Source organism: Bacillus sp. JK106 (assembly GCF_053663355.1).
The window spans coordinates 402,242-458,310 of record NZ_JBSJQC010000001.1; the positions used below are offsets into that span (position 1 = coordinate 402,242).

Consider the following 56,069-nt stretch of genomic DNA (forward strand, 5'->3'; position numbering starts at 1 on the left):
ATCCGTTTCTGGCCGTTACGCTGTTCGGGGTCTTCAGCACCGTTTTAACATGGGCGGGCCTTTTGGCGGGAAGAAAGGTGCAGTCGTGGCTCGGCTCCTACAGCGAAGCGCTTGGCGGAGCCATTTTGATCGGATTCGGGCTGAAACTGCTTTTACCGATATAAGATACGTAAAAAAAGAAACGAAGATGCCGTTTCTTTTTTCTTCATTTATAATAGGCAGTAAGAGGTGACGGACATGAAAATAATCTTTGTTTGTACAGGCAATACGTGCCGCAGTCCCATGGCTGAGGCTCTTTTTAAATCCATAGCAGAAACGAAAGGGCTGGATGTCAGCGTAAGCTCGGCCGGCGTATTCGCGTCTCCGCACGGAAAAGCGTCGGCTCATGCCGTAGAAGCGCTGTTTGAAAAACGGATCGCCCTCAATCACAGTTCATCTCCCTTATCGGAAGAACATATCGAGACGGCCGATCTGGTGCTGGCGATGACCGAACAGCATAAACAGCTGATTGAAGGCCGATATCAAAACAGTCAGGGCAAAGTCTTTACCATTAAAGAATACGTAACGGGGGAAAACGGCGATATCTCTGACCCGTTCGGCGGTCCGCTTGATGTTTATAAACAGACGCGGGACGAACTGGAGGAGCTGCTGACTCTTTTGGCTGATCAATTGCTTGACGGGAAAAGCAAGTAATCTGTCAGAAAATCTGCAAACAGGTCATTTGCAAAACGAATGTGAAAGAGTAGAATGAAATCAACGGATTTCGTAATAAAAAGGACAAGCACACTGGGCTGTCTTCGCCCAGCCACACCTAGGAGGTAAATGAATGAAAGTAGCTATTGCGTCAGATCACGGCGGCGTCCATATCCGCGAAGAAATAAAAAGTCTTTTGGATGAATTGCAGATTGAATACATTGATATGGGCTGTGAATGCGGCGCCGGCTCTGTCGATTATTCAGACTACGCTTTTCCGGTAGCGGAAAAAGTGGTGAACGGCGAAGCTGACAGGGGAATTTTAATTTGCGGCACAGGCATCGGCATGAGCATCTCCGCAAATAAGGTAAAGGGCATACGCTGTGCGCTTGCCCATGACACCTTCAGCGCAAAAGCGACGCGTGAACACAATGACACGAATGTTCTTGCGATGGGCGAACGCGTCATCGGCCCGGGGCTGGCGCGCGAAATCGCAAAAGTCTGGCTGACGACTGAATTTACGGGCGGCCGCCACGAACGGCGGATCGGCAAAATCGCAGATTACGAAGAAAAAAATCTGTAAGAGGTGCTGGACAATGGAAGAGATGAAGCAAAAATGGACGGACATGCTGACTGAGTTTCAAGAGCAGGCAGGACTGACGGACGGCAGTCTGCTGGTGATCGGGTGCAGTACAAGTGAAGCCGCCGGAAGCCGGATCGGCACCGCCGGAAGCGGGGATTGGGCTGAATTGATATACAGCGGACTTAACCGGTTTAAGGAAAAAACGGGTGTGCATCTTGCTTTTCAATGCTGCGAGCATTTAAACAGGGCGCTTGTCATTGAAGCGGAAACGGCCGAGCGGTTCAGGCTCCCCATTGTTTCAGCCGTCCCCGTCCCGAAAGCGGGCGGAGCGATGGCCTCTTATGCATACCGGCAGATGCGTTCTCCAGTGCTCGCTGAATCGATTCAGGCTGACGCCGGGATTGACATCGGTGATACGTTCATCGGCATGCATCTGAAACCCGTTGCCGTCCCTGTCCGGATATCGAGCCGTGAGCTTGGAGAAGCACATGTGACGATGGCCCGGACAAGACCGAAGCTGATAGGCGGAATTCGCGCCGTTTATGAATGCGAATGATGAAAATGCTTTTCCTGTATAATGTTCGTGTTTTCTAATTAAATTTTGTGATTTTTTTAAATAAGCTGTTACATTCACCTGAAAAACCATGTACAATAAGGGTGGTAAAAATAAAGAACAGGAAACGGATAGGAGAGGATCTCGCTGATGAAACATTTACCTGTACAAGATAAACAAGTGTTTAACGCCATCAAAGATGAGCGTAAGCGTCAACAGACTAAGATCGAATTAATTGCTTCTGAAAACTTCGTGACGGAAGCGGTAATGGAAGCACAAGGCTCTGTTTTAACAAACAAATATGCTGAAGGCTACCCCGGCAAACGCTACTACGGCGGCTGTGAGCATGTTGATGTCGTTGAGGACATCGCCCGCGACCGCGCGAAAGAGATTTTCGGAGCTGAGCATGTAAACGTTCAGCCGCACTCAGGCGCTCAGGCGAACATGGCTGTTTACTTCACGATTTTAGAGCACGGCGACACGGTGCTCGGGATGAACCTCTCCCACGGCGGCCACTTAACACACGGAAGCCCGGTTAATTTCAGCGGCGTTCAATACAACTTTGTAGAATACGGTGTCGATAAAGACACGCAATATATAGATTATGAAGATGTGCGTGAAAAAGCGCTGGCGCATAAGCCGAAACTCATCGTAGCCGGAGCGAGCGCATACCCCCGCACGATCGACTTTAAAAAATTCCGCGAAATCGCTGATGAAGTCGGCGCTTACTTCATGGTAGACATGGCGCATATCGCGGGTCTTGTCGCAGCCGGTCTTCATCCGAATCCGGTTCCTTACGCTGACTTTGTAACGACAACGACTCACAAAACACTTCGCGGACCCCGCGGAGGAATGATCCTTTGCCGTGAAGAGTTTGGCAAAAAGATTGATAAATCCATTTTCCCGGGAATCCAAGGCGGACCGCTTATGCATGTCATCGCGGCCAAAGCCGTTTCTTTCGGAGAAGTGCTTGAAGATGATTTCAAAACATATGCGCAAAACGTCATCTCGAACGCGAAGCGCCTGGCTGAGTCTCTGAACAAAGAGGGCATTCAGCTCGTATCAGGCGGAACGGATAACCACCTTGTACTTGTCGACCTCCGTTCTCTCGGACTGACCGGAAAAGTCGCTGAACACGTTCTTGATGAAATCGGCATTACATCTAATAAAAACGCGATCCCTTACGATCCGGAAAAACCGTTCGTCACAAGCGGAATCCGTCTCGGTACGGCAGCTGTGACAAGCCGCGGCTTTGACGGTGACGCGCTTGAAGAAGTCGGCGCCATCATCGGCCTCGCGCTGAAAAATCATGAAGACGAAGCAAAACTTGAAGAAGCGAGAAAGCGCGTATCTGCCTTGACTGAAAAGTTTCCTTTATATAAAGAACTGGACTATTAATAAGGAAGAAACCCGCCGGAACCTTAATCCGGCGGGTTTTTTTGTGATTTTCTTGAAACTGTTTGTCTTTTTCTGTAGAATCAATAGAAGTGTGAAAAAGTCACTCGGACAACAAAAAAGGAGCTGAACACAGTATGGGAAAGGTTTACGTATTTGATCATCCTTTAATCCAGCATAAGCTGACATATATTCGGAATGAAAATACAGGCACAAAGGATTTCAGAGACCTTGTGGACGAAGTCGCATCACTGATGGCGTTTGAAATTACACGTGATCTTCCTCTTAAAGAAGTGGAAGTGAAAACACCTGTTCAAACAGCGACATCCAAAGTGATTTCAGGGAAGAAACTCGGTATCGTGCCGATCCTGAGAGCGGGTCTCGGAATGGTTGACGGCATGCTGAAATTAATCCCGGCCGCTAAAGTGGGACATGTCGGATTATACCGTGATCCGGAAACCTTAAAACCGGTGGAATACTATGTCAAGCTTCCTTCTGATGTAGAAGAACGTGAATTTATTGTCGTGGATCCGATGCTTGCTACGGGAGGCTCTGCGGTGGAAGCGATCAACAGCCTGAAAAAGCGCGGCGCGAGAAACATTCGTTTTATGTGTCTTGTAGCGGCTCCGGAAGGCGTGGAAGAGCTGCAGAAACATCATTCTGACGTTGATATTTATATCGCCGCCCTTGATGAAAAACTGAATGAAAAAGGCTATATCGTTCCGGGCCTCGGTGACGCGGGTGACAGACTGTACGGAACCAAATAAATCGGAAAACCTCATTCAGGGGGTTTTCTTTTTTTATCCAGATATTTGCTGAATGGGCAGAGTTCATACATTTATAGGTGAATTTGTGAACATTCTGTGTATGCTTCCGGTATAAAAAGTTTTTTAACTTTAAACAGATTGACACATGTTAGGGGCTATTGTATGCTAAACGAGGGTATTATGAGAAGGTTTTCATTCCTTTCATTTCTAGTATCCATCCTCATTTTAAATCCTCCAAAAAAACCCGTTATATGAGGATTTATCTAAGCGAATGAAACAGCATCCCGTGGCATCAGGAGGATGAGTGGTTTTTTCGAACAGGCCGTTTTGCGGACAAAAAAGGCCTTCTGCAAGGGTTAACCGCATGTTTTGCCGTATCCAGAAATTATATTACATTTTCATCAGGAGACAGATAGTTGATGGACGATCCCAATCTTACATTCAGCAGACAACGGAGATATGTATTTGTAATCTTAGCAATCTATTTGCTGGGATATGGTCTTACGGCGTATAAAACTGTTTTTTTAGGCCTCTTTTTGGGAACTGTTTTCAGTTTGTTTAATTTGTGGCTCTTGACCAGAAGAATGAATGCTTTTGACAAGGCCGTGGCGAAAGGAAAGTCCATACGATCACTCGGGAGCGCAGCGCGTTGGTGCAATGCGATACTTGCGATGGCTGTCGCCTTTAAATATCCCGATAAAGTCAGTGTGGCAAGTGTGATTATTGGATTAATGACAATTTATCCCGTCATTATGATAGATTCCATTATTCAGCTCAAACGTTCATCAATGGAAGAGAGGTGAAAACCCATTGAATCACGATTACAGAACTATTGATTTGTTTGGTCTTACTTTTAATCTGACAAACATTCTGATGATTACTGTGGCAAGTGTGATTGTGCTGCTGATTGCGATTCTTACTACAAGAACGCTGTCCATCCGTCCGGGAAAAGCCCAGAACTTCATGGAATGGATTGTTGATTTTGTCCGCAATATTATAGGCAGTACAATGGATTTAAAAACAGGGGCTAACTTCTTGGCGCTTGGTGTAACCTTGCTGATGTACATATTTGTATCAAATATGCTAGGGCTGCCGTTTTCTGTAACGGTCGGACACGAGCTTTGGTGGAAATCACCGACGGCCGATCCGGCTATTACTCTGACTCTAGCCGTTATGGTTGTGTCGTTAACGCACTATTACGGCGTGAAGATGAAAGGTTTGAAGGAATACTCTAAGGATTACCTCAGACCGGTTCCGCTTATGTTCCCGATGAAGATCATTGAGGAGTTTGCGAATACGCTGACACTCGGACTTCGTCTTTACGGTAACATTTTCGCCGGGGAAATTCTTCTTGGCCTGCTTGCGAATCTGGCGACGAATTTCTACTCAAACAGTTTCTTTCTCGGTTTGGTCGGCACAGTCGGAGCCATTATTCCGATGCTTGCATGGCAGGCATTCAGCTTGTTCATCGGTACCATCCAGGCATTTATCTTTACGATGCTGACGATGGTGTACATGTCACACAAAATCAGTCATGATCATTAAAATCATATATCCATTCGGATAACATTTTAAAGGAGGAACTTTTTCATGAATTTAATAGCAGCTGCAATTGCAATCGGTTTAGGCGCACTTGGTGCAGGTATTGGTAACGGTCTGATCGTTTCACGTACGGTAGAGGGAATCGCCCGTCAGCCGGAAGCAGGAAAAGAACTTAGAACTCTTATGTTCATGGGTATCGCATTGGTTGAGGCCCTTCCGATTATCGCTGTCGTTATCGCGTTCTTAGCGTTCTTTGGCTAAGCAAAAAAGCCTTATATGAACTAAAAATGGCGAAGATCACTCTAAGAGAACCTTCGCCATTGCTTTATGTCTGATAAGCAGGCCGTCCCGAAACGGCTTTTTATCAGCAGAGAAAACCTGCAGAAGGGAGTTGCCGTAGTAGATGTCTCAATTACCTCTTGAATTAGGACTGTCGTTTAACGGCGGAGATATCCTATTCCAATTGTTAGCTATGTTAGTTTTATTAGCGCTTCTCAAGAAATTCGCTCTGGGACCGCTATTAAATATAATGAAACAGCGTGAAGATCATATCGCCGGCGAAATTACGTCCGCTGAAGAAAGAAATAAAGAAGCGCAGAAGCTGATTGAAGAGCAGCGCGTTCTTTTAAAAGAAGCGAAACAGGAATCACAATCACTCATTGAAAATGCGAAAAAACTGGGTGAAAAGCAGAAGGAAGACATTATCCAGGCTGCACGCGCCGAGTCTGAAAGATTGAAAGAAGCGGCGAGAACCGAAATTGTCAAAGAAAAAGAACAAGCGGTTTCCGCACTTCGCGAGCAAGTCGCATCACTTTCTGTCTTAATCGCATCGAAAGTGATTGAAAAAGAGCTTGATGAACAAGCCCAGGAACAACTGATTCAGGACTATCTTAAAGAGGTAGGAGAAAGCCGATGAGTGGATCTGCTGTCTCTAAACGATACGCGTCAGCGCTTTTCGACATTGCCGTTGAGACTTCTCAAATCAATGAAATCGAAGAAGAGCTTACCGTACTAAAAGAAGTGTTCCGGAACGAAGCCGGATTACAGGAAGTGTTAAGCCATCCGAAGGTATCGGCCGCTAAGAAAAAAGAGCTGATTCAGCAATCGTTCGGCGCACTGTCTGAGTCTGTGCTGCATACGATTTTTCTTCTGATTGACCGCCGCCGGTCTTCGATTGTGCCTGATCTCACAGACGAGTTTATCAAACTTGCCAATCAGGCCCGTCAGACAGAGGACGCGGTTGTTTATTCAGTAAAACCGCTGTCAGAAGCGGAAATGTTATCATTGTCTCAAGTGTTTGCAAAAAAAGCCGGAATCGCTTCGCTCAGAATCAGAAATGAAGTGCAGACGGATTTAATAGGCGGCATTAAAGTCCGCATTGGAAACCGGATTTATGACGGAAGCGTAAGCGGAAAGCTTGAGCGCATGGAACGTCAACTTGCCGGAGGAAATCGATAGAAGGGGTGAAACCTAAGTGAGCATCAAAGCTGAAGAGATTAGCACGCTGATAAAGCAGCAAATTCAAAATTACCAATCTGAAATTGAAGTTCATGACGTAGGTACAGTCATCCAAGTCGGAGACGGTATTGCGCGTGTGCACGGCCTTGACAATTGTATGGCCGGTGAACTTGTTGAGTTTTCAAACGGCGTTTTGGGTATGGCTCAAAACCTTGAAGAATCCAACGTAGGTATCGTTATCTTAGGACCTTACAGAGATATCCGTGAAGGTGATGAGGTCAAAAGAACGGGCCGCATCATGGAAGTTCCTGTAGGTGAAGAATTAATCGGACGTATCGTCAACCCGCTCGGACAGCCGGTAGACGGACTGGGTCCGATTCTGACAAGCAAAACACGTCCGATCGAAAGCCAGGCTCCAGGCGTAATGGACCGTAAATCGGTACATGAGCCGCTGCAAACGGGTATCAAAGCGATCGACGCGTTAATTCCGATCGGCCGCGGACAGCGTGAGCTGATTATCGGGGACCGTCAGACAGGTAAAACATCTGTTGCGATTGATACAATCTTAAACCAAAAAGATCAAGACATGATCTGTGTGTACGTAGCGATCGGTCAAAAAGAATCTACAGTGCGCGGCGTGGTGGAAACACTTCGTAAGCATGGCGCGCTTGATTACACGATTGTCGTGACGGCGTCCGCTTCACAGCCGGCTCCGCTTCTTTACCTTGCACCGTATGCAGGGGTGACAATGGGTGAAGAATTCATGTACAACGGCAAGCACGTTCTCGTCGTATATGATGATTTATCCAAACAAGCAGCCGCTTATCGTGAGCTGTCATTGCTTCTTCGCCGTCCGCCGGGCCGTGAAGCATTCCCTGGGGATGTATTCTATCTTCACTCCCGTCTGCTTGAGCGCGCAGCCAAGCTGAGTGACGCTAAAGGCGCAGGATCAATTACGGCGCTGCCGTTCGTCGAAACACAAGCAGGAGATATCTCCGCTTATATCCCGACAAACGTCATTTCCATTACTGACGGACAGATTTTCCTTCAATCCGACCTATTCTTCTCAGGCGTGCGTCCTGCGATCAATGCCGGATTATCCGTATCCCGTGTCGGCGGGTCAGCCCAAATCAAAGCGATGAAAAAGGTAGCGGGAACATTGCGTCTTGACCTTGCTTCATACCGTGAACTTGAAGCATTCGCCCAATTCGGATCTGATCTTGACCAGGCGACTCAGGCGAAACTGAACCGCGGTGCGCGTACAGTTGAAGTGCTGAAACAAGACTTGAATAAGCCGCTTCCGGTTGAAAAACAGGTAGCCATTCTTTATGCGCTGACAAAAGGATATCTTGATGATATTCCGGTTGCGGATATCAGACGTTTTGAAGAAGAGTACTACATGTACCTTGATCAAAACCATAAAGATCTGCTTGACGGCATTGCGAAAACAGGAAACCTTCCTGCTGATGAAGACTTCAAAGCTGCAATCGAAGGCTTCAAACGCACATTTGCACCAAGCAACTAACCCTTAGAAGATGAGAGAAAAAGGTTCTCTTTTTCTCTCTTTTTACGCAAATGAAGAATAAAGGTGGTGAAATCTTTGGCCTCATTACGCGATATTAAGTCAAGGATCACGTCAACGAAAAAAACAAGCCAGATTACAAAAGCCATGCAGATGGTATCCGCTGCGAAGCTGAACCGTGCGGAAACCAACGCGAAGTCATTTGCTCCGTATATGGATAAGATCCAGGAGGTTGTGTTTAACGTCGGAAAAGGCGCGAAAAACGCGAAACACCCGATGCTTGTCTCAAGAGAAGTGAAAAAGACGGCGTATCTCGTCATTACGTCTGACCGCGGGCTTGCGGGTGCGTTTAACAGTTCGGTTTTGCGAAACGCTTACCGCACCATTCAAGAACGCCATCAGTCTAAAGATGAATACACGGTGATTGCAATCGGCAGAGTCGGCCGCGATTTCTTCAAAAAACGGGAGATGCCGATTTTGTCTGAGTTAGTGGGGCTTGGCGACGAGGTCACTTTTGCTCAGATTAAAGATTTGACCCGTCAGACGGTTCAAATGTTTATCGACGGCGCATTTGATGAACTGCATTTGGTGTATAACCATTTCGTCAGTGCGATTTCACAGGAAGTGACGGAGAAAAAAGTGCTGCCTTTAACGGATTTCGGAACGAGCGGCGGGAAGCGCACGGCTTCTTACGAGTTCGAACCGGATGAAGAAGAGGTGCTCGAAGTGCTGCTTCCTCAATATGCGGAAAGCTTAATTTACGGCGCGCTTCTTGACAGTAAAGCAAGTGAACACGCTGCGAGAATGACAGCAATGAAAAATGCGACTGATAATGCGAAAGAACTCATTGATTCACTTTCGCTTTCATATAACCGCGCGCGTCAAGCGGCGATTACACAAGAAATTACCGAAATTGTCGGCGGTGCAGCCGCTTTAGAATAGAAAGATTTTGTCAGGAGGGATAGCGATGAAGAAAGGACGCGTAAGTCAGGTGCTTGGACCGGTTGTCGACGTACGTTTCGAGGACGGCCACTTGCCTGCGATTTATAATGCGATTAAAGTTTCACAGCCAGCTACAGGCGAAAATGAAGTAGGCATCGACCTAACGCTAGAGGTTGCTCTTCATTTAGGTGATGATACAGTCCGTACAATTGCCATGGCATCTACGGACGGAATTCAGCGCGGAATGGAAGCTGTTGATACAGGTGCGCCGATTTCCGTTCCTGTCGGTGATGTGACTCTCGGACGCGTATTTAACGTACTGGGAGATAAAATTGATTTAAATGAACCGCTGCCTGCGGATGCTCAAAAGGACCCGATCCACAGATCAGCTCCTTCATTCGATGAGCTTTCAACTGAGGTTGAAATTCTTGAAACGGGAATTAAGGTTGTTGACCTGCTCGCTCCTTACATCAAGGGCGGTAAAATCGGATTGTTCGGCGGCGCCGGCGTAGGTAAAACCGTATTAATCCAGGAATTAATCAACAACATCGCGCAAGAGCACGGCGGTATTTCCGTATTCGCCGGTGTAGGAGAGCGTACTCGTGAAGGGAACGACCTTTTCTACGAAATGAGCGATTCAGGCGTTATCAAGAAAACAGCCATGGTCTTCGGACAAATGAACGAGCCGCCGGGCGCACGTATGCGTGTAGCACTGACGGGTCTTACAATGGCTGAGCATTTCCGTGATAAACAAGGACAGGACGTACTGTTCTTTATCGATAACATTTTCCGTTTCACACAAGCGGGTTCAGAGGTTTCCGCGCTTCTCGGCCGTATGCCTTCTGCGGTTGGTTATCAGCCGACGCTTGCGACAGAAATGGGTCAGCTTCAAGAGCGTATTACGTCTACAAACGTTGGTTCAGTTACATCTATCCAGGCGATCTACGTGCCTGCCGATGACTACACTGACCCGGCGCCGGCGACAACGTTCGCTCACTTGGATGCAACGACTAACCTTGAGCGTAAATTAACTGAAATGGGTATCTACCCTGCGGTTGATCCGCTGGCTTCCACTTCCCGCGCGCTTGCTCCGGAAATTGTCGGAGAAGAGCATTATGCGGTGGCGCGTGAAGTCCAGTCAACGCTTCAGCGTTACAAAGAACTTCAGGATATTATCGCGATTCTCGGTATGGACGAATTAGGTGAAGAAGACAAGCTTGTCGTTCACCGCGCACGCCGTATCCAGTTCTTCCTTTCTCAAAACTTCCACGTAGCTGAGCAGTTTACGGGACAAAAGGGTTCTTACGTGCCTGTTAAAGAAACGGTACGAGGCTTTAAAGAAATCCTTTCCGGTAAATATGACCATCTTCCGGAAGATGCATTCCGTCTTGTGGGACGCATTGAAGAAGTCATTGAGAATGCAAAAGAGATGGGTGTAGAAGTTTAATCTGGTCCTAGGAGGGTAAAAGCATGAAGACCGTTAAAGTCAATATCGTTACTCCCGACGGCCCAGTATATGATGCTGATATTGAAATGGTGAGTGTAAGAGCCGAGAGCGGTGATCTCGGTATCCTGCCTGGCCATATTCCGACCGTGGCTCCGCTTAAAATCGGCGCTGTCCGCCTTAAAAAAGACGGGCAGACCGAATTGGCGGCTGTCAGCGGCGGATTTTTAGAAGTCCGTCCTGATCAGGTCACTATCCTTGCACAAGCCGCTGAAACAGCGGAAAGCATTGATAAAGAGCGCGCCCTTGCTGCGAAAAAGCGGGCGGAAGACCGTTTGAACAAACGATCAGATGATACTGACATTCGTCGGGCTGAGCTTGCGTTACAGCGGGCTGTAAACAGATTGGATGTTGCAGGAAACTAAAAAAGAATCCTTCTCGGCTGTCTGAGAAGGATTCTTTTTCTATATTAACGCATAAGAGATTCATAGACGCCGATAAGCGGATGATCCTCTTCTTTTTGCAGATATAAATGTTCGCAGCAGTTGTCGGTGTGCCACGTTTTGTTTCCTCTCCGCACACCCGTCGTATAAGCGCCGTCCGTATACGGATAAGGTTTGACGACCCATTCGGCATCGTCATGATGTCTGATGGCGCAATCGATGACATACACACTGAGCATTTTCTCAAATTCGTCAATCGGCAGGTTCCAATCCGCCAAAAGCAGCTCTTTTATGCTGCGGAAGTAAAGAGCTTCCACTGCCAGCAGGCTGCCGGGTGAATAATCAAGAGAAATGTTGAAAAACTGACATAATTCTTTCAGTTCCTCTGTTTGAGACTGTCTATAATCATAGTAGAATGCTATCGCTTCCCACTCGTGGTCAAATACGGGAAGTGTTTCTCCATACTGCTTTTCCGGATGAAAAAAGGAATGATTCATATTCCCATCTCCTTTCCAAAAAAGTATATCATACCGGAGAACGGACATTTAAGCGGGGATTGCCCCTAATTTTGGATAAAAATTCTGATGTAAAAATGATCATCTTTCTCTCTTCTTCTTATATAATAAGAGAGGATATGAGGGGCGGAAAAAATGAAAGGAGATGGAATTTGTGAATGTATTGGGGCAGCAGGCCGCAATCAGCATCCTGGTTCACCTGGTATGCATTGCGGTGACATGGTGGGCGCTTCAGGCCGTCAACTTTGATCCGCTGATCCGAAAAGGAAAAATAGTGCAGGCGAGGCTGCTGATCATTCTTCTTACCATTGCGATCGGTACGGCAGTCGCCAACTTCTTTTTAGATTATCTTACCTATTCGAAACAGCTTCCATACTTATTTTAAGATGTTTCGTCTGTTGAAATGAAGGGAATCGCTGGGTGAGAAACCAATTTTTCTTCACCCGCTTGGCGAGTTTTGACGAAGTTTTCCATGTATTGCTTTCCCCGGCTCCGGCAAAAATGGGAGTAAGGGGGAGAGATCGATATGAAGAAAAAAAGAGCAGGCCGCATCATCTTGTTTTTTGTTTTTTTAAGCGCCTTAATAGCGGTATTTCATTCCATTCATGCAAGTGAGCTGTCTCCGCTTGCCCAGATTGCCGAAGGAATGGAGCGGCAGCAGGTCACTGTGGATGAATGGACGCTTCATGCGAAAAAAAATCTGAACCTGTCACTGAGTGAATTTGATGACAAGGTAAAAGAACTGAAGACACAGTATCCGCAATATCATTGGGAATCCGCGCGGGAAGATAAAATCGTAAAGGCCGTCGGCACGTATTCTGACAAAAAAAATCACACAACTTTTAAACTGCAGCTCGTCACTACCCTCAAAAACCAGAACCCAACTTCGTATTTATTATATGAGCAAATGAGCCCGGAGCAACCGGAAAACTGGAATGATACATATGAACAGTTTGAACGGCAGGCACATGACATATTTCAAAATAAAGTATTTATTTTTACTTGTCTAAAGGGTCATTTAAATGATAATATGAGTATTGTTTTGCAAAAAAAAGCAGAACAGCTCATGAAAGAATTTGAAGCAAGTCCAGTTGAACATGTAGTTGAGCCTCATTTCGTTTCTGTTTCTGCATTTACATATAAGTGGACAGATTACATCATGACATCGAAACATAAGATGAATGTGCAAGTTGCGCTTAGAAGTGCGGGAATGGGCGGAAAACATACCGTTACGGTTGGCACACCAATCGTGACGACTGAATATTAATATAGAGAATATAGGGACGCGGAGGGGAATACCTTGGAAAAAATCATCGTCCGCGGCGGTCAGAAGTTAAACGGCACAGTGAAAGTTGAAGGAGCAAAAAATGCCGTTTTACCAGTTATCGCTGCATCTTTATTAGCAAGTGAAGAAAAAAGCGTAATATGTGATGTACCTACGCTCTCCGATGTATATACAATTAATGAAGTGTTGCGTCATTTAGGAGCAGATGTGCATTTTGAGAATAATGAAGTTACCGTAAACGCTTCTTACGCTTTAGAAACAGAAGCACCTTTTGAATATGTGCGCAAAATGCGCGCGTCAGTGCTTGTTATGGGCCCTCTGTTAGCCCGTACGGGTCATTCAAGAGTAGCGCTTCCGGGCGGCTGCGCAATCGGCTCAAGACCGATTGATCAGCATTTAAAAGGCTTTGAAGCAATGGGTGCAAAAATCAAAGTAGGCAACGGCTTTATTGAAGCAGAAGTGGAAGGCCGTCTGCAGGGCGCAAAAATCTATTTAGATTTCCCAAGTGTGGGTGCGACAGAAAACTTGATTATGGCAGCTGCTTTAGCTGAAGGAACAACAACGCTTGAAAACGTGGCAAAAGAGCCTGAAATCGTTGACTTAGCGAACTATATCAATGCGATGGGCGGAAAAATCCGCGGAGCCGGCACAGGCACCATTAAAATTGAAGGTGTCGAGAAGCTTCACGGCGTAAGACACAACATCATTCCTGACCGTATTGAAGCGGGTACTTTCATGGTGGCTGCGGCTATCACGGAAGGAAATGTATTAGTAAAAGGTGCGGTTCCTGAGCATCTTACGTCTTTAATTGCGAAAATGGAAGAAATGGGAGTCAAAATTACGGATGAAGGAGAAGGCCTTCGTGTCATCGGTCCTGCCCAGCTGAAGCCGATCGACATTAAAACGATGCCTCACCCAGGATTCCCGACTGATATGCAGTCGCAAATGATGGCGCTGCTTCTCCGTGCGAGCGGAACAAGCATGATTACTGAAACTGTGTTTGAAAACCGTTTTATGCATGCTGAAGAATTCCGCCGGATGAATGGCGACATTAAAATTGAAGGACGTTCTGTGATCATTAACGGTCCTGTACAGCTGCAAGGCGCAGAAGTTGCCGCTACGGACCTGCGTGCGGGCGCGGCGCTGATTCTTGCGGGATTAGTGGCTGAAGGTCATACACGCGTCACGGAACTGAAGCACTTGGATCGCGGTTATGTGAATTTCCATAAAAAACTTGCGGCCCTCGGCGCTGACATCGAGCGTGTCGTTGATGAAACGGCCGCTGAACAAGAAAGCAAAGAAGTCGTAACTGACCTAAACGCATAATGGCTGTAAAAACAGTATGTCAATCTGGCATACTGTTTTTTTATGGTTTATCATCATTATTATGCTCTGATTTTCAAAAAAGAATACGTTTTTCGCGTGAAAAACGGAATAAAGATTCTGTCCAAAAGGAAGTCATATTAGCTTGTCCCTGCCCATAAGATGAAGTAGAGTCGAATCCCAAGCAGGAGGCAGCTGATATATGAAACCGATTGTATTTCTACTATCCGGGCTGTGTATACTTATTCTTCTTGTTCCCACCATTCTCGTTCTTCCGTTTCAGGCGGAAAAAGGAGCAGCCGTAAACAGAGAGCCCGGACACAAAACAGCACACACCACACGAGAAACAAAAGGAGCAGAAACATTGAAAGAATCACCTGTATCCATTCCGGTTTATCGGACATCCAAACATTCTGTAGAGAACATTCCGCTTGAAGAGTACGTGATCGGTGTCGTGGCTTCCGAAATGCCCGCAAACTTTAAACCGGAAGCCTTAAAAGCCCAGGCGCTCGCCGCCCGGACTTTCATCGTCAGACTGATGGTCGCTGACTCAGCCGTTCAGGCGCCGAAAGGATCACTGGTGGATGATACGCAAATGTTCCAAGTCTATCAAAGCAAAAGCCAGCTGAAAAAAGAATGGGGTTCTAAGTACGCACACAACCTCAAGAAAATCACAAACGCGGTCGCAGGCACGCAAGGAAAGATTTTAACGTACGACAACAAGCCGATTGAGGCATCTTTCTTCTCTACGAGCAACGGGTATACGGAAAATGCGGAAGCCTATTGGACAAGCGCCATTCCTTATTTAAAGAGCGTGAAAAGTCCGTGGGATAAGCAATCGCCGAAATATCTCGCCACCCAGACCTTCAGTGTGCCGGAGTTTCAGCAAAAGCTCGGCGTACAGCTCTCGGGGCAAAACACGGTAGGGCAGATTACAGCCAGAACGCCGGGCCATCAAGTGGCGACGGCCGTCATAAACGGCAAAAAGCTGAAGGGAAGAGACATCCGGGAAAAACTCGGACTCCGTTCTGCCGACTTTGAATGGAAACGGAACGGCGGCAGCATCACCATTACGACAAAAGGATTCGGCCACGGCGTCGGCATGAGCCAGTACGGGGCCAATTACATGGCGGAGCAGGGGAAATCCGTGGCGGACATCGTCAAGCATTATTATCAGGGAGTGGACATTTCCGAAGCAGATTCATTTTTAAACAAATATATGGCGAAAAAATAGACGCTTTCATGAGCGTCTGTTTTTTTTGAAAACTATTCCATAAACGGTAAAGCAACCAACAGACTCATATAACGAAAGCCTAAAGGCTGACAAATGCCGTCTGAAGGCTGAGCGCCGGGTGAAAATCACTGATAAAAATGCCGTATCTATGTGAATATACGCAAAAATAATGAGGAACGCCGTCCTATTTATTTCCCTTTTCATCTCATTTACGATAAATATTGTTCGGCGTTGAACGTAAATCTATTGAAAAGGGGAAGAAGCAATGAAAAAAACACTTTCACTCATAATCATGCTCGGATTGATGCTGACTGCTGCATCTCCTGCTTTTGCTGCCGAGAATGCAAACGAGAAGACATTTTTATTTAAAAACAATATCGCCATTTTGCTTGATGCAAGCGGCAGTATGGCGAAACGGATTGACGGCGTTTCCAAATACAATATGGCAAAAGATGAAATCGTCCGTTTTGCAGATCGAATTAAGTCTACATCACAGGTCAGAATGACGGTTTTCGGTTCGGAAGGCAATAATAAAAACTCCGGCAAAGTTCAATCTTGTGAATCCATTCGCGGTGTATACGGATTCCAAAAGTTTGACAGACAGAGCTTCCTCAATTCTCTGAACGGAATCGGGCCTACGGGCTGGACACCGATTGCAAAAGCATTAGAAGATGCGAAGGCTTCTTTTAACGGCGTTCATAAATTCGGCTTTAAATCCGTTTACCTGTTGACAGACGGTGAGGAGACATGCGGCGGAGATCCTATTAAGACAGCGAAAGAACTTCGCAAACATCATATTAAAGTCAACGTGATCGGCTTTGACTTTAAAGAAGGCTTCAACGGACAGCTTCACGCAATTGCCGGTGCGGGCGGAGGAAAATATTACGAAGCTCACAGCCAAAAGGATATGAACCGCATCTTTACGATGGAAGCGAGTTCATTAGCGAAATAAGAAAAGGTGCCGTTTAGCGGCCCTTTTTTTTATGTTCCATTTAACAAAAGTTTCAAGAAAAGATGAAGAGAAAACTGTAAAAAGAATCAGATTCCGGACTTATATTACAAAAAGGGCGAAAAAGGCATTAAATCTGTCATCATTTATCCAATCTTTTTAGGATGATGCGCATAATTCTGTTCATTTTTAACGGCGTACAGCCGCTTATACAAAAGGAATCCCGCCCTATATCTTTTTGCATACTCCTCATCTAGCATAGAGAAGAGCCGGGGGCCCATCGGCCAAAAACAAACGGAGAGGAATGAAGGAAATGAAAAAAATGTTCACTGCGGGGATTGTCGGACTTTTGACGCTTTCACTCGGATCGCCTGTTTTTGCAGCTGAGAAAAAGCACGAAGAAACAAACGTCGCCGTGCTGTTTGACGCAAGCGGGAGCATGATACAAAAAACAGGGGGAGAGCGTAAAATAGATGTTGCGAAAGAGTCTGTCACTTCTTTTGCGGAAGTTCTTCCTGAAGACACGAATCTGATGCTTCGGGTATTCGGGCATAAGGGCAATAATAAAAACTCAGGCAAAGCCGTATCATGTAACGCGACAGAAACGTTATACGGCCTTCAGCCGTACGCCGTGACTCCATTTGAGCAATCACTCAGCAAGATTAAACCGACCGGCTGGACACCGATAGCGAAAGCGCTTTCTGATACACGTGAAGAATTTGAGCGGGCCGGCGCTAAAGGGAAAAACGTCGTATATCTGATCACAGACGGTGAAGAAACATGCGGCGGGAATCCTCAGGCCGAAATTCAAAAGCTCCGTAAAGCGAATGTCAACACGGTCGTCAATATCATCGGCTTCAACTTCGGCATGAAAGGAAGCGAAAGCCTTGAAAAAGCGGCGGAAGCGGGAGGCGGCACATACGTCTCAGCTGACAGCGCGGACGAGTTCAAACAGGCTTGGGAAGACGCTGCAAAGGATTTAGCAAAAGAATAGGTTAAAAAAGGGCGCCCGCGCGGCGTCTTTTTTTGTTTAGAAAACGGAACCGCGGGAATGATACGGATAAAAGGAGATGAACGCTGTTGTTAAAAGGAGCAGGCATTATATTGGTGCTGGCGGCAGTCGTTTTTGTTCTGATGGGGATTTTTCTGAAGCTTGCCGCCTTCATATTCGTCAGTATATTGGCCATTATCGCCGCAGTAATTTTATTCACCATTTTGAGCAGACATCATCGCAACGAAACATAGAGTCCGAAGAGGGCTCTTTTTTTAAACCGCAAATTCGACAAAATACAGGGATTGTGGAAGAATAAAAGAGAAGGATACTGCGGAGGGGAAAAAAGTGGATGAAAAAACAACAGCGGTAAGAGACATATACCGCTATGAAAAAGGGGTATTAACAAAGACGGCAGATCGGATGGTTTCAGAGTATCCGCTTACCGTCATGGTGAACGGGCAGGAATTTGTTACGCTCGTCTGCACGCCTGACCATTTAGAGGAACTCGTCATCGGATTTCTCGCATCAGAAGGCGTCATTCGTTTTGAAAAAGAGATCAAAAGCTTTACTATAGATGAAAGTCTCGGGTTTGCATATGTTGAACTGACGAATCCCGGAGTGCTTGAGCAAAAAGACTATACGAAGAGGGTCATCGGTTCATGCTGCGGGAAAGGCCGCCATTTTTACTTTCAGCAGGATGTGAAAACGGCCAAAACCGCCGTCAGCCGGATTACCATAACTCCTGAGACGTGCCTTCGCCTGATGAAGGAGATGCAAAGCGGAAGCGGCACCTTCCGGGAAACGGGCGGCGTCCATAATGCAGCGCTGTGCGATACGGAAAAGCTGCTCTTGATGAGGACGGATATCGGGCGCCACAACGCGCTGGATAAGCTGTACGGCTGCTGTTTGAAAAACGGAATGCCCGTCCGTGACAAGCTGATCGTCTTCAGCGGCCGGATTTCCTCAGAGGTTTTATTAAAAGCCGCAAAAATCGGCGTGTCGATTGTCATTTCAAAATCGGCGCCGACGGAGCTCGCGCTGCAAATGGCGGAAGAGCTGAACATCACCGCGATCGGTTTTGTCAGAAACGGATCATTTAACGTATACACACATCCTGAACGGGTTGAACAATAGAAAGGGGTCTTGGGCTTATGAATACAGAAACGCGCCGGGTGACAGACAAAAGGGAAAGGCCGCTCAGGGATCTTCGTATCTCTGTAACCGACCGCTGCAACTTCAGATGCACGTACTGTATGCCAGCCGAATTATTCGGACCGGATTATCCATTTTTACAAAAGACGGAATTGCTCTCCTTCGAGGAGCTTGAGCGGCTTGCGAAGCTGTTTGTCGGCCGCTTCGGCGTTGAAAAAATCAGGCTGACGGGCGGAGAGCCGCTCATGAGAAAAGATATGCCTGAATTGATCAAAAAACTTGCGCGCATCCCCGGACTTAAAGATATCGCGATGACGACAAACGGCTCTCTGCTTCCCGTGTATGCGGAAAAACTGAAGCAGGCGGGGCTGCATCGAGTGACAGTCAGCCTCGATTCTTTAGAGGATGAGCGGTTTAAGGCCATTAACGGCCGCGGCGTTTCGGTGAAAAAGGTGCTTGAGGGCATTGAGGCGGCAAAAGCGGCCGGACTCGGTGTGAAAATCAATATGGTTGTTCAAAAGGGCGTCAATGAAAAAGATGTCCTGCCGATGGCCCGCTATTTTAAAGAAAAGGGTCATATTCTCCGGTTTATTGAATTTATGGATGTAGGCAATACGAATCAATGGAATAAAAAAGACGTGATCACGAAGGCCGAGATTATTGATCTGGTCAACCAGCACATGCCGACGGAGCCGATAGAAGCGAATTATAAAGGGGAGGTCGCTTCCAGGTTCCGCTATCTTGACGGTTCCGGCGAAATCGGCGTGATTTCCTCCGTCTCGGATGCATTCTGCGCCTCCTGCAACAGAGCGCGCCTGTCGGCGAGAGGCGAGCTGTTTACGTGCCTGTTTGCGTCAAGCGGCTATGATGTTCGGAAACTCGTGCGCGGCGGTCTGACCGATGATGAATTGACGGAATCCATCGCTTCTGTCTGGAGAAATCGCACGGATCAGTATTCAATTGACCGCGCGCTTTCTAAAACGGATGGGAAAAAGAAAGTGGAAATGTCTTATATAGGCGGATGAAGAAAAGCTTGCCCGGACAAGGGCAGGCTTTTTTATTCACATTATGAGAGCGGTCTGTTCAAAAAATACCGGTGACAGCCGAAATATATGATAGGAATTTTGATGCAGGACAATCAAGTTATGCAATTCCAAAGCCATACAATATGTTAAAATATAACCAATAGAAATTAGAAAAGGTTGTGAAAGGGGCATGACCGCATACGAGATTCCGTCATCTCAAGTTGGAGTCAAGATCAACAAATGGTACAAGCACATTTTAGCGTTTCAAGCGGCTGATGCCATAAAGCTGAAAGAGGAAATTGATGAGGATATACAACGTATGGAGGAAGACCAGCTGCTGCTGTTATATTATCAGCTGATCAGCTACCGCCATCATATTATGCTTGATTACGTCAAGCCGGAATGCACCGAACAATCACAGATTCAGTACAGCGAGCTGCAAAAGACGATCGAAAGCACGGACAGTATATCAGGACTGTCTGAGTATTATTTCCATTTGTTCAGAGGAATGTATGAATTCGATCACAATAACTATGTTGCGGCTATTTCTTTTTACCGGAAAGCGGAAAAACTCCTTTCATTTGTCGAGGATGATATAGAGAGGGCGGAATTCCATTTCAAGATGTCTGAAGTGTTTTACGTCATGAAGCAGACTCATTTTTCCATGAATCACGGGATTCAGGCGCTGGATACGTATATGAAACACGATTTTTACAGAGTGCGGAGAATTCAATGCCATTTCGTCATCTCAGGAAACTACATCGACTGCAAAAACTACGACAAAGCGCTTGAGCATTTAGACGAAGCCCTCCGCCTTTCTTTGCTTGAAGGACAGCCCCGCCTGATCGGGTCTTCGCTTTACAATCTGGGGAATTGTTATTCTGAAAAGCGGGATCTGGATGAAGCGGCCCGGTACTTTAGAAAAGCGGTTCCCGTTTTTGAAGAGCATCAGCTTGAACAGCTTCCGAAGGCGCTGTTCAGCTTAACGCACACCCTTTTCAGGCTGCATGATGACCAAGCGGCCCTTACCTATTATGAAAGAGGGATCATGATCGCGAAAGAACGCGGCGACCGATTCAGTTTAGAGAAGTATAAGTTTTTACAAGCGCTTTATTTGGAGTCTCTCAATATGGATTTAATTCATGAAGTGTTTGACTATATGAATGAAAAATCGCTGTATGTGTATATTGAAGATTTCGCCTTGGAGGCCGCCGTTTACACAAGCGCACATGAGCAATATAAAGAAGCGGCGTATTTTTATGAAAAAGCGATTCGCATGAGAGAAAACATTCAAAAAGAACAGTGTTTATACGATATATAATTTTCTTAACCATCTGATCAGCAGATGGTTATTTTTTTATGCACATCAGGACGTTTGATCATAGAAAAAATCGGAAAAATCGCAAAAGAGGGAAAAAAGTACGATGGGAAGGAGGGATTTGTTGTTCGGATTTAATGATATGATAAAGTTTTTCGTTTCATTTCTCATCATTCTCCCGATGGTGTCTGTCATCCATGTGTCGGGACACAGCTTTATGGCCATGCTGTTCGGAGGCAAGGCGTCATTGGATATCGGAATGGGGAAACGTCTTTTAAAAGTAGGGCCGATTCAGGTTCGGCGTATCTACTTCATAGATTCTTTCTGCAAGTTCGGCGAATTGCGGATAGATAACCGCCTGACGAGCGCGCTCGTCTATTCCGGAGGCTGTCTGTTTAATCTCGCTTCTATCTTTTTAATAAATCTGCTGATCATAAAAGATGTCCTTGAGCCAAACTTATTTTTTTACCAATTTGTCTATTTTTCAACTTATTATGTTTTCTTTGCTCTTCTGCCCGTGCAATACGGGGATAATAAGCTGTCAGACGGATTGGCCGTTTACAAAGTGATCCGCTACGGGGAACGCTGTGAAATCAATAATTGAGAGTTGAAATGTTTGCTATCAGGCTGAAAGGGAAGAAAACAAGTACACAAAAACAAAAGGAGCTGAAGAGATCATGAGTGAAGATAACGGTTTAAAAGACAAAGTAAAAGGCGGCATGAACAAAATGAAAGGGGAAGCAAAGGACAAAGCAGGCGACATGGCAAACAAGTCCGACTTAAAAGCGGAAGGTAAAAAAGACAAAGCGAAAGGCAGCCTGCAAAAGGGTGTCGGTAAAACGAAAGATAAACTCAGTGATGATTAATTTGATCGTGAAACACAGCAAAAGCCCAAAATATTTTGGGCTTTTTGTTATGAGAAATGACAAAAATTCCAGTTCGTTTGGTTAATATTCACTAAATTTTTAAATATTCTATAAATTCCCCGGCGATTTCTTTATAATATTCACAAAGAATGTAACCTTTCTTCACATTTAATTAAACGTTTGTTGAAGAAAAAAATGAGAAATCGGTCATTTCTGCAAAAGGAATCGGGCCGTTCACCGTCGAATAACTTTTATCACTTGACATTTCATGAGGTGAAGGGGGTAACGGCCGCCTGCATCGTTTCGGTATGACCATGCGGATTGCGTTTGACTATCACTAAGGGGGAATACAGATGAAACTGACACCGGTTGAACAAGAAAAATTGCTTATTTTTACGGCGGGAGAGCTCGCTAAGCAACGGAAGGCGCGCGGCGTCCTGCTGAATTATCCCGAAGCCGCCGCATATTTGACCTGTTATCTGATGGAAGGCGCGAGAGACGGAAAAAGCGTTGCGGAGCTGATGGAATCCGGCCGCAATGTATTGACGGAAAAAGACGTTATGGAAGGCGTTGCGGAAATGCTGGACAGCATTCAGGTGGAAGCGACGTTCCCGGACGGGGTTAAGCTTGTCACCGTTCATCAGCCGATCAAAGCGGAGGTGAAGTCATGAAGCCGGGAGCGATTCAAGTCGCAAAGGGGACCATCACCATTAACGAAGGCCGGAAGACGCTGGAGGTGTCAGTCACCAATAACGGAACACGGTCAGTGCAGGTAGGATCGCATTTTCATTTTGCCGAAGCCAACGGCGCCCTTTCCTTCAATCGGGACAAAGCAATCGGCATGCGCCTTGATATCCCGTCAGGCACATCTGTCCGTTTTGAACCGGGAGAAGAGAAAGCCGTCACGCTCGTGGAAATCGGAGGGCGAAAAATGGTCAGAGGCCTCAACGGCATGGCCGATACGTATATGGATGAGCGGGGAAAAGAGAAGACGCTGTCAAATCTTAAAAAAGCCGGATGGATGGAGGAGGCGATCCGATGAAAATGTCACGTGAGCAATACGCAGAACTGTTCGGACCGACAACGGGAGACAAAGTCAGACTCGGAGATACGGATTTATGGATTGAAGTCGAAAAAGATTTCACGAATTACGGGGAAGAAATGATTTTCGGCGGAGGGAAAACAATCCGGGACGGCATGGGGCAGAACGGGCGTATCACCGGGAAAGACGGAGCGCTTGATCTGGTCATTACAAACGCCGTCATCCTGGATTATACCGGAATCGTCAAGGCGGATATCGGGGTGAAGGACGGCCGGATTGTCGGCGTCGGGAAAAGCGGCAACCCTGATATGATGGATGGGGTGGACCCGCACATGATTATCGGTGCCGGAACAGAAGTCATTTCCGGCGAAGGGAAAATCGTAACGGCCGGCGGGGTGGATACGCATATCCACTTTATCTGCCCGCAGCAGATGGAAGTCGCGCTTTCTTCAGGTGTGACCACGCTTCTCGGCGGCGGAACAGGTCCTGCGACGGGAAGTAAAGCGACGACTTGTACATCCGGTGCATGGTACATGTCGAGAATGCTGGAAGCGGCCGAGGAGTTTCCGATCAATGTCGGTTTCTTAGGAAAAGGAAATGCATCCGATAAAGCGCCGCTGATCGAGCAGGTGGAAGCAGGCGCGATCGGCCTGAAGCTGCATGAAGATTGGGGATCAACGCCAAGCGCCATTAAAGCTTGCATGGAAGCAGCGGATGAGGCGGACATTCAGGTGGCGATCCACACAGACACGATAAATGAAGCGGGCTTTTTAGAAAATACGCTTGATGCGATCGGCGACCGGGTTATCCATACATATCACATAGAGGGAGCCGGCGGAGGCCATGCACCGGATATTATGAAACTCGCATCTTACGCCAATATCCTGCCGTCCTCTACGACGCCGACGATTCCATATACCGTCAACACGATGGACGAGCATCTTGATATGATGATGGTCTGCCATCATTTAGATTCAAAAGTGCCTGAAGACGTGGCGTTCAGTCATTCACGCATCAGAGCGGCCACCATTGCGGCGGAGGATATTCTGCACGATATCGGCGCGATCAGCATGACGTCATCTGACTCGCAGGCGATGGGCAGGGTGGGAGAAGTGATTATCAGGACATGGCAGGTTGCCGATAAAATGAAAAAACAGCGAGGCGCTCTATCAGGAGAAAACGGCAATGACAATGTGCGCGCCAAACGCTATATCGCCAAATACACGATCAACCCGGCTGTCACTCACGGCCTAAGCCATGAAGTCGGTTCCGTTGAAAAAGGAAAGCTTGCCGACCTTGTACTATGGGACCCGGTTTTCTTCGGCGTCAAACCTGAACTTGTGCTCAAAGGCGGCATGATCGCCCGCGCCCAGATGGGAGATCCGAATGCTTCCATTCCGACGCCTGAGCCCGTGTTTATGCGGCAGATGTACGCATCCTACGGTAAAGCAAACCGAAATACCTCTATTACATTTATGTCCCAGGCCGGTATCGCAAACGGTGTGCCGGAAAAGCTCGGCCTTGAAAAAATGATTTCTCCCGTACGGAATATCCGTAAGCTGAGTAAGCTCGACATGAAGCTGAATGACGCGATGCCGAATATACATGTCGATCCGAAAACCTATCAGGTGTTCGCCGACGGAGAAGAGCTGGCATGCCAGCCCGTCAGTTATGTTCCGTTAGGACAGCGTTATTTCTTATTTTAATCCCTCTCCGGCCGGTTTCCCGCCGGCCTGTTTACCCTCTATTGCCAACTTGATTTCATCCTGCCGCCCGTTTTAGTGTATATTAGTAGTTGACAAACAAATGAAATGTAACCATTGTGGTTACAACGGTGGTGAAAAACATGATTAACAGCCGTCTTGCTGTGGCCATTCACATTTTATCGCTGATCTCAACGGATGAACGGGCGTCATCGGACATGATTGCGGGCAGCGTAAACACCAATCCCGTCGTAGTGCGGAGAACGATCAGCCAGCTGAAAAAAGCGGGTATTCTGACATCCCGGGCGGGTGTTCCGGGAGCCAGCCTGAAAAAAGATCCGTCGGAGATCACCCTCTTAGAGGTTTACAGGGCGGTGCAGAATAAGGAAGAGCTTTTTGCGGTTCACGACAATCCGAACCCCGACTGTCCGGTCGGCAAAAATATTCAGCGCGCGCTCGATGAGACGTTCGGAAGCGTACAGCGGGCAATGGAGAATGAACTTGCGAGCAAGTCCCTTTATGATGTAATGAATCATCTCTTTTGTTAAAAAGAGATGGGTTCATGCCGCTAGAGGTGTAACGGAAATGGTTACAATGGATAATGAGGAAATCACGGTTTTGGCTTCATATTCAGACAAGCTTGGATGCGGGATTGCGATCTGTTTAATGAAGAAATCCTCCGAAACTAAAGGAGGTGGTAACCGGGATATTTTTATTTTGCTTAAGGCTTATGTGAAGGTGTCTGTTGTAAGCGGGTTACCAAAAAAAGACGGAACTCTTATTTTAATACGCGCTAAAAAAACTGATGGAGAATATCCTGCCTCCGGTAATGCCAAAACCGTTCGCCTCTTCACAATCATTATAAAATTTCTCAAGGAACGATCAGCAGCCCGTTAGCTGCCCCTCATTAAAGATGAGCTGTTACCACACTGTTACATTAGAACTTCCGCTGCTTTTATATCCTTCTGTCGCTAAGACTTGATAAGCCCAATTACTGCCCAGATTCATTCCATGGCTCTTCCATGCGTTAACATGATTGCTGAAAGTGATTGCAGCGTTGCTTCCGGTTGGTCTCTTCGACTGGCGGACACTCCAGTACTGCGTAAAAGTAGTGTTATCGCCATCAATGGAAGGTGCATTATAACGTGTCGTTGTATATATGTCATATGTACCTCCATCACTCTTTACAGTACCTTTATACGTTCCGGTAGGTCTGTAAGTACCCCATGAATCCACTACATAATATTCGATGAGAGGTGCTCTCGTCCAGCCATATAAAGTCAAATATCCATTGCCATTCGGCGCCCAAACACCGGCATTATAGTTTATTGTTCTAAATGGCGAGCCTGTAGTCCAGCCTTTACCAACAACGAAATTTCCGGTATTAGACCAATTAACACTGTAATTCCCGCCAGAGCCATTGACTGCGTTTACTGTTCCGCCCCCGTCAGTCCAATTTTGCCAGTAATCTGTGCCAGCTGCAGAGGCGGTTGCCGAAAACATGCTGATACTCATGAAAGCTGCCGTTAATCCCACTAAGAATTTCTTTTTAAACTTAAACATATGTTACCTCCTATACTATTTTTTCTGACTTTGACATGAGGCAGCACTCGTAAATATTTAACAAACGCCAACGCTTTTGATCGTTCCTTTCAATATAATAGCATGAATACATGAGTGAATATTAAGAACAATTGTAATTTAATTACAAAGACCCAAAAAACTGTATGATGAGTGGTCTTGTACCGCCATAGCCTTATTTCGCAGAACTGAGTGATTTCAGTTGAAACTCTGAGGAAAAGTTTTATTTGAAAAAACTTTTTTGCCGAAAGAATATCTGCATACAGCGCTTCAGCAGGCGAGAATTTACAAGACCTTGAGAGCACGGAGTCCATGACCCGAACGGAAAGCGCGCTGGAGCATACAGCGTCAATGCTGTTCGCCGTATTGGCAAATCCAAAGCAGAAAAACTTTACCGTTGTCGAAGAAGCGGAATAAGAAAAAATCCCGGGCGGATGCGCCGGGATTTTCCTTTTTAATATGTATTGGCATCAATATTATTAAATACGCCGTCCACGATGCCGAGCGTCATGAGGACAATGAAGAGAACGATACCGAGAACGGACAAGCCGACCGTCACGATCAGATAGATCCCCTGCATTTTCACGAACTTTGCATAATTCTCCAGCATATGTTCCTCTGTCAGTTCATTGAACTGCGCCGCCATCTGTCCCGCTTCATTTGCCGAGCGCATCAGAAAAATGCCGGCAATGATCTGCAGAACGCCGGGAATGGCTCCGATTAAAAAGAAAAACGCGCCCGACAGCGCCGCAAACGCGCCTATAATAATAAATAAAATACCTGTCGCTTTTCCCCATTTCGAAATAGAAATAAGCGAACGATTCACTGATTCAGGTTTCAAACTATGGCACTCCTTTACAAAAAAATACTCACTTTTCATTTATACACTATTCGGTCATTCTTTTGAATATAAAATGTGTTTTTTCAAGCCGTGTCCGTTTTTACCTGTTATGACTGTCTATTGAAGGGATGGTGTTCAACAAGTAGACATAATCGTCATTAACCAACTGAAAAAGCTCTATTTATGAACTACTTGTTGTATAACTTATTCATCTTCAATTAAATAGTGCAAAAAGCAAAAGAGTGCTGATTCTATCAGCGGTAAATAGCTTTTTAGTAAGAATCTAAAAAAAGTCAGTTCCAGAAAGAAGGGTTATGATGCTACCATTTAACAGTTATTGTGTGTGATTGTACTTCATAAGATCCAATATTAAGTGTAACCGCAACTCGGTTTCTGCTAAAGTGTTCTTTTCTTAATTTATTGATAGAGAATGATTTTGTAGGAGTTCTTTTTGAGAATGAGCCTTTTAATTGATATTGTGAAGCGCCCTCTGAGACTCTAAGATAAGCAGTATAATTTAATGTTCCGCATTTACCGTTAGTTTCTCCATACCAATCAATTGTAGCTGCTTTTTTAGAATATGTATAAGCGTCAACCCAAACTCTGACCTTACAGCCTTTCTTTCCAACTTCAGTCCACGGGCCTGTAGCTGCTTGAGCTTTACCAACCGGAATACTCAGAAGGCCTAGTGAAAGAACAACAACCGATAATAAAATTGAGATTTTTTTCATGATAATTTCCTCCTTTTATGAAATATTTTACTATATATTATAAATTAATCAATGTATATTCCAATTTTAAAAATAGTTTAATTTAAATTTATAAAAAGACAAGTGCGAATACTCATGGAAATTTGGCTGTTTATACCTTTAAATGAGTGTATAACCAAAATTGTTATGGTTATACACGTCTTTTAAAGGTGAAATAAGCTAATGCTTATCATTTTACAAAATCGGCGACAGAAGTCTTGAAATCGATTCTTTAATGCGGATCCGCAGCGAACGCTCCTGATATTCTTCATACGTATATTTTCTGGAGACGAGCAGATCTTCTTTAAATGAGGAAATGAGTTTTTTCGCGATGGTGACGTCATAAATAAAGGCGTTGACTTCAAAATTAAGTCTGAAGCTTCTGACGTCGATATTCGCCGTACCGACTGAAGCCGTCTCATCATCAACGACAATCGTTTTTGCATGAATAAAGCCGTTATCGTAAATGTAGACTGAGGCTCCGGCTTTCAAAAGATCGCCGATGTAAGATAAAGTCGCCCAGTAAACGAAAGCGTGATCCGGTTTGTTCGGGATCATGATTTTGACGTCGATGCCTGACAGACAGGCGATCCTGAGGGCGTCCAAAAGACTTGAGTCTGGAATAAAGTAAGGCGTCTGAATCAGGATCGATCGTTTGGCCGTTGAGATCATCTTGATATAGCCGTTTTTAATTTGTTCCCATTCTGAATCAGGTCCGCTCGTGACAATCTGCATCCCGACATTGCCCTTCGGCTCGCATTCCGGAAAATGATTCGGAACGTAAGTGAGCGTATGGTGATGGGAGGCTTGGTTCCAATCGAGAATAAACCGTGTCTGAATGGCGTGTACCGCCGTGCCTTGAAGTCTGAGGTGCGTATCGCGCCAGTAGCCGAATTTCGGATTCAGGCCGAGATATTCATCTCCGACGTTAAAGCCACCGACATAGCCGGTTTCGCCGTCAATGATGACGAGCTTGCGGTGATTCCGATAATTGAGCCGCAAATTAATCGGACGAAGCCTGGAAGGAAAAAAGACTTCCACATGGCCGCCGGCGTCCCGCAGCGGTTTGAAGAATTTTTTTCTGAGTGATCTTGAACCGAGTTCATCATATAACACTCTGACTTTTACGCCTTCCCGTGCTTTTTTCACTAAGGCATCGCGCAATTTTTTTCCCAGTTCATCACCTTTATAAATATAGTATTGAAGGTGAATGTGATCTTTTGCGTTGGAAATGTCCTTCATTAAGCGTTTGAACTTATCGCGCCCGTCCGTTAAAATCTCCACCGAATTATCCTCTGTAAAGACTGCGTGGTTGTTCATGACAAGCATATAGATGAGGTCTTTATTATCCACAGTCGCCCTGTTGTTAAATTGGAATTGCCTCGACTTCAGATCTTTCAGCTGAAACTTCAGCAGCTTTTCTATTCCGATTTTTTTACGGTCTTCCCATTGAAACAGATGCTTGCGTCTCAGGTTATGGCCGAATAACAGGTATAAAATAAACCCTAAAATGGGAATAAAAAAAAGAACCAAGAGCCAAGCCCATGAAGCGCTGGCATCGCGTCTTTCTTTGAAAATCATGATGATGGCCAAAAGTATATTTAAAACGAAAAAAAATCCGAATAAAATAAATGAAATGCTCACTTTGCAACCCCGCTATATCATATTTATCAAGACTGTGCCCATTAGTATTCCGACAAGTGCAGCAATCTGATTCCCATTTCAAATTATAACATTGACATTTTGAAAGAATAAAGAGCCGGAATCAAAGATGAATGCAGTTTTCTTTCAAAGAAAGTTCCGGGTGCGGTAAAATATGCATATATGAAAAAGAAGACAAAAATGACAGCAAAGGGGAGAGGGCATGAAGCTGGAGCATGCGGAACAATTGCCGGGATTCATAAAAAAAGAAATTCAGAAAATACAAATCGCCATCGCGCCGCTGATGAAAAAAAGCATCATTTACCGTTTTCTTGCTTTCCCGCTCGCCGCTTTTAGTCTGTTTCATCTGGCATCGCTTTTGATTCAGGCCCCTTCCGGGAGAGGAGCTCTCGTATCGGCCGGCATTTTTGCCCTCCTTGCGGCTCTGGGTCTTGCGTTTTTTAAGGAAGCCGGCTATCAGCGGAAACAGGTGCAAAAAACGATCCGCCTTTATATGCTGAACAGGATCAGAAAAAGCGATATTCTGTCTGAGGAACGGAAAAGCGCCTATACCCGGCTGATTGCCGAGGAGCCGTCTGCGATGAAGAGCTTTATTGAATTTTTAACGGAAGAAGACCGGAAAAAAGAAATGCTTTATTAAAAAAGAGCTGACGCGCGATCAGCTCTTTTTGTCATTCAAACACAGGGTCGTTCTCATAGTAATATGAATCAGGCGTGTCATACGTATCAGTGCTGTAATAAGCCATAATTCCGATGACAGCGAAGATGACGACTAAAATAAAAGCGAGAATGCCCAATACCACACTGGATGCCGCGTAAAAAAACTGCATTTTGATAAATGACGCGTAATGTGCAAGCATATTTTCTTCCGCGTTTTCTTCTAGCCCTTCCTGAAGGGCGGCAGCCGCTTTTGCCGAGCGCATCAGCATGACGCCGGAAATGATGAGCAGAACACCCGGAATGGCTCCGAGCAGCGTCACAATGGCTGACAGAGCGGAAAGAGAGCCCGTGATGATCAGAAACACGGCGGTGATCTTTCCCCATTTGGCGATGTCGGCAAGGGAACGGGCTTTTTTATTGAGCGGCTGGTTTTCGTCTTTGTCTTTATCGATGGTGATCATGACAGTTCTCTCCCTAAAATGTTCAAGTCATATCGTTTTCCGTCCATTTCGGCGATACCCGGGAATACGCCCCATTCGGTAAAACCGAATTTTTCAAACAGCTTAATGCTCGGCACATTATGTCCGAAGATAAAAGCCATCAGGCTGCGGATGCCGATTGTCGGAGCGAGTGCCAGGGCTTCTTTCAGCAGAAAGCTTCCTGCTCCTTTGCCGCGGCAATCCTGATGCAGATAGATGCTGATCTCCGCAGTTTTGTCATAGGCCGGACGGCCGTAAAACGTTTCAAAGCTGATCCAGGCCGCCACTTTGCCGGTCTCATCTTCCGCGACCATCAGCGGGCGCCGGTCCGTGTGCCGCAAAAACCAATCCATCCGGTCTGCGGGCGTCACTTCTTCCGTATCAGCCGTTACCATTCGTGAGGCAATCGTCGAGTTGTATATGGCCACCACCGCATCTAAATCTTCCAATACGGCTTTGCGCAGGGTCAAATTCATATTCCGGGATCTCCCTTCACATTTCATTACATAATTAAGTGCAATCTGCACATACTACTTCCAAAAAAGTTTTTTATGGATGTGTATATATTTTCAGAAAAGTGTTCAGAATGTTGCTGAGGTGATGAACAAATGAGAGAGGAAGAAAAGAAAACTTCTCAAGTCAAAAAACTTCAGCGGTTTTTTCGCAAACGCTGGATATTCCCTGCAATCTACTTAGTCAGTGCGGCCGTCATTTTAACAGCTGTCCTTTGGTATCAATCCGTTTCGAATGATGTGAAGGACAATCTGACGAACAACGGCGGAAACTCCGCGTATGACAGCGGCAAAGACGATGCCGTCGAAGTAGGCAAGTCAATGGAAAACGTCGCAATGCCGGCTGCTCATTCTGAAAATGTTTCTGTTGTGAAAAAGTTTTACGAATCTGATGCCGCAAAAAAAGAGAAAGAAGCAGCACTTGTTAACTATAATAACACGTACAGCCTCAGTAAAGGAATTGACTTAGCTGAGAAAGACGGAAAATCATTTGATGTTTCTGCTTCTCTGAGCGGTACGGTTGTTAAAGCTGCTAAAGACCCGGTACTGGGGTATGTGGTTGAAATTGAACACTCAGACGGCCTGTCTACTGTCTATCAGTCTTTATCTGAAGTCAGCGTGGACCAGGGCGACAAAGTAAAGCAGAACCAGGTCATCGGTAAATCCGGAAAAAATCTTTACAGTGAAGAAAGCGGAAATCACGTGCACTTTGAAATCCGCAAGGACGGCGTAGCGATGAACCCGCTCAATTTTATGGACAAGCCGGTAACATCAATTGAAAAAGCGGCGGCTGAAGAGAAAAACGCTGTAACAGAAGAAACGGAAGGGTCAATTCAGCAGTCTTCCGAGAAAAAAGATGTGACGCCTAAAAAAGAAACCGAAGAAAAACCAGGTGACAAAGAGGACGGCACAAAAGACAAGACAGATGGTAAAGATGACGGCTCAATGAAAGATTCGGGCAAGTAATCTTGATCCCAAAGCGTCTATCAGCTCTGATAGGCGCTTTTCATATTGCCGCATGTGCCTTTATACTAGTAGAAAACGAAGGAGATGCTGAATGAATAAATGTCTGGCGGCCGGGTGGCTCGTCTTTGTTTTCGTTTCTGCTTTGACTGAAAGCTTTCACGATATGATTGTGTCGCAGACGGTGTCCTTCCGTTTCACGTCCCATCCGGATGTGTCCGGTTTCTTTGTGTTCGATATGGCGGAGCTCGCCATACCGGAAGCGGCGATTCAAAAGCTTGGGCACGCGTTTTCATTTTTTGTGCTCGCCTATTTGTTTTTCAGGGAGCGCAGGCGCATGAAGAGGGCGGTGCTGTATGCATTGGCCGCCGCTTTCCTGACAGAAATCGTCCAGCTCTTTTTCGGCAGAAACGGATGCCTCCGCGATGTGATGATTGACAGTCTCGGCATTGCCGCATTCTGTGCTTTACAAAGGAAAAAGCATACAGCCAAACATACAAAAACCGGCAGTCTGTGACAGACGCCGGCTTTTTTTATATATTATGGTTTGTCGATTTGCTTTTATGAACGATACTTTCATAGATTCGCACGATCAGATCGACAATCGGACGAAGCACATTTGAAAATCTGAACAGCAGGAATCCGACAATGAGGGAAACGATAATGCTTCCGAGCACATCGATCGGATAATGGTGGCCGACCCAAATTCTTGAGAAGCCGGTCAAAAGGCCGAAAATCACAAGCGGCCAGCCGAGTTTTTTGTTGCGGAACAGAATCGCAATTGAAATCGCCAAAGCGCCTGTCGTATGGTCACTCGGAAATGAAGCATCCGCGGCATGAGGGATCAGCGTATGAACCGTATGCTCGACAAAGGGGCGCGGCTCGACATAGACTTTCGTGATGAGGTAGTTGATGATAAGCGCCGCAACACCCGTGAAGCCCGCGTACAGGGCGTTTTGTCTGCCTTTTGTGCTTCCGAACAGCCACATGGCAAGCAGGAAAAGGGCGTAGGCGTAAATGGCGTATTCCGTTATAAATACCATGATAGAGTCGAGAATGGCACTATGGTGCGACAAACCATTGATCGCTTTAAATAGTTCGTAATTCACAAATATCACCTTTTATCTTTATTTTATATGAACAGTGTAATGCTTTTTTCTATGAGACACAATTGGTATTAAAAATAATCATAAAAAAGTAAACAGAATGAAACGTGACTGTATTACTGTGCGTCAAGTATGCGGGAAAAGAATAGCCGAAGGAGTTTTGTCCGTTGCTGAAACGTTTGAAAAACGCCGATCTGCCGCTTGTGTTTGTCATTATGCTGCTTTGCGGATTCGGCTTGTTAATGGTGTACAGCGCCAGTGATGTGATGGGGTCTCAGCGGTACGGAGATCCATCCTATTTCTTCCATAAACAAAGTGCCTCTTTACTGATCGGATTATGCTTATTTCTATTTGCCGCCTGTCTGCCGTATAAGCGGTATGCGCGGCTTGTACCGCTGTTTGTGGTCGGTTCGCTGGTATTGCTGCTGCTCGTATTGATACCGGGAATCGGGCTGGAGCGGAATTTTTCCCGCAGGTGGCTGGGAGCGGGCCCGCTTGTCGTACAGCCGTCTGAATTGGCGAAGATCGCCATGATTTTGTATTTCGCTTCGATTTATACGAAAAAGCAGCCGTACATTCATCAATTTGTGAAAGGGGTTCTGCCGCCTTTAGTGATTTTGGGGACCGCTTTTCTGCTGACATTGGCGGAGCCTGATTTAGGGACGGCTTCCTTAATCCTGGCGGCGTGCGGGTCGATTTTATTATGTGCCGGCTTGAAAAAGCGCCATCTGTTCGTGCTCGGCGCGACGGCGGTGTCGGGGGTTGTTTATCTCGCATTTTCTGCTTCCTATCGTGTGAAGCGCCTCGTTTCCTTTACCAATCCGTTTGGTGACGCGAACGGGGACGGCTATCAGCTGATTCAATCCTATTTTGCTATTTCCGGAGGCGGGTTTTTCGGAAGAGGGCTTGGAAACAGTGTTGAAAAAATGAACTATCTGCCTGAGGCGCATACCGATTTCATTATGGCCGTGATCAGTGAAGAGCTGGGGATATTCGGTGTTCTGATCGTTTTGGGATTATATTTTGCGTTAATGCTTCTCGGCGTAAAAACGGCCGTGCGGGCTGATGACCCGTTCGGGAAGCTTCTTGCCATCGGAATTACGTTTCAATTGATGTTTCAGGTTGTCTTGAATTTGGGAGCGATGAGCGGACTCCTCCCGGTTACGGGTGTGCCGCTTCCGTTTATCAGCTATGGCGGTTCTTCATTGATTATGACGCTGTTTTTGTGCGGCATACTGGTCAATATCAGTACATATGCGAAAAAACAAACCGTACGGCATAAGCGTCCTGCCCCGCATGAAAAAAAGGCTTCTTCTTTTTAATGAAGCCGGAAAAAACGCCCGGGATATTTCTGTCTCCGGGCGTTCTGTCTGTTTATAAAGCTCCTGGTCCTTCTTCTCCGGTGCGGATATTAATCGTGTTTCCGATTTCATAGACGAATATTTTGCCGTCTCCGGGCTCTCCCGTTTTCAGCACTTTTTTTGCCGTTTCCACGACTTGATCAACGGGGACCTTGCTGACAACGATTTCCACTTTCAGCCGTTCATACACATTGCTTTCAATTTTGACTCCGCGGTACAGTTCGGTGTGAGCTTTTTGAAGGCCGCAGCCGTGTACGTTGGAGAAGGTCAGCGATGTGACTCCGATTTTACCGAGTTCCTGTTTTAATGTTTCAAACTTAGCCGGACGCGTAACGATTTCTACCTTGAACATTTGACCGCTCATCTAAGCCACTCCTCACTTTATAAGTCCTGATATGCTTTTTCCCCGTGCATCGTTAAATCAAGCCCAAGTGACTCTTCTTCTTCGCTGGCGCGGAGGGGAATGAACAGACCTACAATTTTAATGATAACGAAAGTGACAATAAATACAAATACGTAGGTTGCCGCAATGGCTGCAATCTGCTTCCAGAGCAGTCCCGGATCGCCGTAAAACAGCCCGTTTGCCCCGCCGTCATTGACGGAAGTGGTGGCGAATAAACCGGTCGCGATGCCGCCCCATGTCCCGCCGATTCCATGCAGGCCGAAAGCGTCAAGCGCATCATCGTATCCGAAAGTCTTTTTAAGCCAATACACGCCCCAGAAGCAGACAAGCCCGCCGATGAAGCCGATTACGATGGAAGAGAACGGCGTAACGAACCCGGCAGCCGGCGTAATGGCGACAAGCCCGGCAATAGCGCCTGATACAGCACCCAGCATGGTCGGTTTTTTGTTCAGCATCCATTCGATTAAAATCCAGCCGATAATTCCGGCCGCAGCCGCGGTGTTTGTGTTAATGAAGGCAAACATCGCGATACTGTCAAGCGTGAGGGCGCTGCCGACATTGAAGCCGAACCATCCGAACCAAATGAGCGCCCCGCCCAAGAACGTGTAAATTAAGTTGTGAGGCGAAGCCGCCGTGCCGTCCTTGCGTTTCCCGAGCACAATCGCCAGCACGAGCCCGGCGACCCCGGAAGAAATGTGGACGACGTTTCCGCCTGCGAAGTCAAGAGCGCCCATTTGGCCGATCCAGCCGCCGCCCCATACCCAATGCGCAACGGGCGTATATACGAGGGAAGCCCACAAAAAGGAAAATACAAGAAAAGCACTGAATCTCATGCGTTCAGCAAATGCTCCGGAAATAATGGCCGTCGTCAGTACGGCAAACGTCATTTGGAACATCATGAATAATGAATGCGGGATCGTATCACTGTAACTTCCGGGTTCAAAGCCGACCCCCTTCAGCCCGGCCCATTCAATCCCGCCAAGCCATGTATTCCCGGGGGCAAAAGCAAGTGAATATCCGTACAAAACCCAAACGACGGATACGATGGCGAGGGAAGAAAAACTGTGCATTGCCGTGCTGAGCACGTTTTTGCTTTTTACCATTCCGCCGTAAAACAAAGCCAGCCCGGGGGTCATCAGCCACACGAGTAAAGCGCAAAAGAACATAAATACTGTATCGCCCATCTGCATGTTGTATTCCTCCGTCTCATTCAAAATGTAATCGTGATTAATTCATTATTATAGAGAAAAAAGAACGATAAAACATTTTTGTGTAAGGTTATCTAACATGGTTTTTTGCGTTCATAATGTCGCTTTTTCAAAGGGGTGTCATGCGACTTTATATCCATAAAAAGAGCGCCGGAGCATGGCGGAAGAAATCCTGTCCGGGAAAGAGTAAAATATACGGGGTGAGAAACACTAACTGCATCAGGAGGAATCATTATGACAACATCATTGAATCTGCAATTTGAAAAAACGGCTTTGGTCCTTATTGATTTACAAAAAGGAATCGTGCCGATGGATAAAAGCGGTACCGTTGTGCCGAACGCGAAAAAATTAATTGATGTGTTCCGGGAAAAAGGCGGATTTATCAGCTTTGTGAACGTAGATTTTCATGACGGAGCGGATGCGCTGAAGCCGCTGACGGATGAAGAGGCGGCGGGCCATTCGGCTCCGCCGGCGGATTGGGCTGAATTTGTGCCTGAAATCGGAGTGAAAGAAAACGATTATACGGTAACAAAACGGCAGTGGGGCGCGTTTTTCGGCACGGACCTGGATCTTCAGCTCAGAAGACGGGGAATCGACACGATTGTGTTATGCGGGATTGCGACAAACATCGGTGTGGAAAGCACGGCGCGGGAAGCTTTTCAGCTCGGGTATCAGCAAGTTTTCGTAACTGACGCGATGGCGACATTCAGCGATGAACAGCATGAAGCGACACTCAAGTTTATCTTCCCGAAAATCGGCAGAAGCCGGACGACGGAAGAATTTATCGCACAGACAAAATGACAATCTCCAAAAAAAGCCGCGTCCTGTTCTTGACGGCCGTGGCTTCGGGGACGATGCTGAACCCATTGAACTCGTCGATGATTTCTCTTGCGCTTCACAGTATTCAGCATGAATTTCACCTGTCGTTTACAACGGTGTCCTGGCTGATATCGTCCTTTTATCTTGCCAGCGCGGTGGCGCAGCCTGTTACCGGGAAGCTCGGTGATATGCTCGGCAGGAAGAAGCTGTTTTTGATCGGGCTTCTGCTTGTTGCCGTCTCGGCGGTCGGCGCGCCGTTTGCGCCGACTTTTATGACATTGCTAATCATGCGGCTTTTTCAATCGATCGGAAGCAGCGCGATATATCCGTCCGGCGTCGGATTGATCCGTTCAAATATACAGGAGAAGCAGGCTTCGGCGCTGGCCGTCCTGTCAATCTTTGCATCAGCCATGACGGCGCTCGGTCCGACTCTCGGCGGTTTTCTGATCGTTTGGGGAGGGTGGCCGGCGATCTTTTTCGTCAATCTGCCGTTTATCATTCTCAGCTTTTTTCTCGGAATGTATATGTTTCCGAAAGATGAAAAACGCGAGATCGGCGGCTTGAAAGGCGTGCTCCGCCAGCTTGATACGATCGGGATACTTCTGTTTGCCGGAGCGATTATCCTTCTCCTGTCGTTTTTATTGTCCTTCAGTACGAAGCCTCACTATACAGAAGGCGTATTCGGGCTTTTGTTTGTCGGGCTGTTTATCTGGCGCGAGCTGAAAACGGAGAAGCCGTTTATAGATGTCAGGCTGTTTAAAACGCATCGGAAACTATCGTCGGTGTATATTCAATTTATTTTGCTGAATATATTCTTTTACTGCATCTTTTTCGGGCTTCCGAGCTATTTTCAGGATGAAATGCATTTGTCCGTTCAGACAAGCGGATTGATTATGCTGTTTATGTCGGGCATGAGTATTCTGGTGTCGCCTTTGACCGGAAAATGGATAGATAAGAAAGGGCTTCTTCAGCCGATTGTTGCCGGAACCTGCCTGACCGCGATCGGAGCGGTGCTGTTAACGTTTTTCTTCCTTCAGGCGCCCATGATAGGAAAAGGGCTGATCCTGTCCGTGCTGGGTGTCGGCTACGGCTTCGGAAATGTCACGTTTCAGGCGGCCATGCTGAAAACGAGCCCCGCCGACATGGTCGGAACAACGTCCGGCCTGTTTCAGACCTGCCGGTATCTCGGTTCGATTTTGTCTTCTGTCATTTTGGGCATTCTTTTCGGGAAAGAAATTACCGCCGGCCATTTTCATATGCTTGGGACGATTCTTATCGTTGTCGGCGCCGTAAGCCTTTTGATGGCGTTCCGGTTTTCGGTTCTCCTCAAAAAAGCCTCTTAACAGGCGCAAAAAAAGAGACGGGCTCTCCCCGTCTCTTTTTTTGTATAATCTGCTCAAAAATCAAAACGATTATTGTCGACAGCAACCAATGTTATTTACGGAATTTTCAGTTATATTTTTTCACATGTGATGTAAGGAAAACGTACATTCGGGAGGGAGAAAATGAAAAAAACAATGAGTGATCGGCTAAGCAACAAAGATTTACTGCCTTTAGAAGACGGCGAACGGACATGGAAAGCAGTGAATTTTGCATCCATCTGGATGGGGTGTATTCATAATATCCCGACCTACGCGACTGTGGGCGGGCTCATTGCGATCGGCCTTTCTCCGTGGCAGGTGCTCGCCATTATCGTGACGGCGTCACTGATTTTGTTCGCCGCTTTGGCCTTGAACGGCCATGCCGGAACGAAATACGGCCTGCCTTTTCCGGTCATTATCAGGGCTTCTTACGGAATATACGGCGCTAACATTCCGGCGCTTCTCAGGGCGTTTACAGCCATCATGTGGCTCGGAATTCAAACATTTGCCGGGAGCACGGCTTTACACATTCTGCTTTTGAACATATGGCCTGGCTGGGGGAGTCTCGGCGGAGATTGGAATATATTCGGGCTTCATCTGCCGGGCTTTCTGTCGTTCATTTTCTTTTGGGGCATTCATCTGCTTGTGCTGCGGCACGGCATGGAATCGATCAAAAAATTTGAAGTGTGGGCGGGCCCGCTTGTATATCTCGTCTTCGGCGGCATGGTCTGGTGGGCGATAGATATTGCCGGCGGGCTCGGTCCGATTTACTCACAGCCGGGAAAGTTCCATACCTTTTCTGAAACGTTTTGGCCGTTCGCCGCCGGAGTGACGGGAATTATCGGAATATGGGCGACGCTGATCCTGAATATCCCTGACTTCACCCGGTTCGCCGCGTCGCAAAAAGAACAGATTCGCGGCCAGTTTTACGGGCTGCCGGGAACATTTGCGCTGTTTGCGTTTGCAAGCATCACGGTGACATCCGGATCACAGGTAGCATTCGGAGAACCGATTTGGGATGTGGTGGAGATTTTGGCCCGGTTTGATAATCCTTTCGTCATCGCTCTTTCGGTCATCACACTTTGCATCGCCGCCGTCTCGGTTAACGTGGCGGCAAACATCGTGTCACCGGCCTATGACTTGGCGAATGTCCTGCCGAAGTATATTACATTCAGAAGGGGAGGGTATTTGACCGCCGTTTTGGCTCTGTTCACAATACCGTGGAAGCTGATGGAGAGCGCCACGAATGTATATGCGTTTCTCGGACTCATCGGCGGGATGCTCGGACCGGTGGCCGGGGTGATGATGGCTGATTATTTTATCATCAGAAAAAGGCAGCTCTCAGTTGAAGACCTTTATTCGGAAACCGGACAGTACACTTATTACAAAGGCTATAATTACCGGGCCTTTGCCGCGACCTTTCTCGGCGCGTTTATTTCTTTAATCGGGATGTACGTCCCGGCGTTCGCCGGCATCTATGATATTTCCTGGTTTGCGGGTGTCATTTTATCATGTCTCGGTTATACGGCGCTTATGTACATTCATCCTCCTTATGCAAAAGCGGAGGGGCGAATCGTGCGGGAAAGAGCGGCCGAATAAAAAAAGCCGGGGGCTGCCCCCCGGCTTTTTGTCATATCAGTCTGCGATTGAAACGTTTCCGTCCGCTTCAAGCGGCGTTCTTTTTTTCTGGCTCCAGCCATACAGGAGCAAAGCAATCAGGACGAACAGCCCCGCTGCCAGATAAATCGAATGGAATCCGGCCGAAGCGACGAAGAGGCCGAATACATATGACCCGCCGGCAATCCCGCTGTCAAAGAAAGTGAAGAAGGTAGCCGTCGCAAAGCCTGAACGGTGTCCGGGCGAATTCTGAATCGCCAGCGTCTGCATACACGGTACGATAGAGCCGTATCCGAGACCGATTACGGCACCGGATAAGAGAAGCATGAGGGCGCTGTTTGTCATCGCCAGCATGCAAAGCCCCGCGGAGAACACGATAATCGACGGATAGATGACGATTCCCGGCCCCACTCTGTCAAACAGCTTTCCTGTGAAAGGACGGGCGGCCATCATCGTCACGGCGAAACAGACGAAGAAATAGCCGCTGACATCCAACAGGTGGATCGTCTTTGCATAAACGGATAAATATGAAGTCACACTTGAATAACAGAAAGAAATGGACAACCCGACAATCGCGATTTTAAGCGCGCCTTTTTCAAACATGTCGGAGAAAGAAAAACGGAAGACAGTCGTTCCGCTGTTGTTTTGATCCGGCACACGAATCATAAAAGCAATCAGCAAGCCTAAAGAAACAAATACAGCAAAAAGCGTAAAGAAAACCGGGAACGATATGACTTTCACAAGGCTCAGTCCGAGAAACGGACCGATCGCCATGGCAAGGTTCATAGACATCGCGAAATAACCGAGCCCCTCGCCGCGCCGCTTGGCGGGAATAAGGTCAGCGGCAATTGCGCCCGTGACCGTCGTTAAAATGCTGAACCAGATGCCTTGGAAAAAACGCAGTCCGAGCAGCAGATAGAAATTGTGTATCGGCAAATACAGATAAGAAGACAGGGCGAACAGCGCCAGAGATACAATCGTCATTCTTTTCTTGCCGAACCGTTCAATAATCGCCCCTGAAAAAGGACGGGTGATAATAGCAGATAACAGGAACAGGCTGATCAAAAGCCCTCCTTGCGATTCACTGCCGCCAAGCTCCTGAATCATATAGATAGGCAGCACGGCCAAAAATGTATAAAAGAACACAAAGACAAATAAATTCACGAGTACGACCATAATAAAATCTTTGGTCCAGATCGAGTCAGATTTACTCAAAAGTACAGCACTTCCCTTTCTTTATTATTTCGTTAAAAACACATTCAGAAACTCAGAAAAAGCTTCCTTATCTCCATCTTGGAAATCCGCAAGCATGTCTTCCTCGAACTTCAGCATCTCTTGATTGATGCTGTCGTATTTCAATTCAGCTTCCTTCGTTAGGACGACGAGCTTTTCCCGCTTGTCTTCTCCCTGTTCCCGCTGAATCCAGCCGTTTTCTTCAAGGCGTTTGATCGTTCTGGTAACGGTCGGCGCCTCTACGTTCAGATAGGACCAGATTTCTTTTTGGGTCATCGGCCCGATCGTTTTTAAGCAATATAGGATTGACCATTGAGAGGAGTACAGGCCGAATGGTTCCAGCCGTTCATTGGCTTTCTTCGTAATCAGGCGGGCGCATTGATTGATTTGATGAATGAGGCGTCTGTTGACGTGGATCATTTCCGTTCTCCTTTTCAAAAAACTTACCTAAGTAACTAATTGTGCTGTTTCATTCTACAGCAGGATCGCGCGGATGTAAACCCCCCGTTCAAAAAGCAGAAAATTATGACCCGCCCCTTGTCCTTATTGAGTTTTTAGCATATTCCCAATTCATTGCTAATACACTGTTACAAACCTATCAAAGAGAGTGTTTGAGGTGAGGGATCGTGGGCATATTTCTAAAACCTTCTTATATAATCGGACAACGAAGAAGCTGCATCATCAGTGAATCTGTTACAGAATACGGATCTCATTTCACACTTCTCACATCCAACTGGGGAGGTCGAGTGGTGTGCACGATTACATCAAAGAGCGAACAATCAAGATTGGTAAGTATATCGTGGAGACGAAAAAAACCGTTCGTGTCATTGCGAAAGAGTTTGGTGTTTCCAAAAGTACCGTACACAAAGATCTGACAGAACGCCTGCCTGAAATCAATCCTGACTTGGCGAATGAAGTAAAAGAAATACTCGATTATCATAAATCCATCAGACATTTAAGGGGGGGCGAGGCGACGAAATTAAAGTACAAGAAGGATGAAATTCTTGAAGGGGAGCCCGTTCAGCAGCCGTAGCGCCTGACGTCTGCCGGGCCCTTTTTTCTCCTCCGGGCGGTTTCGCGAATATCCGCAAAATTTTGTCAAGAACTTATATCGTTCAGCAGCTTTTTTTTGATAAATTATGATAATATATATAATTAGGGCACAATGTGGATATTTTACTGTGAAACAGATATCAAGGAGGATATAAATAGATGTTTGCAAGGGATATTGGAATTGACCTCGGTACTGCAAATGTACTGATCCATGTAAAAGGAAAAGGAATTGTTCTGAATGAGCCTTCCGTTGTGGCACTTGATAAAAACAGCGGCAAAGTGCTGGCTGTCGGTGAAGAAGCCAGACGAATGGTTGGACGTACACCTGGGAATATTGTTGCGATCCGTCCGCTGAAAGACGGCGTAATCGCAGACTTCGAAGTAACTGAAGCCATGCTGAAACATTTCATTAATAAGCTGAATGTAAAAGGACTTTTCTCAAAACCGCGCATGCTGATCTGCTGCCCGACGAATATTACGTCCGTTGAGCAAAAAGCGATTAAAGAAGCAGCTGAAAAAAGCGGCGGAAAGCATGTGTACCTTGAAGAAGAACCGAAAGTTGCCGCTATCGGCGCGGGTATGGAAATCTTCCAGCCGAGCGGTAACATGGTTGTTGACATCGGAGGCGGTACGACAGATATCGCAGTTATTTCTATGGGCGATATTGTCACCTCCTCTTCTATTAAGATGGCTGGGGACAAGTTTGACATGGAAATCTTAAATTATATCAAACGCGAGTATAAGCTGCTGATCGGTGAACGTACCGCTGAAGATATTAAGGTGAAGGTCGCAACGGTTTTCCCAGACGCACGTCATGAAGAAATCACCATCCGCGGCCGTGACATGGTTTCAGGTCTGCCGAGAACGATTACAGTAAACAGCAAAGAAGTGGAAGAAGCCCTTCGTGAATCAGTTGCCGTCATTGTGCAGGCCGCCAAGCAGGTTCTTGAAAGAACACCGCCTGAATTGTCCGCTGACATCATCGACCGCGGCGTTATCATTACCGGCGGGGGAGCGCTGTTAAACGGGCTTGATCAGCTTCTTGCCGAAGAGCTGAGGGTGCCGGTTCTTGTCGCTGAGAACCCGATGGATTGTGTTGCGGTCGGAACCGGCGTCATGCTGGATAACATGGACAAGCTTCCAAAACGCAAACTGAGCTGATGATAAAACCTCATTCTGAAAAAGAATGGGGTTTTTTTCTGTCAAACCCTTCACGAACGGGAATGTAAATCCGATAATAAGAAAAAATGCTGATTTTCATTATAGAACAAATGTTCCGGTGAGGCAACTGGAAATAATGCTATTTCAGAGGTGGAAGACTTGTTAAAAGGATTATATACCGCAACGTCCGCAATGATTACACAGCAGAGAAGAACGGAAATGCTGTCAAATAACATCGCAAACGCGAATACGTCAGGATACAAAGAGGATCAAGGTTCAATCCGCGCCTTTCCCGAGATGCTTCTGAGCCGAATAGAAGGCGACAAAAAAACGAAAATCGGTTCCGTCAACACAGGCGTATACATGCAGGAGCTGAAACCGTTGTTTACGCAGGGAAGCCTGAAAACGACCGATCAGCCGACCGATATCGCGCTTATGGAGAATCAGGTTCCCAAGAATGCCGAAACGAATGAAAACGCCGAGCTGTTTTATCCCGTGCAGACCGCGGGCGGCGTCCGCTATTCAAAAAGCAGCACTTTCTCATTAAATGAAAACAATCAGCTTACGATAAACGGAAACCTTGTTTTATCAACAAACGGACAGCCGATTACAGTCGACAATGAAAAATTCACCGTATCAGAAAACGGAACGGTCACGACAAACGGCCGGCCGGCGGGGCAGATTGACATCAGAATGGAAGAAGACGTGCGCAATCTGAAACGGGACGGCAATGACCTATACAGCACGGCCGACGGCTCTGAACTGCCGAGCGCGGCGGCGAATCCCCAGGTCTCGTATTCATTAAAGCAAGGCGTCTCGGAGCTTTCGAACGTGGACGTGACGAGCACGTATACAGAAATGACGGAAGCATACAGATCATTTGAAGCCAATCAGAAAGTCATTCAGGCTTACGATAAAAGCATGGATAAAGCTGCAAATGAAATCGGCAAAGTGTAACAAAATGGGGGACGTTCAATTATGATGCTCAGATCAATGCTGACGGCTTCAACAGCCTTAAATCAGCTTCAGCAGCAGATGGATACAGTCAGCAGCAACCTTTCAAACAGTGATACGACAGGCTATAAAGCGAGGGACTCCCGCTTTTCCGAGCTGATCAGACAGCAGTATGACCATATAGATGACAAAAAGGAAAATTCGCCGAACATGCGGAAAACGCCGCCCGGCCTGCGTCTCGGCGCCGGAACGGTCATGACTCCGCAGCTGGACTCAGGGCAGGGAAGCATCAAAAAAACCGACCGTGACCTTGATATCGCGTTCACCTCACCTTATCAATATCTTCAGGCAGAAGCGGACGGACGGCGGATGTATACAAGGGACGGCTCACTTTCCCTCAAGCCGGCCGGCGGAAATGACCGGCTGCTTCAGCTGATGACAGCGGGAGGCAATCCCATTCTCGATGAGAACGGCCAACCCATACAAATTGACAGTTCGCTGAATCAGCTGAAAATCAGCAAAACCGGAACGCTGACTGCTTCAGACCCGGCAGGAACCCGTTCGCAGACGTTTAATCTCGGCATCGTCAATGTCAATAATCCTCAGGCCCTTCATGCGGAAGGGGATAATCTGTTTTCCGTAAACGGTGCGGGGGCTTCAGCGATTGAAGAGCTTACCGGCGCAAACCGGCAGGCAATCGGCATGGAGCAGGGCGCGCTTGAAGGTTCAAATGTCGATATGTCAAAAGAAATGACCGACCTAATCGTGTCTCAGCGTTCCTATCAGCTGAACAGCCGCACGATTACATTGGGAGACCAAATGCTGGGCTTAATCAACTCAGTCAGATAAAAGAAGGGGCGTTTTGATCAGCCGCGCATGATAAAAAATGCGGCTTTCTCAAAATCGCCCTTTTTTTTGTAGTAATCAGTAATATCCTGAAGCAGCACTTCCAAATCCACCCACGCTTCAATTTTCTGCAGCTCCAGCACGAGCTTCTGCAATCGGTCGTACGGGTCCTCCTGAGCGGTGTACAGTATGTTGAGTGCGGTCAGCTTCAATTTCATAATCTTGTTCTGCACTTTTTCAGATATGTATAAACCTTTCTGCAGCACGGTTTGTCCTTCGGCGGCATATCCGGTTTTAAAAAGTGCTCTGACCGCTTCGTATACACAATGCAGGTAGGAAACGGGAGACTCTTTCTCGAAACGCTGATTGCCCAATACCTTTTTGTAAAAAGGGAGGGCCTCTTTATCTTTTTTCTGGGCGGTCTTTAAAAAACCAAAATTATAATAGGCGTGGCACAGCAGGTTATTGTCATTGATCCGGTCCGTTATCTTTATGGATTCATTAAAGAGCTGTTCTGCGTCTTCATAGCGTGCCTCGTCTATGTAATTCACGGCGAGAAGCAGCCGGCAGCTGAGTGTTTTTTTGATGTAGCCGAATTCACCTTGATAGATTTCCAGCGCTTTGTTGACATATTGAATGGAGAGCGCAGGCGACTTCATCATGTAATATGCACCCGCTGTTTTATAATAAAATTCAGCGGCTTCGAAACGGTCCTGAATGGCCGGCAGGTACTGTTCAGCTTCTTTAAAGCGGCAGACAGCACGGTTCGGAGCGCCATTCACCATATGGAATAACCCTTTGAAAAAATAGAAATAATAAGTTAATTCATGATCCATCTCATCTTTGCGCCGCTTCAGCTCGCAGAACAATTTAGTCAGACCGTCTTTTTTCTCAAACAGCAGCTGAAACCGTGCGAAAAACAGCTGATATCTGAGATTTAGCTTTGCATTCTTTTGTAATTTGGGGAGATGCTGATTGATTTGTTCGTGAAGGGAACGGGCTAGATCGAATTGGCGTTTTCCCATGGCGTCATACCACTCATTCAGCATCACCAGCGTGCGTTTTTCAGTAAACTTAGCAATCATCTTCCAACCTCTTTGCATAGGGTAAAAATCTTTATTTATCATAACACATTAATGGACGAGGCTCATTGCCAGCTGGTTACAGTTTACAGCGCGGTTGAAAAAGAAATTGATTCATAATATACTTCCAAATGTACAGATTGGTTACCACTTATACCTTCTATACATACTATTGTCGATGAAGGAGATGTCAAGAGAATGCTTGATACTCAGCAAATTAAAGAAATTATTCCCCATCGCTATCCGTTTCTTCTGGTAGACAGAATTACGGAAGTCGAAGAAGGAAAACGGGCGGCGGGATATAAAAATGTGACGGCGAATGAAGATTTTTTTAACGGCCATTTTCCTGAATACCCTGTTATGCCGGGCGTATTAATCGTAGAGGCTTTGGCGCAGGTCGGAGCTGTGGCGATGCTGATTAAAGAAGAAAACCGGGGCAGACTCGCGTTTTTTGCGGGGATTGATAACTGCCGTTTCAAAAAGCAGGTAAAACCGGGTGACAAGCTGGAGCTTGAAGTGGACATTACACGTGCACGCGGTACGATCGGACGCGGAAAAGGCGTTGCCAAAGTTGACGGCGAGCTCGTGTGTGAAGCTGAATTAACCTTTGCGCTCGGAGAATAAAAACAAACAGATGGGCTTATAAAAAAGCCCATTTTGTATAGAAAGGGGTGAATGTAATGTGGTCAGAATTTAAAAGCTTTGCGATGCGGGGCAATATCATGGATCTGGCAATCGGTGTCGTCATCGGCGGCGCTTTCGGCAAAATTGTGACGTCGCTCGTTGAAGACATCATCATGCCGCTTGTCGGCCTGCTTCTTGGCGGTCTTGATTTTTCAGGGCTGGCGGTGACATTCGGCGATGCCCATATCAAGTACGGAAGCTTCATTCAAACGATTGTGAACTTCTTCATTATTTCATTTTCTATCTTTATCGTGATCCGCACAATAGGCAAGCTGAGACGTAAAAAAGAAGCAGAAGAAGAGGCTGAAGAAGCAGAAGACACAGATCAGCAGACAGAACTGCTGACTGAAATCAGAGATCTGCTGAAACAGCGGGCTCCTCACAATGACTAGGGCACAAAAAAAGGCTGGATGATTAACGTCCGGCCTTTTTTATGATTATAATTTTTGTTTAAACGCTTCAATCAGCCGGCTGCCCGAGTAGCCTTCTTTTACGAGCGACTCCAGAATGCTTTCTGATCCGGGGTGGTTTCTTGACACCATTTGACCGTAAATTAAAACTTGTATACTCTTTTCCAGCTCCACGATATTTTTGATGCTTCCCGTCAGCTGGGCGGGGCGGTTGCTTTTTTTCGTAATCGTTACAAACACCTTCGCTTCTTTCTGGCTTTTCATCAGCATGTCAAAAAAAGAAAAGTGTTCGGCCGGGACCAGTGCTTCAATTAACCAGTGATTTTCTCCGTCCTCTTTGTTGATAATCAATCCGTCTAAAAGGGGAAACTGTTCAATCGGCTGATCGTCTTTATCTAAACGTTCCACATTCAGATCAACCAGTTTAAAGGTTTTCATCTCTTATTTTCACCCCTGTTGTCCATGTTTTTCGTTCATTTATTATAACACATATCATTTTTCCCGGGAAAATGCTGTAAGACATGCTTCATCATTTTTGTAGGCGGTCAACATTTAATCATTTCTATTTTTTCATTATAATGTAAAAGAATATGGTCATGGAGAGATGCTTATGAATCAATTGCGCCTGAAGGAAATCTATATAGAAGACGGTTCAAGGCGAAAAGACGATCATTCCTACTTGGTATGCAAAAAGGAAGATTGTGAGGTGCATCTTAACAGAAGGGGAAATGTCGTCTTTTTATATGAAACAAAAGACCGCATGGAACAGTATAAAATTCAGCTTTCACTGACTGATAAAAAGCTGAGTTTTTACTGGTTCGCATGGGACGGCGGAAAGTTTGTCCGCATGTTTGAGAAAGACTGGCTCAAAACGAAACTTTTCTCGCGGCTGCTCAAAAATACATATTACATAAGCGGTCAAAAACAAAAGTTTTTTTTATCAGAAAGAAAAACAAAAACATAAAAGCAGCCTAAACGGATAACGGCTTTTTCCGCTTTTTGCTTTCATGAGCCCTTGTACTACAATGAAGCCAGCCTCGAAAAAGAGAGGAGGATACGGCTTGTTTAACCACGTTATGCTTGTCGGCCGGCTGACGAAAGATCCGGAGCTCCGTTTTACATCAGCGGGCATTCCCGTCGCGCATATTACGTTGGCGGTAAACCGCAATTTTAAAAGCGCGTCGGGTGAAACCGGAACCGACTTCGTCAACTGCACCATCTGGAGAAAAAACGCTGAAAACACGGCATTGTACTGCCAAAAAGGGTCAATGGTCGGTGTAAGCGGCAGAATCCAGACGAGAAGCTATGAAAAGACAGACGGCGTAAAAGTTTATGTGACCGAGGTCATGGCTGATACCGTTCGGTTTATGGATCAAAAACGGAAAGAGCCGCTGGCTGAATAGCATGCTTTTTTCCTCGATTTCCCGCCTTTCAGCGGGCCCCGCAATACCTCCTTCCCACTCGCCAGTCGAAAGACTGGTTTTTTTGTGCGGGAGCTGAAAAATGGTTAAAAAGAAGTGATTTTGCTTATAAATACTTAAAAACATTGAATATATTGGGATAAAAACTTATAATTACTTACAGATAAGTGACGAAAAAAGGGAATGAGGACGTGTATCAAGAAGAAAGACTGATTGCGATAATGGAATATTTGAAACAGCACCGGCGGATCACCGCTGAACAGATATGTTCGCTGCTTCATATTTCAAGAGATACCGCAAGAAGGGACCTTGTAAAGCTGAAAGAGCGAGGGGCCATTATCAGAACACGGGGCGGCGCGATTCTGCCGTCGGTGAATCAGGAAGTTCCGGGCTATTCGGGCCGGCTGAAAACCGTTTCTGAAGAGAAAAACAAAATCGGCAAGCTGGCCGCATCCCTGATCCATAAAGGAGACCGGATCATCCTGGACACCTCGACAACCGTTCAGGCCTGCGCGGAGCATATAAATGTCACCGGCTGCACTGTTATTACAAATTCGATCAATCAGGCCGATATCCTTTCCGCAAAAGAGGGAATTGATATTCACCTGCTCGGCGGAAAGCTCCAGAAGGAACACCGGTTTTTATACGGGGCTTCCGTCGTAGAAAAACTGGGGGATTATCACGCTGATAAGGTGCTGATCGGCGTTGTCGGCATCTCGGAAAACGGCCTGACGATTCCGCATGAAGAAGACGGCATGGTAAAGCGTAAAATGATCCGACAGGCTGAACAGGTGATTGCGCTGAGCGATCACTCCAAGCTTGGCCGTACGAGTTTTTATCAGTATGCAGACCTGCACGAGGTTGACCTGCTGATTACCGATCGGCTGCCTGATCAGGATTTTTGCGATCTGCTCGACCGGCACGGCGTAGAATTGCTTGTAACTGAATCTGAAGAAGAGGATGAGGACATGTGAAACTGATTGCCATAGATCTGGACGGCACACTGCTGAACAGCAGTCATCAAGTAAGCGATGAAAACAAGCGGGCTTTAAGGGAAGCCCGGCAAGCGGGAATTGAAATCGTGGTTTCCACTGGACGCGCGCATTTTGATGTGCACTCCATATTCGAACCGCTCGGCATAAAAACTTGGATTATCAGCGCAAACGGAGCCGCCATTCATGCTCCTGACGGCAGCCTGTACCACTGTGAAGCGATTGAAGAATCAAGAGCCCGCGGCATTTTGTCATGGCTTGAAGAGAATCAATATTATTATGAGGTGTTTACAAACAAAGCCATCTATACGCCTGAAACCGGCAGGCAGCTGCTCGATATCGAAATGGACCGGGTGAAAAGCGCCAATCCGGAAACCGATCTTTCTGTTTTGGAACAGGCGGCTTCAGTGCAATACAGCCAGTCCGGCTTTGCTTACATTCATTCATACCGTGAGCTCTTTGAGAAAGAAGAGCATCTGGATTTTTATAATATTCTCGGATTTTCGTTTGATGAGCGGAAGCTGAAAGCGAGCTGGGACCGATTCAGCGGTCAGAAAGATCTCACCCTTGTCAGCTCTGCCGATCACAACTTCGAACTGGCGTCTCGAAACGCCTCTAAAGGGCAGGCGCTCAAACGGCTGGCGCAAAAGCTCGGCATTCCGATGGCTGAAACCGCCGCGGTCGGTGACAGCTTAAATGACTATTCAATGCTTCAGGCGGCTGGAAAAGGCATAGCGATGGGGAATGCGAGAGAAGATATTAAAGAGATCGCTGATGCCGTTACATTGACAAATGATCAAAACGGCGTTGCGTATATGATCAGGAATTTACTGTGAAAGGTATGGCGATACTGTTCATGACTGGCGTGACGCATTCATGGCAAATGCGGCGTAACAGTAAGGACGACATAAAAGACCGGCTCTTCCCGAGAGAGCCGGTCTTTTTGCGTTTAATGTGATTGCGCCGATGCGCTGAGGGTGAATAATTCTTCAAGCTCATCGGATGACAGCTCGGTAATCCAATTTTCACTTTGGATAATCTGATCGTTCAGCGTTTGTTTCGTTTCGAGCATGGCATCAATTTTTTCTTCAATCGTTCCCGTCGTAATGAGTTTGTGAACGTGGACGAACCGTTCCTGGCCGATTCGGTAGGCGCGGTCGGTCGCCTGGTTTTCCACCGCCGGATTCCACCACCTGTCATAGTGAATGACATGATTGGCAGCCGTCAGATTCAGGCCGGTTCCGCCCGCTTTCAGTGACAAAATCAGCGTCGGGTATTCTTTCTTCTGGAACCGTTCGACGAGAGAATCGCGTTCCTGCTTGGACAGGCTGCCGTTTAAAAACTGAACCGGTTCTCCGAATGTTTTTTCCAGGAGGCGCTTCATCATGTTGCCCATCTGAATGTACTGGGTGAAAATGAGGCAGCTTTCCCCTTGTCCGCGGATCGCCGCCATTAAGTCAAGCAGCTTTTCCAGTTTGACGGATCTCCCGTTTAACAGCTCTGTCTGTTCTTCCTTCAAATAGAGCGCAGGATGGTCGCATATTTGCTTCAAGCGGCCGAGCATGCTCAGAATCAGCGCTTTCCGCTGCATCCCGGTCAGAGAAGCCATATGTTCAAATGTATCTTTGACAAGCTGTTCATAAAGGGATGCCTGTTCGGCTGAGAGCGGGATAAACTCTTTTTGTTCCAGCTTGTCAGGAAGATTAAGCGCCACTTCTTCATCCCGTTTTGTCCGGCGCAGTAAAAACGGCCGGATTAACTGCTGAAGCTGGTTGATTCTTTTTTCGTCACGGTCTTTTTCAATCGGCAGCACATAGCGTTTATGAAAGCCGGTCAGACTGCCGAGATAGCCTTTGTTCATAAAATCAAAGATCGACCAAAGCTCTGTCAGGCGGTTTTCCATCGGTGTTCCGCTCAGCGCAATATGATGGACGCCTTTCAGCTTTCTGATTGCGCGGGACTGCTTCGTATGCGCGTTTTTAATATTTTGCGCTTCATCAAGGCAGATGGTGCTCCATGTCACGGAAGAAAGCTCTTCCTGATCGGCGTGCGAGAGGCCGTAAGAAGTAAGAACGACATCCGCGTCCTGATAGGCCGGGACAAATGCTTCGCCCTTCGGCCTGCGGGGGCCGTAATGAAGCACGGCCTTCAGCTGCGGCGCGAAGGTCTGGAGCTCACGCTGCCAGTTGCCGAGCACCGATGTCGGCGCAATGATTAAGGCAGGCGCTTTTTGCCGGCCGCTTTCCTTCACATGGAGAAAATAAGCGATCATCTGAATCGTCTTTCCAAGTCCCATGTCATCTGCGAGACAGGCGCCGAAGCCGTTTTCCCGTAAAAACAGAAGCCAGTTCATGCCGTACATCTGATAAGGGCGGAGCTGGCCCTGAAACGCGGCGCTGACTTCATGCTTCGGCAGATCCCCGGCATCCGTCAGTTTGCGGATCAGGCTTCTGAGATGCTTTGATAATTCGATCTTGATCCCGGCAAATGCCGATGAGTCAATGATGTCCGTGTCCTCGGCTCCGTTTTCCCCGTGATCCATCAGTTCGCGCGCCAGCACGTCGGACATGTGGAGGCCCTCAGATTCCGCTTTTTCCATCAGTATTTTCATCTGTTTAATAAATTGCGGATCAATTTTCACCCATTGACCGCGGATGTTGACGAGACGTCTGTTGTTTGCGACAAGCTCATTGAATTCATCCTCTGTCAGCTCAATTCCGTTTGTGGCGAATCTCCAGTTGAAATCAAGCAGAGCGTTCATGCCGACGAAGGACTCGCCCCGCGGGGAGGATGACACTTTCGCCTTGAGCATCATATTGCTGTCCCGGACAATCTGCCACCATGATGGGAGAAGAATCTCCACACCCATATCGACAAGCGTCTCACTCGCTTCCGATAAGAAGATCCAAGCCTCTTCTTCAGAGATCAGCGTCGTTCCTGAATCAAACGAAAGCCAGGGAACCGTTCTGCGGAAGCGGTCCTGTTCGCGCGCGATTTTTCCGCTGTATGCCTGCCACGCTTTTTTCAGACCCTTCAATCCGTCGAAAAAGGTGATGGAGCCGGTTTTTTTCTCACGTAAAAACATCTCGATTTTCCAGTCGTCACCGTCGAAATCAGGCTCGTTTAATCGGAGCCCGACGGTAAACGGCGTCAGATCGTCATGCCAGCCGATTCCCTCGAGAAAATCATCTTCATCCAAAAAGGAGCCTTTAAACGTATGAACGGCCGGCGAACGGGTTTCGATCCGCCTCCATTTTTCCAGCAGGTCATCATTGTACTGAATGTAGTCCTGTACCGCGGCTGAGAACCAGTCTGCTGTAAAGCCTTCAAGCAAAAGCTCGCGGTCTTTGAAGCGCAGGACACCATTTTGCCATGCGTCATAATCCGGAAGAAAATCGCCGTCGGCAATAAATTCGTATATCGTCGAAGCCGCTTCGATTAACGGTTCCGTTTCCTTTGTCAGCTGCACGGTGCTGAATGAATTGAACGAGTTTTTTCCAAGCAGCTCGACGGTCATCCACGGGCTGAGCAGAACGGCCGGAGTGCCGATGAAGCTGACGTCTTCAAGAAACGTTCCGTAAAAGGTGGACTCATGCCATTGGAACAAATGAGTCTTCATCTGACTGAGAGTAAGCGGCTGCTCCTTCTCATCATGGCTTGACAGCGTAAATGTCCAATCTTCCATTTGTTCTACATGAATGAAAATTTCCTTAAGACTCGCCATCAATCAACTTTCCTTTCTGCAATTCTTCTTGAAGGGCGCGCAGCCTCTTGTAGCTTGCGCTCAGCCGGCTGATATAACGCTCCCATACCTGCTGTTTTTTTGCCTTTTTATAAAGCGTCCGCAGTTTTTTCAGGTGGCGCGCAGCCTCTTTATAGGCGCTGCGGTTTTTTTGGTCGATAAAAAAGGCCGCCGCCCGGTGATAGGAGGGGATGAGCGCTTCCGGATCACTGGCGGCAATTTCCTTCAGGATGTCCTTTTCAATTTCCCAGACGGAAAAACCGACGAGGCTGTGAATCTCCACCCATTCCGCGTACCGCCGTTTTTCGTACAGGTACTGGCTGTATTCGGTAAAGGTATAGGGAAGGCAGCCGGAAGCAAACCGTTCAAACAGCTGATCATCCCGTGAGTGCCGCGCATAATCCGCCAACAGCGCAAACAGCTCTCCGATGATGTCGCGCATTTCTTTAAACGGCTTATCAAGCTTCGTATAGTTCACGGCAAGCGGTTCGATCCGGCCATACCATGTTTTCAGCCGTTTCCAGTCTTTTTTCGCGGTGAGTTCACCGAGCCATTGAAAAGTGTACGGCAGCGCTTCAGGAGGGAAGCGGGACATATCTTCAAAGACCGCTTCATCATCTTTTTGCAAAAAGGCCAGATGAAGCCGTCCGAACCGCACTTCCGGCGAAAAACGGCGCCCGCTTTCCTGTTCGAGAATCTCCTGTTCACGCGCGACCCATTTCGGCCGGTTCAAAAGCGCGCTCCACATTTCACCGAATACCCGGAGGCGTTCGTATTGAAAAAGCTCTTCTTTCACAAGCAGTCTGCGGAGCACCGGAGGCGTCCGGTCTAAAAAAGGATCGAGTGAAAAAGACAAGGCGTACGTTTTCAGTCTGTCAATGGAGGAATAAATCGTATCCATCAGCTGTTCCACGTATGGATTAATGCTGTAATAATCTTTTTCGGCATCCAATCTGCCTGACTCAATCAAAGTGAACATGTGAAGCCAGACGGCAAGCGCCGAATGAATCTGATATAAGCTTTTAAGCTCGGGTTTTTTCGGGGCGTGTTTTTTGAGCGCTGACAGATAGCCGTAATAAAGGCCCTGCATCGTCTGGCTTCCGGCCGGCGTCCGCGCCTCCCACAGCGAGAATTCCGAATCAAAAAAAGCGAGCCAGCTTGACAGCGACTCTTCATTCGGCAGCACTTTTTCCTGAAACTGCCGGCGGACAAGCTCCCTGCTTTCCTCAAGCTTTTCTCTTTCCAGCCAATGTTCGGTAAAGGTACCGACCCGCTCGAATTGGGCATATACGTAAAGAAAAACGGCGAGCACGTGGCGGCAGATCGCCTCAGACGGGCATGCGCAGCCGCTTTTCACCATGAAAAATAAGTTCAGCGTGACCCTTACAGGCACAACATCCTGCACATATGCGGAAATCTCTGTCGGGGTTTGAACCTGTATACGATAGACGGAATCCTGCCGATATAAAATGAGTGCTTTCTTCATCAGCTGAACATTGTCTTCATTGTAAGGAAGAAGTTCTTTAAGCTGTTCAGCCGCTGCGAGCACATCTTCTTTAGCAATCATATCCTGAAGCATGATTATCGCTCCTAACGAGTCACAAAATAAAAAGATTCCAATTCCTCTATTATATCGCAACACATGGCCCGGAAAAAGTTTTTCCTAAAAAAGGACATAAAAACCCGAATGTGTCGAATGATGTATTAGAGATTGCAAAACAGCACCCGACAGCATATAATAATCTTGTTTTCAATTTAATGGAAGCCGAAAGGAAACGAATGATGAAGAAAACGAAGTTAGATCAAGAGGAGTTTCTGAAGATTTTAATGCATGCGCACGACATCGGTGAGCAGTCCTCTGAGATGACCACAAAAGAAATGCTTGAGAATTTGATTTCTTATATTAAAAATGGATATGCAACATAAAATCCCGCAGGCTCTTGGCCGCGGGATTTTTTAATCTTCCTGTGACACCAGCATTTAAAGCGCTTACAAATATAAATCAGATTGAAGTGATTGTCTATTTTTGTCGAATTTTGTCATTTGAAAAGGTTAGAAATGACAGTTCAAAGCTGTATAATCGTAATTGGAAAAGATCATTGGAGGGAATGGGAATACACGGAAAGTGATATGGAGGTTATATGGGAGAATCTGCAAGCATAAAGGAAATATTCGCAATACTGAGAAAGCGTCTGCTGTTTATACTTATTATTACCGCGGCGGCATCTTCCGCAGGCGGTCTCATCAGTTTCTTCGCTCTTACGCCGGTCTATGAAAACTCAACTCAAATTTTGGTCAGCCAATCCAAAAACAATCAAAAAGAAGTCCAATTCAATGACGTTCAAACCAACCTCCAATTAATCAACACGTATAATGTCATCATCAAAAGCCCGGTCATCCTCGATGAGGTGATTAAACAGC

67 protein-coding genes (2 of these 67 running past the window's edge) are annotated in these 56,069 nt (G+C 46.7%); 51 read left to right on the forward strand and 16 right to left on the reverse strand.

All coding sequences use genetic code 11. From position 1 onward, the window contains the following. The 15 genes from ACWJJS_RS02080 to ACWJJS_RS02150 all read left to right on the forward strand — a co-directional run. Positions 1-164 carry the final stretch of a manganese efflux pump MntP gene (locus ACWJJS_RS02080; protein WP_003151147.1) on the forward strand. 394 nt of this gene lie to the left of the window's left edge, so only the last 164 of its 558 coding nucleotides appear in the window; its start codon lies off the left edge, out of view; the stop codon is at positions 162-164. Positions 165-237: 73 nt separating this feature from the next. Continuing rightward, positions 238-693: a low molecular weight protein arginine phosphatase gene (locus ACWJJS_RS02085; RefSeq protein WP_003151148.1), complete on the forward strand. Its 456-nt coding sequence runs from the start codon at positions 238-240 to the stop codon at positions 691-693. A gap of 133 nt (positions 694-826) precedes the next feature. Beyond that, the gene (rpiB, locus tag ACWJJS_RS02090; protein ID WP_003151149.1) at positions 827-1,276 is read left to right on the forward strand and encodes a ribose 5-phosphate isomerase B; all 450 of its coding nucleotides are present in this window, start codon (positions 827-829) and stop codon (positions 1,274-1,276) included. A 13-nt stretch (positions 1,277-1,289) separates the two neighbouring features. Further along, positions 1,290-1,832 carry a TIGR01440 family protein gene (locus tag ACWJJS_RS02095; protein WP_070082509.1) on the forward strand — a complete coding sequence of 181 codons (543 nt, stop codon included), beginning with the start codon at positions 1,290-1,292 and terminating at the stop codon, positions 1,830-1,832. 147 nt (positions 1,833-1,979) lie between these two features. Beyond that, positions 1,980-3,227 carry a serine hydroxymethyltransferase gene (gene glyA, locus ACWJJS_RS02100; RefSeq protein ID WP_102422814.1) on the forward strand — a complete coding sequence of 416 codons (1,248 nt, stop codon included), beginning with the start codon at positions 1,980-1,982 and terminating at the stop codon, positions 3,225-3,227. A 134-nt stretch (positions 3,228-3,361) separates the two neighbouring features. Continuing rightward, the gene (upp, locus tag ACWJJS_RS02105) at positions 3,362-3,991 is read left to right on the forward strand and encodes a uracil phosphoribosyltransferase (protein ID WP_003151154.1); all 630 of its coding nucleotides are present in this window, start codon (positions 3,362-3,364) and stop codon (positions 3,989-3,991) included. A gap of 419 nt (positions 3,992-4,410) precedes the next feature. Further along, positions 4,411-4,794 (forward strand): ATP synthase subunit I, encoded by a 384-nt coding sequence (atpI, locus tag ACWJJS_RS02110; protein WP_003151155.1) that lies wholly within the window; start codon positions 4,411-4,413, stop codon positions 4,792-4,794. Between the two features lie 7 nt (positions 4,795-4,801). Continuing rightward, positions 4,802-5,536 carry a F0F1 ATP synthase subunit A gene (gene atpB, locus ACWJJS_RS02115; RefSeq protein WP_003151158.1) on the forward strand — a complete coding sequence of 245 codons (735 nt, stop codon included), beginning with the start codon at positions 4,802-4,804 and terminating at the stop codon, positions 5,534-5,536. 45 nt (positions 5,537-5,581) lie between these two features. Next, positions 5,582-5,794 (forward strand): F0F1 ATP synthase subunit C, encoded by a 213-nt coding sequence (gene atpE / locus ACWJJS_RS02120; RefSeq protein ID WP_003151167.1) that lies wholly within the window; start codon positions 5,582-5,584, stop codon positions 5,792-5,794. Between the two features lie 142 nt (positions 5,795-5,936). After that, on the forward strand, positions 5,937-6,449 hold the full coding sequence (gene atpF / locus ACWJJS_RS02125) for a F0F1 ATP synthase subunit B (protein ID WP_003151168.1): 513 nt from the start codon (positions 5,937-5,939) through the stop codon (positions 6,447-6,449). Beyond that, positions 6,446-6,991, forward strand: coding sequence for a F0F1 ATP synthase subunit delta (locus ACWJJS_RS02130; RefSeq protein ID WP_003151169.1), 546 nt, complete (start codon positions 6,446-6,448; stop codon positions 6,989-6,991). The genes atpF and ACWJJS_RS02130 overlap by 4 nt, the downstream gene beginning before the upstream one ends. Before the next feature lie 16 nt (positions 6,992-7,007). Beyond that, entirely contained in the window at positions 7,008-8,516 is a 1,509-nt protein-coding gene (atpA, locus tag ACWJJS_RS02135) for a F0F1 ATP synthase subunit alpha (RefSeq protein WP_003151170.1), read from the forward strand. Between the two features lie 75 nt (positions 8,517-8,591). Beyond that, positions 8,592-9,455 carry an ATP synthase F1 subunit gamma gene (gene atpG, locus ACWJJS_RS02140; protein ID WP_003151172.1) on the forward strand — a complete coding sequence of 288 codons (864 nt, stop codon included), beginning with the start codon at positions 8,592-8,594 and terminating at the stop codon, positions 9,453-9,455. 25 nt (positions 9,456-9,480) lie between these two features. Continuing rightward, positions 9,481-10,902 (forward strand): F0F1 ATP synthase subunit beta, encoded by a 1,422-nt coding sequence (atpD, locus tag ACWJJS_RS02145; RefSeq protein ID WP_003151173.1) that lies wholly within the window; start codon positions 9,481-9,483, stop codon positions 10,900-10,902. 23 nt (positions 10,903-10,925) lie between these two features. Beyond that, positions 10,926-11,324 (forward strand): F0F1 ATP synthase subunit epsilon, encoded by a 399-nt coding sequence (locus ACWJJS_RS02150; protein WP_003151176.1) that lies wholly within the window; start codon positions 10,926-10,928, stop codon positions 11,322-11,324. 44 nt (positions 11,325-11,368) lie between these two features. Here ACWJJS_RS02150 and ACWJJS_RS02155 read toward each other — a convergent pair whose 3' ends face one another. Next, the gene (locus ACWJJS_RS02155; protein WP_003151179.1) at positions 11,369-11,839 is read right to left on the reverse strand and encodes a hypothetical protein; all 471 of its coding nucleotides are present in this window, start codon (positions 11,837-11,839) and stop codon (positions 11,369-11,371) included. Between the two features lie 172 nt (positions 11,840-12,011). Here ACWJJS_RS02155 and ACWJJS_RS02160 point away from each other — a divergent pair, with 172 nt between their 5' ends. The 17 genes from ACWJJS_RS02160 (at position 12,012) to ACWJJS_RS02240 (ending at position 25,645) form a co-directional block, all read left to right on the forward strand. Continuing rightward, positions 12,012-12,242 (forward strand): DUF1146 family protein, encoded by a 231-nt coding sequence (locus ACWJJS_RS02160; RefSeq protein ID WP_003151181.1) that lies wholly within the window; start codon positions 12,012-12,014, stop codon positions 12,240-12,242. A 141-nt stretch (positions 12,243-12,383) separates the two neighbouring features. Further along, positions 12,384-13,124 (forward strand): YwmB family TATA-box binding protein, encoded by a 741-nt coding sequence (locus ACWJJS_RS02165; protein ID WP_003151183.1) that lies wholly within the window; start codon positions 12,384-12,386, stop codon positions 13,122-13,124. A 33-nt stretch (positions 13,125-13,157) separates the two neighbouring features. Continuing rightward, positions 13,158-14,468: a UDP-N-acetylglucosamine 1-carboxyvinyltransferase gene (murA, locus tag ACWJJS_RS02170; RefSeq protein WP_007407592.1), complete on the forward strand. Its 1,311-nt coding sequence runs from the start codon at positions 13,158-13,160 to the stop codon at positions 14,466-14,468. 199 nt (positions 14,469-14,667) lie between these two features. Then, positions 14,668-15,699 (forward strand): stage II sporulation protein D, encoded by a 1,032-nt coding sequence (spoIID, locus tag ACWJJS_RS02175; protein ID WP_102422815.1) that lies wholly within the window; start codon positions 14,668-14,670, stop codon positions 15,697-15,699. 265 nt (positions 15,700-15,964) lie between these two features. Then, positions 15,965-16,651 (forward strand): VWA domain-containing protein, encoded by a 687-nt coding sequence (locus ACWJJS_RS02180; RefSeq protein WP_003151188.1) that lies wholly within the window; start codon positions 15,965-15,967, stop codon positions 16,649-16,651. Between the two features lie 310 nt (positions 16,652-16,961). After that, complete coding sequence (locus tag ACWJJS_RS02185) at positions 16,962-17,642, forward strand: VWA domain-containing protein (protein ID WP_015387578.1); 681 nt, start codon at positions 16,962-16,964, stop codon at positions 17,640-17,642. An 86-nt stretch (positions 17,643-17,728) separates the two neighbouring features. Next, complete coding sequence (locus ACWJJS_RS02190) at positions 17,729-17,893, forward strand: hypothetical protein (RefSeq protein ID WP_007407587.1); 165 nt, start codon at positions 17,729-17,731, stop codon at positions 17,891-17,893. A 94-nt stretch (positions 17,894-17,987) separates the two neighbouring features. After that, a complete protein-coding gene (fdhD, locus tag ACWJJS_RS02195; protein WP_014306001.1) occupies positions 17,988-18,776 on the forward strand; it encodes a formate dehydrogenase accessory sulfurtransferase FdhD in 789 nt (262 codons plus the stop codon). Between the two features lie 17 nt (positions 18,777-18,793). Beyond that, complete coding sequence (gene moaA, locus ACWJJS_RS02200; RefSeq protein WP_454023276.1) at positions 18,794-19,819, forward strand: GTP 3',8-cyclase MoaA; 1,026 nt, start codon at positions 18,794-18,796, stop codon at positions 19,817-19,819. A gap of 190 nt (positions 19,820-20,009) precedes the next feature. Continuing rightward, positions 20,010-21,140 carry a response regulator aspartate phosphatase gene (locus ACWJJS_RS02205; protein ID WP_053573977.1) on the forward strand — a complete coding sequence of 377 codons (1,131 nt, stop codon included), beginning with the start codon at positions 20,010-20,012 and terminating at the stop codon, positions 21,138-21,140. A 121-nt stretch (positions 21,141-21,261) separates the two neighbouring features. Continuing rightward, positions 21,262-21,741 (forward strand): hypothetical protein, encoded by a 480-nt coding sequence (locus ACWJJS_RS02210; RefSeq protein WP_065982538.1) that lies wholly within the window; start codon positions 21,262-21,264, stop codon positions 21,739-21,741. A 73-nt stretch (positions 21,742-21,814) separates the two neighbouring features. Continuing rightward, on the forward strand, positions 21,815-22,003 hold the full coding sequence (locus tag ACWJJS_RS02215; RefSeq protein WP_003151197.1) for a CsbD family protein: 189 nt from the start codon (positions 21,815-21,817) through the stop codon (positions 22,001-22,003). Between the two features lie 353 nt (positions 22,004-22,356). After that, positions 22,357-22,674 (forward strand): urease subunit gamma, encoded by a 318-nt coding sequence (gene ureA / locus ACWJJS_RS02220; protein WP_003151198.1) that lies wholly within the window; start codon positions 22,357-22,359, stop codon positions 22,672-22,674. After that, positions 22,671-23,045, forward strand: coding sequence for an urease subunit beta (gene ureB, locus ACWJJS_RS02225; protein WP_454023277.1), 375 nt, complete (start codon positions 22,671-22,673; stop codon positions 23,043-23,045). The genes ureA and ureB overlap by 4 nt, the downstream gene beginning before the upstream one ends. Continuing rightward, positions 23,042-24,751 carry an urease subunit alpha gene (gene ureC, locus ACWJJS_RS02230; RefSeq protein ID WP_014305996.1) on the forward strand — a complete coding sequence of 570 codons (1,710 nt, stop codon included), beginning with the start codon at positions 23,042-23,044 and terminating at the stop codon, positions 24,749-24,751. The genes ureB and ureC overlap by 4 nt, the downstream gene beginning before the upstream one ends. A 140-nt stretch (positions 24,752-24,891) precedes the next feature. Continuing rightward, on the forward strand, positions 24,892-25,296 hold the full coding sequence (locus ACWJJS_RS02235; RefSeq protein WP_003151203.1) for an Rrf2 family transcriptional regulator: 405 nt from the start codon (positions 24,892-24,894) through the stop codon (positions 25,294-25,296). Between the two features lie 37 nt (positions 25,297-25,333). After that, on the forward strand, positions 25,334-25,645 hold the full coding sequence (locus tag ACWJJS_RS02240; protein ID WP_454023278.1) for a hypothetical protein: 312 nt from the start codon (positions 25,334-25,336) through the stop codon (positions 25,643-25,645). 24 nt (positions 25,646-25,669) lie between these two features. Here the strand turns inward: ACWJJS_RS02240 and xynA are convergent, their stop codons facing one another. From xynA to cls, 4 genes are all read right to left on the reverse strand, one after another. Next, complete coding sequence (gene xynA, locus ACWJJS_RS02245; RefSeq protein WP_007407578.1) at positions 25,670-26,311, reverse strand: endo-1,4-beta-xylanase XynA; 642 nt, start codon at positions 26,309-26,311, stop codon at positions 25,670-25,672. 472 nt (positions 26,312-26,783) lie between these two features. Beyond that, the gene (locus ACWJJS_RS02250) at positions 26,784-27,170 is read right to left on the reverse strand and encodes a DUF5362 family protein (RefSeq protein ID WP_070082504.1); all 387 of its coding nucleotides are present in this window, start codon (positions 27,168-27,170) and stop codon (positions 26,784-26,786) included. A gap of 320 nt (positions 27,171-27,490) precedes the next feature. Beyond that, positions 27,491-27,901, reverse strand: coding sequence for a hypothetical protein (locus tag ACWJJS_RS02255; RefSeq protein ID WP_454023279.1), 411 nt, complete (start codon positions 27,899-27,901; stop codon positions 27,491-27,493). A 213-nt stretch (positions 27,902-28,114) separates the two neighbouring features. Then, on the reverse strand, positions 28,115-29,563 hold the full coding sequence (gene cls, locus ACWJJS_RS02260) for a cardiolipin synthase (protein WP_070082503.1): 1,449 nt from the start codon (positions 29,561-29,563) through the stop codon (positions 28,115-28,117). Positions 29,564-29,783: 220 nt separating this feature from the next. Between cls and ACWJJS_RS02265 the strand changes: the two genes are divergently transcribed. Beyond that, on the forward strand, positions 29,784-30,221 hold the full coding sequence (locus ACWJJS_RS02265; RefSeq protein WP_007614328.1) for a DUF5392 family protein: 438 nt from the start codon (positions 29,784-29,786) through the stop codon (positions 30,219-30,221). Between the two features lie 31 nt (positions 30,222-30,252). Here ACWJJS_RS02265 and ACWJJS_RS02270 read toward each other — a convergent pair whose 3' ends face one another. Together ACWJJS_RS02270 and ACWJJS_RS02275 are read right to left on the reverse strand one after the other, a co-directional pair. Beyond that, a complete protein-coding gene (locus ACWJJS_RS02270; RefSeq protein WP_003151216.1) occupies positions 30,253-30,702 on the reverse strand; it encodes a DUF5362 family protein in 450 nt (149 codons plus the stop codon). Beyond that, complete coding sequence (locus ACWJJS_RS02275; protein ID WP_101563124.1) at positions 30,699-31,190, reverse strand: GNAT family N-acetyltransferase; 492 nt, start codon at positions 31,188-31,190, stop codon at positions 30,699-30,701. The genes ACWJJS_RS02270 and ACWJJS_RS02275 overlap by 4 nt, the downstream gene beginning before the upstream one ends. Before the next feature lie 138 nt (positions 31,191-31,328). On the opposite strand from ACWJJS_RS02275, the gene ACWJJS_RS02280 reads away from it, so the two are divergent. Beyond that, positions 31,329-32,198 (forward strand): M23 family metallopeptidase, encoded by an 870-nt coding sequence (locus tag ACWJJS_RS02280; RefSeq protein WP_017418752.1) that lies wholly within the window; start codon positions 31,329-31,331, stop codon positions 32,196-32,198. A gap of 91 nt (positions 32,199-32,289) precedes the next feature. Beyond that, positions 32,290-32,712 carry a VanZ family protein gene (locus ACWJJS_RS02285; protein ID WP_070082500.1) on the forward strand — a complete coding sequence of 141 codons (423 nt, stop codon included), beginning with the start codon at positions 32,290-32,292 and terminating at the stop codon, positions 32,710-32,712. Between the two features lie 16 nt (positions 32,713-32,728). Here the strand turns inward: ACWJJS_RS02285 and ACWJJS_RS02290 are convergent, their stop codons facing one another. Then, positions 32,729-33,304: an undecaprenyl-diphosphatase gene (locus tag ACWJJS_RS02290; RefSeq protein WP_003151220.1), complete on the reverse strand. Its 576-nt coding sequence runs from the start codon at positions 33,302-33,304 to the stop codon at positions 32,729-32,731. 164 nt (positions 33,305-33,468) lie between these two features. Between ACWJJS_RS02290 and ftsW the strand changes: the two genes are divergently transcribed. Further along, positions 33,469-34,623, forward strand: coding sequence for a putative lipid II flippase FtsW (gene ftsW / locus ACWJJS_RS02295; RefSeq protein ID WP_003151221.1), 1,155 nt, complete (start codon positions 33,469-33,471; stop codon positions 34,621-34,623). A 52-nt stretch (positions 34,624-34,675) separates the two neighbouring features. On the opposite strand, the gene ACWJJS_RS02300 is transcribed toward ftsW, so the two are convergent. Beyond that, the gene (locus ACWJJS_RS02300) at positions 34,676-35,026 is read right to left on the reverse strand and encodes a P-II family nitrogen regulator (RefSeq protein ID WP_003151222.1); all 351 of its coding nucleotides are present in this window, start codon (positions 35,024-35,026) and stop codon (positions 34,676-34,678) included. A gap of 17 nt (positions 35,027-35,043) precedes the next feature. Then, a complete protein-coding gene (locus ACWJJS_RS02305) occupies positions 35,044-36,255 on the reverse strand; it encodes an ammonium transporter (RefSeq protein ID WP_003151223.1) in 1,212 nt (403 codons plus the stop codon). A 252-nt stretch (positions 36,256-36,507) separates the two neighbouring features. Here ACWJJS_RS02305 and ACWJJS_RS02310 point away from each other — a divergent pair, with 252 nt between their 5' ends. The 3 genes from ACWJJS_RS02310 (at position 36,508) to ACWJJS_RS02320 (ending at position 40,052) form a co-directional block, all read left to right on the forward strand. Next, positions 36,508-37,074 (forward strand): isochorismatase family protein, encoded by a 567-nt coding sequence (locus ACWJJS_RS02310; protein WP_003151227.1) that lies wholly within the window; start codon positions 36,508-36,510, stop codon positions 37,072-37,074. Beyond that, entirely contained in the window at positions 37,071-38,435 is a 1,365-nt protein-coding gene (locus ACWJJS_RS02315; RefSeq protein WP_003151229.1) for an MFS transporter, read from the forward strand. Before ACWJJS_RS02310 ends, ACWJJS_RS02315 begins: the two co-directional genes overlap by 4 nt. A 162-nt stretch (positions 38,436-38,597) precedes the next feature. Continuing rightward, positions 38,598-40,052, forward strand: coding sequence for an NCS1 family nucleobase:cation symporter-1 (locus ACWJJS_RS02320; RefSeq protein ID WP_060562449.1), 1,455 nt, complete (start codon positions 38,598-38,600; stop codon positions 40,050-40,052). Between the two features lie 36 nt (positions 40,053-40,088). On the opposite strand, the gene ACWJJS_RS02325 is transcribed toward ACWJJS_RS02320, so the two are convergent. Both ACWJJS_RS02325 and ACWJJS_RS02330 read right to left on the reverse strand, forming a co-directional pair. Further along, positions 40,089-41,285, reverse strand: coding sequence for an MFS transporter (locus tag ACWJJS_RS02325; protein WP_024085905.1), 1,197 nt, complete (start codon positions 41,283-41,285; stop codon positions 40,089-40,091). A gap of 24 nt (positions 41,286-41,309) precedes the next feature. Next, a complete protein-coding gene (locus ACWJJS_RS02330; RefSeq protein WP_007407562.1) occupies positions 41,310-41,723 on the reverse strand; it encodes a MarR family winged helix-turn-helix transcriptional regulator in 414 nt (137 codons plus the stop codon). A gap of 331 nt (positions 41,724-42,054) precedes the next feature. On the opposite strand from ACWJJS_RS02330, the gene spoIIID reads away from it, so the two are divergent. The 4 genes from spoIIID to ACWJJS_RS02350 all read left to right on the forward strand — a co-directional run bounded on the left by spoIIID (position 42,055) and on the right by ACWJJS_RS02350 (position 45,320). Beyond that, a complete protein-coding gene (gene spoIIID, locus ACWJJS_RS02335) occupies positions 42,055-42,336 on the forward strand; it encodes a sporulation transcriptional regulator SpoIIID (protein ID WP_003151236.1) in 282 nt (93 codons plus the stop codon). Between the two features lie 179 nt (positions 42,337-42,515). Further along, complete coding sequence (gene mbl / locus ACWJJS_RS02340) at positions 42,516-43,517, forward strand: cell shape-determining protein Mbl (RefSeq protein WP_003151237.1); 1,002 nt, start codon at positions 42,516-42,518, stop codon at positions 43,515-43,517. A gap of 159 nt (positions 43,518-43,676) precedes the next feature. Further along, positions 43,677-44,474 (forward strand): flagellar hook-basal body protein, encoded by a 798-nt coding sequence (locus ACWJJS_RS02345; RefSeq protein WP_007614310.1) that lies wholly within the window; start codon positions 43,677-43,679, stop codon positions 44,472-44,474. A gap of 24 nt (positions 44,475-44,498) precedes the next feature. Further along, the gene (locus tag ACWJJS_RS02350; RefSeq protein WP_102422883.1) at positions 44,499-45,320 is read left to right on the forward strand and encodes a flagellar hook-basal body protein; all 822 of its coding nucleotides are present in this window, start codon (positions 44,499-44,501) and stop codon (positions 45,318-45,320) included. A gap of 17 nt (positions 45,321-45,337) precedes the next feature. Here ACWJJS_RS02350 and ACWJJS_RS02355 read toward each other — a convergent pair whose 3' ends face one another. Next, positions 45,338-46,402, reverse strand: a complete 1,065-nt coding sequence (locus ACWJJS_RS02355; protein ID WP_060673909.1) for a response regulator aspartate phosphatase — start codon at positions 46,400-46,402, stop codon at positions 45,338-45,340. 195 nt (positions 46,403-46,597) lie between these two features. Between ACWJJS_RS02355 and fabZ the strand changes: the two genes are divergently transcribed. Together fabZ and mscL are read left to right on the forward strand one after the other, a co-directional pair. Further along, positions 46,598-47,023, forward strand: coding sequence for a 3-hydroxyacyl-ACP dehydratase FabZ (gene fabZ / locus ACWJJS_RS02360; protein WP_003151242.1), 426 nt, complete (start codon positions 46,598-46,600; stop codon positions 47,021-47,023). A gap of 56 nt (positions 47,024-47,079) precedes the next feature. After that, entirely contained in the window at positions 47,080-47,475 is a 396-nt protein-coding gene (gene mscL, locus ACWJJS_RS02365) for a large conductance mechanosensitive channel protein MscL (protein ID WP_015418395.1), read from the forward strand. Between the two features lie 45 nt (positions 47,476-47,520). On the opposite strand, the gene ACWJJS_RS02370 is transcribed toward mscL, so the two are convergent. Beyond that, positions 47,521-47,931, reverse strand: coding sequence for a YwpF-like family protein (locus ACWJJS_RS02370; protein WP_003151245.1), 411 nt, complete (start codon positions 47,929-47,931; stop codon positions 47,521-47,523). Positions 47,932-48,103: 172 nt separating this feature from the next. Here ACWJJS_RS02370 and ACWJJS_RS02375 point away from each other — a divergent pair, with 172 nt between their 5' ends. From ACWJJS_RS02375 to ACWJJS_RS02390, 4 genes are all read left to right on the forward strand, one after another. Then, on the forward strand, positions 48,104-48,457 hold the full coding sequence (locus ACWJJS_RS02375) for a hypothetical protein (protein WP_003151247.1): 354 nt from the start codon (positions 48,104-48,106) through the stop codon (positions 48,455-48,457). Between the two features lie 97 nt (positions 48,458-48,554). Continuing rightward, positions 48,555-48,896, forward strand: a complete 342-nt coding sequence (locus tag ACWJJS_RS02380) for a single-stranded DNA-binding protein (protein ID WP_003151249.1) — start codon at positions 48,555-48,557, stop codon at positions 48,894-48,896. A 209-nt stretch (positions 48,897-49,105) separates the two neighbouring features. Next, positions 49,106-49,888 carry a DeoR/GlpR family DNA-binding transcription regulator gene (locus ACWJJS_RS02385; RefSeq protein WP_102422821.1) on the forward strand — a complete coding sequence of 261 codons (783 nt, stop codon included), beginning with the start codon at positions 49,106-49,108 and terminating at the stop codon, positions 49,886-49,888. Further along, positions 49,885-50,742: a Cof-type HAD-IIB family hydrolase gene (locus ACWJJS_RS02390; protein ID WP_454023280.1), complete on the forward strand. Its 858-nt coding sequence runs from the start codon at positions 49,885-49,887 to the stop codon at positions 50,740-50,742. Before ACWJJS_RS02385 ends, ACWJJS_RS02390 begins: the two co-directional genes overlap by 4 nt. 113 nt (positions 50,743-50,855) lie before the next feature. Here the strand turns inward: ACWJJS_RS02390 and ACWJJS_RS02395 are convergent, their stop codons facing one another. Together ACWJJS_RS02395 and ACWJJS_RS02400 are read right to left on the reverse strand one after the other, a co-directional pair. Beyond that, positions 50,856-53,630, reverse strand: coding sequence for a DEAD/DEAH box helicase (locus ACWJJS_RS02395; RefSeq protein ID WP_167860495.1), 2,775 nt, complete (start codon positions 53,628-53,630; stop codon positions 50,856-50,858). Beyond that, the gene (locus tag ACWJJS_RS02400) at positions 53,617-55,227 is read right to left on the reverse strand and encodes an SWIM zinc finger family protein (protein WP_003151257.1); all 1,611 of its coding nucleotides are present in this window, start codon (positions 55,225-55,227) and stop codon (positions 53,617-53,619) included. The genes ACWJJS_RS02395 and ACWJJS_RS02400 overlap by 14 nt, the downstream gene beginning before the upstream one ends. A 203-nt stretch (positions 55,228-55,430) precedes the next feature. Between ACWJJS_RS02400 and ACWJJS_RS02405 the strand changes: the two genes are divergently transcribed. Both ACWJJS_RS02405 and ACWJJS_RS02410 read left to right on the forward strand, forming a co-directional pair. Further along, positions 55,431-55,574, forward strand: coding sequence for a hypothetical protein (locus ACWJJS_RS02405; RefSeq protein ID WP_003151259.1), 144 nt, complete (start codon positions 55,431-55,433; stop codon positions 55,572-55,574). 215 nt (positions 55,575-55,789) lie between these two features. Continuing rightward, positions 55,790-56,069, forward strand: partial view of a YveK family protein gene (locus ACWJJS_RS02410; RefSeq protein WP_070082498.1) — the beginning only. Its footprint extends 467 nt past the window's final position; the window shows 280 of its 747 coding nt (coding positions 1-280); the start codon lies at positions 55,790-55,792; the stop codon falls past the right edge of the window.

Coding starts and splice junctions, on each gene's coding strand:
- ACWJJS_RS02085 (WP_003151148.1), top strand. CDS start 238: ATGAAAATAATCTTTGTTTGTACAGGCAATACGTGCCGCAGTCCCATG.
- rpiB (WP_003151149.1), top strand. CDS start 827: ATGAAAGTAGCTATTGCGTCAGATCACGGCGGCGTCCATATCCGCGAA.
- ACWJJS_RS02095 (WP_070082509.1), top strand. CDS start 1,290: ATGGAAGAGATGAAGCAAAAATGGACGGACATGCTGACTGAGTTTCAA.
- glyA (WP_102422814.1), top strand. CDS start 1,980: ATGAAACATTTACCTGTACAAGATAAACAAGTGTTTAACGCCATCAAA.
- upp (WP_003151154.1), top strand. CDS start 3,362: ATGGGAAAGGTTTACGTATTTGATCATCCTTTAATCCAGCATAAGCTG.
- atpI (WP_003151155.1), top strand. CDS start 4,411: ATGGACGATCCCAATCTTACATTCAGCAGACAACGGAGATATGTATTT.
- atpE (WP_003151167.1), top strand. CDS start 5,582: ATGAATTTAATAGCAGCTGCAATTGCAATCGGTTTAGGCGCACTTGGT.
- atpF (WP_003151168.1), top strand. CDS start 5,937: ATGTCTCAATTACCTCTTGAATTAGGACTGTCGTTTAACGGCGGAGAT.
- ACWJJS_RS02130 (WP_003151169.1), top strand. CDS start 6,446: ATGAGTGGATCTGCTGTCTCTAAACGATACGCGTCAGCGCTTTTCGAC.
- atpD (WP_003151173.1), top strand. CDS start 9,481: ATGAAGAAAGGACGCGTAAGTCAGGTGCTTGGACCGGTTGTCGACGTA.
- ACWJJS_RS02150 (WP_003151176.1), top strand. CDS start 10,926: ATGAAGACCGTTAAAGTCAATATCGTTACTCCCGACGGCCCAGTATAT.
- ACWJJS_RS02155 (WP_003151179.1), bottom strand. CDS start 11,839: ATGAATCATTCCTTTTTTCATCCGGAAAAGCAGTATGGAGAAACACTT.
- ACWJJS_RS02165 (WP_003151183.1), top strand. CDS start 12,384: ATGAAGAAAAAAAGAGCAGGCCGCATCATCTTGTTTTTTGTTTTTTTA.
- spoIID (WP_102422815.1), top strand. CDS start 14,668: ATGAAACCGATTGTATTTCTACTATCCGGGCTGTGTATACTTATTCTT.
- ACWJJS_RS02180 (WP_003151188.1), top strand. CDS start 15,965: ATGAAAAAAACACTTTCACTCATAATCATGCTCGGATTGATGCTGACT.
- ACWJJS_RS02185 (WP_015387578.1), top strand. CDS start 16,962: ATGAAAAAAATGTTCACTGCGGGGATTGTCGGACTTTTGACGCTTTCA.
- moaA (WP_454023276.1), top strand. CDS start 18,794: ATGAATACAGAAACGCGCCGGGTGACAGACAAAAGGGAAAGGCCGCTC.
- ACWJJS_RS02205 (WP_053573977.1), top strand. CDS start 20,010: ATGACCGCATACGAGATTCCGTCATCTCAAGTTGGAGTCAAGATCAAC.
- ACWJJS_RS02215 (WP_003151197.1), top strand. CDS start 21,815: ATGAGTGAAGATAACGGTTTAAAAGACAAAGTAAAAGGCGGCATGAAC.
- ureA (WP_003151198.1), top strand. CDS start 22,357: ATGAAACTGACACCGGTTGAACAAGAAAAATTGCTTATTTTTACGGCG.
- ureB (WP_454023277.1), top strand. CDS start 22,671: ATGAAGCCGGGAGCGATTCAAGTCGCAAAGGGGACCATCACCATTAAC.
- ureC (WP_014305996.1), top strand. CDS start 23,042: ATGAAAATGTCACGTGAGCAATACGCAGAACTGTTCGGACCGACAACG.
- ACWJJS_RS02235 (WP_003151203.1), top strand. CDS start 24,892: ATGATTAACAGCCGTCTTGCTGTGGCCATTCACATTTTATCGCTGATC.
- ACWJJS_RS02240 (WP_454023278.1), top strand. CDS start 25,334: ATGGTTACAATGGATAATGAGGAAATCACGGTTTTGGCTTCATATTCA.
- xynA (WP_007407578.1), bottom strand. CDS start 26,311: ATGTTTAAGTTTAAAAAGAAATTCTTAGTGGGATTAACGGCAGCTTTC.
- ACWJJS_RS02255 (WP_454023279.1), bottom strand. CDS start 27,901: ATGAAAAAAATCTCAATTTTATTATCGGTTGTTGTTCTTTCACTAGGC.
- ACWJJS_RS02265 (WP_007614328.1), top strand. CDS start 29,784: ATGAAGCTGGAGCATGCGGAACAATTGCCGGGATTCATAAAAAAAGAA.
- ACWJJS_RS02270 (WP_003151216.1), bottom strand. CDS start 30,702: ATGATCACCATCGATAAAGACAAAGACGAAAACCAGCCGCTCAATAAA.
- ACWJJS_RS02280 (WP_017418752.1), top strand. CDS start 31,329: ATGAGAGAGGAAGAAAAGAAAACTTCTCAAGTCAAAAAACTTCAGCGG.
- ACWJJS_RS02285 (WP_070082500.1), top strand. CDS start 32,290: ATGAATAAATGTCTGGCGGCCGGGTGGCTCGTCTTTGTTTTCGTTTCT.
- ACWJJS_RS02300 (WP_003151222.1), bottom strand. CDS start 35,026: ATGAGCGGTCAAATGTTCAAGGTAGAAATCGTTACGCGTCCGGCTAAG.
- ACWJJS_RS02305 (WP_003151223.1), bottom strand. CDS start 36,255: ATGCAGATGGGCGATACAGTATTTATGTTCTTTTGCGCTTTACTCGTG.
- ACWJJS_RS02310 (WP_003151227.1), top strand. CDS start 36,508: ATGACAACATCATTGAATCTGCAATTTGAAAAAACGGCTTTGGTCCTT.
- ACWJJS_RS02315 (WP_003151229.1), top strand. CDS start 37,071: ATGACAATCTCCAAAAAAAGCCGCGTCCTGTTCTTGACGGCCGTGGCT.
- ACWJJS_RS02320 (WP_060562449.1), top strand. CDS start 38,598: ATGAAAAAAACAATGAGTGATCGGCTAAGCAACAAAGATTTACTGCCT.
- ACWJJS_RS02330 (WP_007407562.1), bottom strand. CDS start 41,723: ATGATCCACGTCAACAGACGCCTCATTCATCAAATCAATCAATGCGCC.
- mbl (WP_003151237.1), top strand. CDS start 42,516: ATGTTTGCAAGGGATATTGGAATTGACCTCGGTACTGCAAATGTACTG.
- ACWJJS_RS02350 (WP_102422883.1), top strand. CDS start 44,499: ATGCTCAGATCAATGCTGACGGCTTCAACAGCCTTAAATCAGCTTCAG.
- ACWJJS_RS02355 (WP_060673909.1), bottom strand. CDS start 46,402: ATGATTGCTAAGTTTACTGAAAAACGCACGCTGGTGATGCTGAATGAG.
- fabZ (WP_003151242.1), top strand. CDS start 46,598: ATGCTTGATACTCAGCAAATTAAAGAAATTATTCCCCATCGCTATCCG.
- mscL (WP_015418395.1), top strand. CDS start 47,080: ATGTGGTCAGAATTTAAAAGCTTTGCGATGCGGGGCAATATCATGGAT.
- ACWJJS_RS02370 (WP_003151245.1), bottom strand. CDS start 47,931: ATGAAAACCTTTAAACTGGTTGATCTGAATGTGGAACGTTTAGATAAA.
- ACWJJS_RS02375 (WP_003151247.1), top strand. CDS start 48,104: ATGAATCAATTGCGCCTGAAGGAAATCTATATAGAAGACGGTTCAAGG.
- ACWJJS_RS02395 (WP_167860495.1), bottom strand. CDS start 53,630: ATGGCGAGTCTTAAGGAAATTTTCATTCATGTAGAACAAATGGAAGAT.
- ACWJJS_RS02400 (WP_003151257.1), bottom strand. CDS start 55,227: ATGCTTCAGGATATGATTGCTAAAGAAGATGTGCTCGCAGCGGCTGAA.
- ACWJJS_RS02405 (WP_003151259.1), top strand. CDS start 55,431: ATGAAGAAAACGAAGTTAGATCAAGAGGAGTTTCTGAAGATTTTAATG.